Origin of the sequence: Teichococcus globiformis (assembly GCF_042646265.1) — a bacterium.
Taxonomy (GTDB): domain Bacteria; phylum Pseudomonadota; class Alphaproteobacteria; order Acetobacterales; family Acetobacteraceae; genus Pseudoroseomonas; species Pseudoroseomonas globiformis.
The window spans coordinates 67,650-123,452 of sequence record NZ_JBHRTN010000008.1; the positions used below are offsets into that span (position 1 = coordinate 67,650).

Below are 55,803 nucleotides of genomic sequence, written 5' to 3' on the forward strand. Positions count from 1 at the left end.
GACATGGTCCGCGCCGTGCTATTGAGCTGCGCGGCCGCGGCCGAGAGGCGCCCGATCATGGCCCCGGCCGAGCTCTCGAACCGGCTGGCCAGACCATCCAGCGCTGTGGCCCGCTCCAGCTGGACGGCACGCTGCTGCTGCTGCTCGACCGCCAGCTCCTCGGCCCGCTGCAGCCCCAGACGAAGGGTTTCCGCCGCGCGTGCCAGGCGGCCGATCTCGTCGGCCCGATCCCGATCCGCGATAGGCGAAGCCAGGTCCCCTTCCGCCATGGTGCCCAGCCGCGCCGTCATGCCCAGCAAAGGCCGCAGCACGGAGCGGCGCACGGTGGTCAGCGCGATCAGCCCAACAACCAGCACGGCGCCGGCGGCACCCAGTCCGAGCAGCAGCGTCAGCCGCTCACCCCTGGCGTCCAGTTGGGCGGACAGTTCGTCCGCCAGGGATTCGGCGGCTCCGGCACTGTTCTCCAGCGCCTCGTTCAGGGCGCGGCGATTCGCGCGGTTGGCTTCGTTGTTGCCTTGCACATTGGCGGCGGCAGGCCCTTCCGCGAGGCCAATGCGGATTGTCTCGGTGCGGTACCGAACAAAGGCGTTGGTGGCATCCTCCACCCGGGCGAACTCTGTCTGCCGCGACAGCGGCACCAGTGGCCGCCATGCGGCGAGGTCGCGCTCCAGGCGCCGCAGCGTCGCTTCCATCGGCGCGGCAAAGCGCCGGGCATCCTCGGCATCGCGGGCATGGTAGATGCCACGCGATTCGGCCACCACCGCAAAGATATGGCCGTTCACCCGCTCCGCCAGCCGTGCCGCACGGGCGGCGCGCGCCGCGTCGGCCGAAGTGACCTGCATGTCCTGCAAGGCCCAGCCGCCTGCACCGGCGGCACCAAGGGCTGCCATCGCCAGCAAACCCAGCAGCATGTAAAGTCGGGCACCGAGAGATCGGCGCAGCATGTCCGGCATTGAATGATCTCTTCCCCGCGCCCCTTCGAGTGAAGAGGTCCGGCGTCAGAATGCATCGTTCCGGATGACGATTGAGTTAACTGCGCGCTGCGGCGCCCCTCAATAACACTGTCTCGATTAGCTGCATTTGTTGCACCGAATTACACTAAATGTTGTTAACCTCGGACTGTCCTACTTCGGGCCAGTCGGCCCGTGAACCGGCAAACGGAAGCATTGCAATGCCTAAGGGAACGCCCGTGGCCCGAACCAGCCCTGATCCCGTGGCGCCACCCGCGCAGCGCTGGGACTACCTGGACCAGCTCCGGGCCATCCTGATGCTGGTCGGCATCCCGTACCATGTGGGGCTCATCTACGCCTCGCATGCGGCCTGGATCATCGACTCGCCCGACGAGTCGATGCTTGTGACCGGGTTCCTGCAGTTCAGCCACACCTTCCGCATGCCGGTCTTCTTTCTGCTCGCCGGCTTCTTCAGCATGCTGATGATCCGCCGGCAGGGCGTCGGACGATGGTTCCAGGGGCGGCTGTGGCGCGTCGGCGTGCCGCTGCTCACCTCCTTGCTGCTGATCAGCCCGCTGATCGTTCTGGCCACTGCCACCGCGCAGGGCGGCTTCGGCTACGCCTTGGCCGGATTGCTGGCCGAGGCGCGGCATCCCACCGAAAACTGGACCGTGCATCTCTGGTTCCTGATTTATCTGCTGGCCTATTGCGGCTTGCTGGCGCTGGTCTGGCAGATGCGCGGCCCACTGCGGCTGGAATGGGCGATCGGTGCGGCGCAGGACGCCTTGGAGCGTCGCCCCTGGCTTGGCTGGCTGGGGCTGTTCGGGCTTGGCATCGCCACCCTGGGCACCGCGGTGGTGGCGGCCGCACTGGAAGCAAGCTACCTGCTCGGCAACATCATGATCCCCGCGCTGTTCATGGCAGACCTGCTGGTCTTCCTGGCCGGCGCGTTGCTGGCACTTCGGCTGTCCTGGCTTGAGCACTTCACCCGCCCGCGCCCGGTGATCTGGGTGCTCGCTGTTGTTGCTGCCACGGTGATGTCGGTGACGCAGCCGGAAGAAACCGCGATTGCCCGCATCGTTACCTATTTCCTGATGCCCATCGTGGGCGTTCTGGCCGCGCATGTGCTGTTCTCCGCGGCACGGATGTGGCTCGATCGTTCCACCGCCTTCTCGCGCGAAATGGTGCAGGGTGCGATGAGCATGTACCTGGTGCATGTCGTGTTTGTCTGCTGGCTGGGACTGGCCTTTCTCTATGTGCCGCTGCCGGCGCTGGTGGAGTTCGCGCTGATCACCGTGGTGGCCTTCGCCGCTTCCTGGGGCTTCCACCGCTTGGTGCGCCGGTCGCCTCTGCTGGCCCTGCTGTTCAACGGTGTGCGGCCGGCGGTTCGTGCCCCGACCCTTGCCGCGGCACCTGGACAGGTCCGGGGCAACGAGGCTTCATGACCCTTGCGTGACGCGGTCGCCACTTGGAACCGCTTCCTGTAAGGGCCATGGGGAACGGTGAAAGGGGTGACCTGCCGTCCCCGGCACGGGCCCCTCCTGGCAGGAGGCCGGCATGGCGCGCACCCCGCGATCAAACAGCCCGCGATCAAACCCCAGCCGCAGCGCCGATCCGGCGCACCCGGATGAGGCGGCTCTGCGCCGCTTCATCCGCAGCCAAGGTCCCGACTACCTGCGGCAACCCAATGTCACCTCGATCGGCATTGGCCACAAAGTCACCGCCGGGCGCGATACCGGGCGGCTCTGCGTACAATTCACGGTGGGGCGGAAGCTGGAGCCCCAATCCCTGGAGGCCGAGCGTCTCGAAAGCTTGCCAGGCAGCATCACCATCGATGGCGTCGAGGTGCCCACCGACGTGCTGGAGCGCCGCTACAGCCCTGCCTGGCGCTTGGTGACACCGGAGCGCATGGCCAAGGATGTCCGCAAGCAGCGCCTCGACCCCGTTCGCCCGGGCTGTTCCATCGCGCATGAGCGGGGAACGGCCGGCACGCTCGGCGCCATTGTCTATGATCTGCAGGACGGTTCGGCGCTCGGGCTCTCCAACTGGCACGTCCTGCATGGTCCGGAGGGGCGTATCGGCGACCGCATCGTGCAGCCCGGCCCGTTCGACAACAACCGCACCGAGCGGAACGGTGCGGGGCGACTGTTGCGCAGCCATCTGGGTGCTGCCGGCGATTGCGCGGTAGTGCGGCTGGAGGAACGGGGCATCGCGCCCGAGATCATCGGGCTCGACGTCGCGCCAAGGCAAGTGGGGCAGGCCGAGCTCGGCGATACAGTGGTCAAGTCGGGCCGCACCACCGGCGTTACCCATGGCCGCGTGGCGCGCATCGAGGTGATGGTGCGGCTCGACTATGGTGGGGCCACCGGCTTCCGCAACATCGGCGGCTTCGAGATCGGCCCCGATCCGCGCCATCCCGCAGCCGATGGCGAGATCAGCATGGGCGGGGATTCCGGCTCCGCCTGGATGGCCAGTGACGCACGCGGCCGCTCGACGGATGTGATGCTCGGCCTGCATTTCGCCGGGGAAAGCGACGGGCAGGGCAGCGACCATGCCATCGCCTGCCAAGCCCACGCCGCGCTGGAGAAACTGGAGGTCAGCCTGGATCGGCCCTCAGCCGAGGCGGTGCGTCAGGCTTCCGGCCTCGGCTTCGATCCCCGCTTCCTGGAGGACGAGATCGCCCTGCCAAAGCCGGGCCCAACCCTCGCCCATGATGTGCTGGTGCTGGAGGATGGCGAGACAGCGGTGCATCACACGCATTTCTCGCTGTCCATGAGCCGTGCGCGCAAGCTGGCGCTGTGGGTAGCCTGGAACATCGACGGGCGCTCCCTGAAGGGCTACGGCCGCAAGGGGCTGGATTTCAGCAACGATCCCAAGGTGGACGACGACCACCAGACCGGTGACAGGCTTTATGCCAACAATCGGCTGGATCGCGGGCATCTGGCGCGGCGGGCCGACCTGGTTTGGGGGCCGGATGCCGAGGCTCAGGCCGCCAACCGGGAGTCCTTCTACTTCACCAACATCACACCCCAGCACCAGGGCTTCAACCAGAGCGGCGCGGGCGGGCTGTGGGGCCAGCTGGAAGACGCCATCATGGAAGAAACGCGGATCGACCGGTTGCGCGTCTCCGTCGTGGCCGGGCCCCTCTTCGAGGATGAGGATCCCTCCTATCGCGGCGTGCAGATCCCACGCGCCTTCTGGAAGATCGTTGCCTGCCGCGATGCGGACCGGAAGAACCGGCTGGTGGCGCGCGGCTTTCTGCTGACGCAGGAGGACCTGCTTCACCGCCTTGAGGGCCTCGGCCTCGATGAATTCCGTCTTTACCGGGTTCCGGTGCAGGAGATCGGCCGCCGCACCGGGCTGGATTTCGGCGCGCTGCGCCTGGCGGATGAACGGGATGGCGGGCGCCGGACCCGCCGAGAAGCCGTCGGTGCCGGTATCACCGAGATCCGGGCGCGCGCCGACATTCCTGGCTGATGCAAAGGCTGACAGCTGTCACCCTGGTGTCAGCACCGGGAGGGTGGCCGGGGCGGCGGCCGGCGGAATCGCCAGGCGGGGCACTGCCGCGATCAACTCACGCGTATAGGCCTGCTGCGGCTGCTCCAGGATCTGCCGGGCCGTGGCCATTTCCACGATCCGCCCTGCCCGCATCACGGCAACACGGTGGCTGATGCGCTCCACCACCCCGATATCGTGCGAGATGAACAGGCAGGACAGCCCCAGACTTTCCTGCAGCTCCCTCAGCAATCCCACCACCTGCATCTGCACCGAAACGTCGAGGGCGGATACGGCCTCATCCGCCACCAGGATGCGCGGGTTGAGGCTGAGGGCGCGGGCAATGCAGAGGCGCTGCCGCTGCCCGCCGGAGAACTGGTGCGGATACCGTTGCAGGCTGTCGGGTGGCAGGCGCACCCGCTGCAGCAATGCCTCCGCCCGGGCGCGCCGCTCCTCCCGCTTCATGCGCGGCTCGTGGATGGCCAGGGGTTCGGTCACGAGCTCGAAGGCGGAAAGCCGCGGGTTCAGCGACGCATAGGGATCCTGGAACACCATCTGGATCTCCCGGCGAACCGGCCTCATGGCACGGGGGCCAAGCCGGGTGACGTCCCGCCCGCCGATCTCGATGCGTCCGGCCGTCGGCTCGATCAGCCGCATGACGGCCCGCGCCGTGGTGGACTTGCCGCAGCCGGATTCGCCGATCAGCGCCAGCGTCTCGCCCTCATGCAAGTCGAAGGAAACGTCGTGCACCGCGTGTACGGGCCCGCGGGACGTGGCGAAGCTCTTGCCCAGCCCACGCACCGACAGGACGGGCGCCGTGCCGCGCGGAGCCGGTGCCGGCCCGTCCTGCCCGGGCCGGGGCGCCGCATCCAGCAGGGTGCGGGTATAGGCGACACGCGGCCTGGCCAGCAGCGCCTCGCGCGATGCATCCTCCACCACTTCGCCTTGGCGCATCACAATGATCCGGCTCGCCACCTGCGACACCAGGGCCAGGTCGTGGCTGATGAACAGGATGGCCGTGCCCGTTTCCTGCTGCATCTCGCGCATCAGCGCGACAATCTGCGCCTGCACCGTGACGTCGAGCGCCGTGGTCGGTTCGTCGGCGATCAGCAGACGTGGGCGGCACAGCAGGGCCATGCCAATCATCACGCGCTGCCGCATGCCTCCCGACAACTCGTGCGGGTACTGCGTGAGGCGGCGTGCCGGCTCGGTCATGTGGACCCGGTCCAGCATGCGCCGCGCTTCCTCGGTCGCCATGGCAGCTGAAAGCCCGCGATGCAGCACCAGGACTTCCGCCAGCTGCTTGCCGATCGTCTGGATCGGGTTCAGCGAGGTCATGGGCTCCTGGAAGATCATCGCCATGTCGCGGCCGCGCATTGCCCGCAGCCGAGGCTCCTCCAATGCAGCGAGATCGACCGCCTCCGCGTCATTGGGCCGGAAGATCATGCGGCCGCCGGTGACGCGGCCGCCTTCCCGGCCGATCAGCCGCATGACCGACAGAGCGGTGACCGACTTGCCGGATCCGGACTCGCCCACGATGGCCGCCACCTCGCCGGGCTGCACGGCGAAGGACACGCCGCGCAACACCGGCTTGGCCGCATCCGGCCGGCCAAAGGCAACGGAAAGGTTCTCGACGCTGAGCAGGGGGGCCATGTGCCTCAGGCTACCTTGGACAGCGGCTGAAAGGCCCCAAAGACCGGCAGGCAAGGCATCGGCCGGCGCGCCGTGCGCGCCGCGTCCAGCCTTGCCGCGAAAGGATCGAGACCAAAAACCTCCCAGTCGATCCGCGTATCGAGTTGCATCAGCCCCCAGGCCGCCGCAGGGTCCGGCGTGGTGGTGGAGACCTCCACAAGCGATTGCAGCGTGAAGTGGGGAATCGAATCCACCATCGTCAGGCTGTTCCAGTGCACATGCCCGGCGACGCAGGCCACCGGCACGCGCGCGCGCGCCAGCACCGCGCGGATACGCTCGGTACCGGGATAGCGGGAGATGGCCGGATTGCGCTCGAACCAGTAATTGCCTGTCATGTCATGGCCTGACAGCGGCACGTGGCTGGCGATCAGCAATGGGCGGTCCGCCTCGCGCACCACCTGGTCCAGCCACATCAGGTCAGCCTCCTGCAGCAAGAAGCCCTGCGGGCGGAGCAGGCAGGTGTCTGCGCGCCACATCGCCACCTTCCACGCACCCGCCTCGATCACGCGATGGCCAAGCGGCTGCCCGAGGATGGCCTCGTTCTCCGCGACGCTCAGATGGTCGCGGTCGTGATTGCCGTTGATGTGCAGGATGGGCGCCTCAATGGTGGCGAAGGCCTCCGCCACCTCCCGCTCCAGTGCCAGGTCGGTGCCGTGGTCACGGTCGCTGATACGGTCTCCGAGGTCGAGCACCAGGTCGGGCTTGGCGTCGGCGACAAAGCGGGCGAATTCCGCCATCAGGTGCAGTGCGGCACTGCCCTTCTTGGCAAAGCTGTCCTCGCCATGATGGATGTCGGTGACAATGGCAATGCGGGTCATGAGCGGCTCTCCTCAGCCCATCGCCACGCGGCCGGCGCGGAAATCCAGCACATAGGGGATGTGACCGGGTAGGGGACGCCATGAAACGTTGCCCCGCATGGCAAACGATTCGTAGGGCTGGTAGAGCGGCAGCACCGGCGGGTCATCGGCGATCGCCTGCATCAGCTTGCCGTAGCTGTTCTGTCTCGCGGCAAGGTCGGTGGAGAAGCGGAAGCGCTCCCACTCCGCGACATATTCCGCATCAGGTTTGAAGCGGCCTTCGGTCACCGAGTTCCCGGTCGGTCCCCACATGGTGCCGAAGCAGCCGGCCGGGTCCGGGTAGTACATCGGGTTGGACCAATTGCGCGCCATCATGGTCGGATCGGTGCCAGTCCACGCATCGCCGACATTCAGTTCGATCTTCACGCCGACGGCGCCCCACATCTCCTGGATCGCCTGCGCCGCGACAAGCCCGTTGGTGTAGTACATCGTCGCGGTATCGTAGCGGATGGGGAAGCCGTTGTAGCCGGCCTCCCTCAGCAGGGCCTTCGCGCGGTCCGGGTCATGCGCAAACGTCTTCAGCTCCGGCATGGCAAGTGGACCGAACTGCGCCATGGCGTGGGTGTGGGGCACAACGGCCTTGCCGTCCCACAGCGCGGCGTTCAGCGTGTCGCGGTCCACCGCCAGCGACAGCGCCTGCCGCAGCTTTGCGCTTCGCATCTTCTCGTGCTGCGTGTTGAAGATGACGACGTGGAACAGCGGCGTGACAAGGCTCTCGACCCGCAATGCGCGGTTGCCGGCGACGGTGGAGAGCTGGTCCGGCGGCAGGTTGGTGATCAGGTCCACCTCGTTGTTCGCAAGCGCCGTGATGCGCGCGGACAACTCCGGGATGCGGCGGATGGTGACGCGGCGGAACGGCGCCTTCTCGCCCCAGAAATCGTCGAACCGCTCGTAGACCACGCGCTGACCGGGCACGAACTCGGCGATGCGGTAGGGGCCTGTGCCCACAGGCTTCAGTGCGAAGGCCTCGAACGCCGCGTTGCCCTCGCCCAGAGAGGCGATGTAGCGCTTCGGCACGATCATCAGCTGCTGCGCGTTCAGCAGCGTCTCGAAAAGCGGCTCAGGGCGCTTGGCCGTGACGCGGATGGTGGTGTCGTTCAAGGCTTCGGCCTTCGCCATGTTCGGCACCGTGTCCCGCTGCCGCACCGTGTAGGGCGGAAATGTCGCGTTGATGATGCGGTCCAGCGAGAACACCACGTCTTCGGCGGTCATGGCGCCGCCATCGTGGAACTTCACGCCCTGGCGCAGGGTGAGTTCCATCTCGGTCGGAGAAACTTGCTTCCAGGCAGTGGCCAGGCCGGGCTGCCAGACGCTCTCGGCTCTGGTGTGGTCCTTGCCGATAAGCGGGTCGAAGGCATTCCAGTAGAATTGCGAGCCGACATTGGAGAAGTCTCGGCCGGGATCCAGCCAGGGCGCCAGGTTCTGTGCGCCGACGCGCAGCTCGCCGGGCGCGGCATGCGCGTCGCGCGGCATGGCATGCAGGCCAAGGCCCGCCAGCGCGCCGAGGCCCAGGGTGCGGCGTGTGAGCATGATCGGTTCCCTTTGTTCAGCGGTCGCGAAGCCGCACGTCGAGACGGTCGCGAAGATGGTCGCCCAGCAGCATGACGGTGAGCGAGACGATGACGATGAGCAGCCCTGGAGCGGCCACGATCCACGGGGCGGAGGCCATGTAGTCGCGCCCCTGCCCGACCATGGAGCCGAGCGTCGCTGTGGGCGGCTGTACGCCCAGGCCGAGGAAGGAGAGCGCCGATTCCAGGAGGATGAGGTTGGAGAAGTTCAGCGTGGTCATCACCACGATCGGCGAGGCGATGTTGGGCAGCATGTGCACCCTGGCCAGTCGCCAGCCGGACGCGCCGGCGGAGCGCGCGGCCTCCACATAGGGCAGCTCACGCAGTGCCATGATCTGCGCCCGGACGAGGCGAGCGAAATGAGCCCAGTAGGCGATGCCCAGCACCAGAACCAGGACCGGAACGCTGCTGCCCGCCAAGGCGATGACCACCAAAGCCACGAGAGTGAAGGGCAGTGACAACTTCACATCCACCAGCCCCATGATCAGCGCATCGGCGATCCTGCCGCCCAGCGCAGCCGCCATGCCGAGCAGCGTGCCGATGACGAGGCCAGTCAGTGTTCCGAACAGCGCCAGGAACAGGCTGAGCCGAAGCCCGTGCAGGCAGCGCGACAGCATGTCGCGGCCGAGCTGATCGGTGCCGAGCCAGAAGCGGGGATCGGCGCGGTCGAAGCCCAGCGGCGGGCGCAGTCGCGCCATCAGGCTTTGCCGGTCGGGATCGAGGGGCGCGATGGAGGGTGCGAGCAGCGCCAGCATCAGCAGCAGCAAGGCCAGGGCGCCGGCGGCCAGCATCGGCCAGTCTGCATCAGGCAGGCGGAGGCGTGGCGGGGAAGCGGAGCTCGCGGTGCTCACCGGATCGTTTCCGCCAGACCAACGCGCGGATCGATGGCGGCGTAGCCCACATCGACCAGGATGTTCACCAGCACCACCGCGCCCGCCACCGCCAGCACGCCGAATTGCAGCACCGGGTAGTCGCGTTGCAGCGTGGCACCCACAAGAAGATCGCCGATGCCATGCCAAGCGAACACCGTTTCTACCACCACCGCGCCGGAGACCAGCGTGGTGACCTGCAGGCCAAGCGCGGTGATCACCGGAATCATCGCATTGCCCAGCCCGTGACGCAGGATGGCCTGCCCCTCGGAAAACCCCTTGGCGCGTGCGGTGCGCATGTAGTCCTGCGACAGCACGTCCAGCATGGCATTGCGCGTGTATCGGGCAAGGGACGCGATAAAGAAGGCTGCCAGCGTCACCGTCGGCATCACATAGTGCGCCAGCGTGCCGGAGCCGGAACTGGGCAGCCAGTGCAGTGAGAAGGAGAACACCAGGATCAGCAGGATACCGAGCACGAAGTTGGGGGTTGCATAGCCCAGGAAGGCCAGGAACAGGATGGCGCTGCCGCGCGCCCGCTTGCGCCAGATGGCGGCCAGAATGCCGGCTGGCACGCCGGCTACGATGGTGAGCGCCAGCGTCGCCAGCAGCAGCGATGCACTCTGCGCGACACGCTCGGCGAAGATTGTGGCCACGGGCCGTCGCTCGGCCAGGCCGAGGCCGGCATCCCCCTGCAGCAGCGCGGACCAGAAGCGCAGGTATTGCTCGTGCAACGGCCGGTCGAGGCCCCAATAGGCAATCATGGTCTGGCGCGATGCCCCGTCCAGCCCTTCCGGCATGAGGAAGTCGATGGGATTGCCGCTGAGGCGGGTGGCAAAGAACACCACCGTCCCAATGACCCAGAGGGTCAGCAGAAGGCGCAGCAGCCGTTTGGTGAGGAAGCGTGCCATGTACCCTTCCTGCGGTTCAGGCTCTGGCGCCCCGTCTAGGGCCGCAGCGTGACAGGCGCGTGACGGCTGCGCTGCGGTTCGGTGAATTGGCCTCAGGATGACTTACCGATTATGCTGAGGAAATCTCATTCACTGGAGGTCATGCGACACGATGCAACGGATCCTGGAGGCACGCGGGGTGCTGCTGGACCTCGATGGCACGCTGATCTCGGGCGACCGGGCTCTGCCGGGCGCGGCGGCGCTTGTGGCCCGCATCGGCGCGCGCTGCGCCATTGTCTCCAACGATGCGGAACACACGCCGCTCCAGCTGTCGCGGCGTCTTGCACAGCTCGGCTTTGCCCTGCCGGCCACGCGCATCCTGCTGGCCGGCGCGCTGGCCGTGGAAGCCGTCGCGACCGAACACCCGGGCGGGCGGCTTCTGCTGCTCGCCAGTGCCGCGCTGCAGCGCCATGCGCGCCGCCAAGGCTTGGTGCCGGTTCAGGAGCATCCGGACGTCGTGCTGCTGGGCCGCGACCGCCGCTTCAACTACGACAAGCTGCGGCAGGCGGCGAACGCGGTGCTGCGCGGCGCATCGCTGGTGGTCTGCAACCCTGACCGGACCCATCCCGGACCGGGCGGCGCGGTGGTGCCGGAAACCGGCGCCCTGCTCTCGGCGCTGCTCGCCTGCACAGGCCCGGTGCCGCATCGCATGATCGGCAAGCCTGGGCCGGCCCTGTTCCTGGAAGGCGTGGCGCGGCTCGGCACCAGACGGGAGGAGACGGTGATGGTGGGCGACAATCCGGCAACCGATGGGGTGGGCGCGACGCGCCTCGGCATCGGCTTCGTGCCGGTGCCCGCCGGCGGCTTCCTGGACCGTGCGGCCTGATGCCCGGCCCGCATGACCGCCGCGGCGAAGCCAGCGCCGCGCTGTTCACCGGCGCCATTGAGAAGCTGCGTGCCTTGCGCCCCACCATGCCCGCCAAGGCCGGCCGCATCGCCGATTTCATTCTGGATCATGTGGAGGCCGTGGTGACCATGTCCGTCACCGAAGTCGCCGATCGCTGCGGTGTCTCGGAAGGCAGCGTCATCGCCCTGTGCCAGAGCATCGGCGCGCGCGGCTTCCAGCAGCTGAAGCTGGCCCTGGCGCGCGAGGTGGTGCAGCCGGTGCAGTTCATCCACGAAGATCTGGCGCAGGGCGACGACACGGCGGCCATCATCGGCAAGGTCTTCGGCAGCGGGCAGCAGGCCCTGCAGGACACGCAGAAGGTGCTGGATCTCGCCATGCTGGATAATGCGGTGGCGACCATGCTGAAGGCACGGCGGGTGGAGGTGTACGGCATCGGCAGCGCCGCACCGATCGCCGAGGATGCGCATTACCGTCTGCTGCGCATCGGCATCGAGGCCAAGGTGGTCACCGATTCTCATGTCATGGCCATCAGTGCGGCGCTGACGGGGCCGGATGTGGCGGTGCTCACCATCTCGCATTCCGGCAGCACCATTGAAACGGTGGCGGCGGCGCGGCTGGCCAAGGAGGCCGGCGCCACCACCATCTGCCTGACCAATTATGGCCGCTCCCCGCTGTTGGCGCATGCGGATATCGTGCTGCACACCATGGCCCGGGAAACCCGCTTCCGCACCGAGGCAATGACCAGCCGCATTGCGCAGCTGGCCGTTGTCGATGCGCTGATCGCCAGCCTCGCCATGCACCGCTACGACCGCAGCGTGGCGACGCTGGAGCGTACCTTCGAAGTGCTGTCGGCCAAGCGATTGTAGCACCGGCACCGCGGTCGCAACTATGGCATCCCTGCGGCGGCGCATGCCTCTTTGCCGCCCGGAGGAAGGGACATCCTGCCACCTGCCGTGTCCCGGCTTTGGCGGGGCACGTTTCGAGGACCCCCGCCATGCCGTTCGACGGCGCCGATGCCCCACTGCCTGACCTGCCTGACGGTGCCCCTTTGCCCTTGGCCGAGTTTCTCACCCTTCTGGGCCGCCACCTTCCCACGCTGCAGGCACGAACCGACGGCCCCGACCATGCCGGCACATGGTGGCTCGACCTGTGCTGGCAGGGACTGACCCCGGGTGTGGCCTGGACCGGCGCTGCTTTCACAATCTACGGGCCCGGCCCTACCTTGCCGGAACGACCGAATGCGGCCGTGGCGGATGCCGCGGCGGCAGCCAGGCGCCTTGCCCGGATGCTGCAATCCTGGAGGGTCAGCGTCCGGCAATAAGCCTGTCCCCTGATCGTTATGACGGCTTCGTCTCTCTTTCATGACATATTGGTTAATCGCTACCGGTCCGGAGAGACGCCATGCCTGCCCTTGCCATTGATCGCATCTTCCGGATGCAGTGCTGGATCATCGCGGCCGTTGTTGCCGCCCATCTTGCCTCGCGTTTGATGTTCGCCTTTCAGGAACGCGAATCCAGCCTCAGCAAAGTGCTGAACATGCTGGAGGAAACCTCGGTGCCGACGGTGGTGGCGACAGGCAGCCTGCTGGCGGCGGCCGCCGCGGCGGGGCTGGTCGCCCTGTCGGCCCGTCAGCAAAGGGACGGGCTGTGGCGCAGCTGGGCCTTTGTCACCGCCTGCCTCGTGTTCCTGGCCGTGGATGAGGGCGCCGCCCTGCATGACCGGCTGACCTTTCCGCTGCAGGACATGATGGACCTTGGCGGCATCTTCTATATCGGCTGGGTGCTGCCCTACCTGCTGCTGTGCGTGGTCTGCGGCGTGCTGTGCCTGAAGTTGGCCTTTGCCTTGCCGCGCCGCACGCTGCTCCGCTTCATCGTGGCCGGATCCGTGTTCGTGGGTGCAGCGCTGGGGCTGGAGATGATCGAATCGGCCGTGATCCACCATGAGGCCGGGCCAGACACCGCGTTGCGCGATGCCGATCTGGAAACCATCGCGCGCACGCCACTGATGACGCTGCTGGTGACGCTGGAGGAAACGGGAGAGTTGCTCGGCGCCGCCTTGCTGCTGCGGGCCCTGCTGCTGCATCTGGTGCAGGATCGGCAGGTGAGTTCGATCCGGCTGAGCCTCGGCCAAGCCGCTCCGGAAGCGGATGCTTACGTTGCCGGCCGGAATACAGGGAGCCGCATGCTTTAAGGCACGTTCCTCAGCCGGGAAGCAGCTGCTGCAACAGCCACCACCCGCCTTCCAGCAGGGTCATCATTCCACCGAACAGCGTGCCGGCCAACACGAAGCCGACTGCGAGGAGCAGCCCGAAATCGATCCAGTCGAACACGGCGTCGATCATTTCGGGCCTTGCGGTGCATCAGGGGGATGGTGGAACAGCGACCACCGCCAGGCGGACGCCGAGCAGGCTTGTGGCGCAGATTTGTTAAGATCAGGTTAAGGCGACCCTGCCGCCTTCATCGGCGCGATGTTCCCGGCCTGCCTAAAAACCCGCGCCTCCTCTACAATGCGGCCATGAACGACCTGTCCACCGCCCCGATCTGCGCCACCGCCGAAGAGGCCGTCGACCGGCTGGAAGCCCTGTACGATGCCGCCATCGCCGCCGAGCGCATGGCGCTCGACCGCTTCATTGCCGACGGCATTCCCCCTGGCGCCACCGAGCGTGCGGCCTTCCGTTACCCGGCCCTGCATCTGCGCTGGGCTCCGGATCGTCCTCCGCCGCAGACCCGCCGCGCCTGGGCCAAGCTGCAGGTGGAAGGGGACTACGCCACCACCATCACCAACCCGGCCGCCTTTCGCCCCTATCTGCTGCAGCAGCTCCAGCCGCTGATGGCCGAGTACGGCGCCGAGCTGCGCGTTTTCCCCAGCGATCAGGAAATCCCCTACCCCTACGTGCTGGAAGGTGGCGACGAGCTGGCGCGGGGCGGCGTGTCGGCGGCGGCGCTGGCGCGGCACTTTCCCGTGCCCATGCTTTCCTCCGTAGGCGATGAGGTGCCCGACGGGCTGTGGCGCTTCCGCAATGGTGTGCCCCGCCCGTTGGCCCTGTTTGATGCGGCGCGCACGGATTACTCATTGCGCCGGCTGCAGCATTACACCGGGACAGACTGGCGCAGCCTCCGGCCCTGGATCCTGCTGACCAACTACCAGCGCTATATCGGGCAGTTCGTGGACTGGGCCCTGCGCGAGCTGGCCGATCCCGGCAGCTCCTACAGCCACCTCGTCTTGCCGGGTGGCGCCGAGATCACCCGCGTCCATACGCCGGACCAAGCCGCCCTGCTGGTGGCGGAGGCGCCCTGGCAGCGTTTCCAGATGCCGGCCTATCACCTCCACCGCAAGGACGGGGAAGACGGCATCACCATTGTCAATATCGGTGTAGGCCCCTCCAATGCGAAAACCATTACCGACCACCTGGCGGTGATGCGGCCGCATTGCTGGCTGATGATCGGCCACTGCGGCGGATTGCGGCAAAGCCAGGAGATTGGCGACTACGTGTTGGCGCATGGCTATCTGCGCCGCGACCGCATTCTGGACGCGCTGCTGCCGCCTGATATTCCCGTGCCTGCCCTGGCCGAGGTGCAGGTGGCGTTGCAACAGGCTGCGGCCACCGTGACCGGCGAGGCCGGCGAGGCGCTGAAGCGGCGTCTGCGCACCGGCACCGTCGTTTCCTATGATGATCGCAACTGGGAACTCCGCTTCTCGCAGGAACGGTTGGCCATCAACCTGTCCCGCGCCATCGCGGTGGACATGGAAAGCGGCACGCTGGCGGCTCAGGGTTACCGGCTGCGCGTGCCCTACGGCACGCTGCTCTGTGTGTCCGACAAGCCGCTCCATGGCGAGATCAAGCTGCCCGGCGCCGCCACCGCCTTCTACCAGCGCGCGGTGAGCGAGCACTTGGCTATCGGGATCGCCACCTTCGGCATTTTGCGCGAGCAACTCACGGCGCTGCACTCGCGCAAACTGCGGGCATTCGACGAGCCACCTTTCCGCTGATCGCTGTCCGGCAGAGGAACAGCAGAGAAAAATTTCGTCTGCAAGTGAGAATCACCTGACTGCGCCACCTGCGGAGGCGCGTCGGTGGCGTTGTTCGCCATCTGGACAGTTGGCGCTGCTTGCAAGCCGGATCAGACACTTAGTGGGTGCAAGAAGGGCTGGCTCAAGTATAGTTGAAAGTGGAACTGAAAATCACTCGCATTTTTGGAGAACTTGCAATTCAGTCTCAACAAATCCTTTGAAAATAAGGCTTTGCTTGCTGGAAACGAAGTCGCCTATGCTTTGGTTATTAGGGCAGTCCCTGCCATTACAGGAGAAAAGAACATGTCGATGGCCAGCACTCACGATGTCGCCTGCACCAAGTGCAAGTTCTTCGACACCCACGCTGCACACCAGAAGACCGAGGACGGTCTGTGCCGCTTCAACCCGCCAGTGAACCAGCCGGACGAGAAGGCACATGGCCTCTGGCCGGTGGTGTCCGCGGATGACTGGTGCGGCCATTTCAGCGCCGACACTGCGACGGCCGGTAACGCCGACTGATCCGCTTGGGCCATGCGCGACGCCCCGGGAAGAGCATTCTTCCCGGGGCGTTCTCGTGTCGCCAGCCTGCCGCCGCCTTCAGCCGAGCAGTGCCCTGACCCGCGGTATCACCTCGCGGCCGTAGAGCTCGATGCAGCGCATCATGGCGTCGTGCGGCAACGGCCCGGCGCTGTATTTCAGACTGAAGCGCGACAGCTCCAGGCCCTTGGCGGTCGCCGCGATCTTGCGCGCCACCGTGTCGGGCGATCCGAGATAGAGTGAGCCCTCGGCGATCTCCCGCTCGAACTCCGCCCGCTGCATCGGGGGCCAGCCGCGCTCACGCCCAATGCGGTCGCGCATGATCTTGTAGTGCGGCCAGAAGCTGTCACGCGCCTCGGCATCCGTGGCCGCCACATGGCCAGGGGAATGCACGCCAACCGGAAGTGCCGGCTGGTCTAGCTTCTCGCAGGCCTGCCGGTAGAGATCCACAAAGGGGCGGAAACGCTGCGGATCACCGCCGATCACCGCGAGCATCATGGGCAGGCCGTGCCGAGCGGCCCGCACCACCGATTGCGGGCTGCCCCCAACGCCCACCCAGGCGCCAAGCGGTGGCCGCTCCACGGGCGGTTGGACCCGGGCATCGTGCAGGGCGGGGCGCAGCCGTCCCTGCCAGGTCACACCCGCCTGCGACCGAAGCTTCGCGAAGAGATCCAGCTTCTCCTCGAAAAGTTCCTCGTAGTCCTCCAGCGCATAGCCGAAGAGAGGAAAGGATTCCGTGAAGGAGCCGCGGCCAAGGATGGCCTCAGCCCGGCCGCTGGACAGCGCGTCCAGCGTCGAGAAACGCTGGAACACACGCACCGGATCGTCCGAGCTGAGCACGGTCACCGCCGAGCCCAGCCGGATGCGCTTCGTGCGCGCCGCCATGGCGGCCAGCACCACCTCGGGCGCGGACACGGCGAAATCATCACGGTGATGCTCCCCGACGCCGATGGCATCGATACCCAGCTCATCGGCCAGTACCGCCTGCTCCAGGAGGTCGCGCAGCACCTGGGCAGGATGCTGCAAGACGCCATCCGGCCCCGCCGTGACATCGCCAAAGGTGTCGAGCCCGAACTGCAGCATGGTCAGGCGGCCACCGCATCCAGAGCGGGGTAGTCGGTGTAGCCGGCGGCCTCCCCGCCATACATGGTTGCCTTGTCCAGCGGGTTCAGCGGCGCGCCCTGGCGCAGGCGCTCCACCAGGTCGGGATTGGCGATAAAGGCCTTGCCGAAGGACACGGCGTCGGAGTGCCCCGCAGCGAGGTCGGCTTCGGCCTGCTCGGCGGTGAAGCCTTCATTGGCGATAAAGGCGCCGCCGAAGACCTGCTTCAGCACAGGACCGATGCGGTCCGCCCCTCCATGCTCGCGAGCGAACAGGAAAGCGATCTTTCGACGGCCCAGTTCGCGCGCCACATGGGTGAAGGTCGCGGCCAGGTCGCTGTCGCCCATGTCGTGGCTGTCGCCGCGCGGCGACAGGTGCATGCCGACCCGATCGGCGCCCCAGACCGAGATCGCCGCATCCGTCACTTCCAGCATCAGCCGGGCACGGTTCTCCACCGATCCGCCATAGCCATCCAGGCGCCTGTTTGTTCCATCCTGCAGGAATTGGTCGAGCAGATAGCCGTTGGCACCATGAATCTCCACGCCATCGAAGCCGGCGCGCTCCGCGTTCTCGGCACCCTTCCGATAAGCCTCGACGATGCCGGAAATCTCCCCCGTCTCCAGTGCCCGCGGCGTGACGTACTCCACCTGCGGCCGGATCAGCGAGACATGGCCGGCAGGCCGGATGGCGCTTGGTGCCACCGGTGCGGCACCATCCAGGAAGGACGGGTGGGAGATGCGCCCGACATGCCAGAGCTGCATGACAATCCGCCCCCCCGCGGCATGTACGGCCTCGGTAATGGTCTTCCATCCCGCCACTTGCTCCTCCGACCAGATGCCGGGCGTGCGGGCGTAGCCAACCCCCATGGGCGTCACGGAGGTGGCCTCGGTCAGGATCAACCCGGCCGTGGCACGCTGCACGTAGTAGTCGCGCATCAGTTCGGTCGGCACGCGGCCGGCATCGGTGGCGCGGGAACGCGTCAACGGTGCCATGACGATGCGGTTCGGCAGGTGGAAAGCCCCCATGCGCAAGGGCTGGAACAGGCGTGGCAAGTCTATCGCCATGAAAGGCACGCTCCTATATCGGATCATGGGCTTCGTTCGATACCCATCGAATGATACAAGAGGATTGGGAGGCCAAGGCCAGGAATGCAAGACCCCTACCCGCACCCCGAGTTGACCGCAGTGACGCTGGCTGAGGCCCTTGCGGCGCTGGCCGATCCGGTCCGGTTGCGCATTCTCTGTGCCCTTTCCTGCGGCGCCGAGCGCGGTTGGGGCGATTTCGACCTTCCGATCGCACCCTCTACGCTGTCGCATCACCTGAAGGTTCTGCGCGGAGCCGGGCTGGTCTGCCAGCGACGGCAAGGGACGCGGTGCCAGGTGATGCTGCGTTCCGAATTCGAGGTTCGCTTCCCGGGCCTGCTTCACGCCGTGCTGCGCCAGGCCCAGACCTCGCCGGAAGTGGATCCGCGGCCATGATACCCTTTCTGACATTTCAAGGATGGACTCCCCACCGTTCGGCAGGGAGCATGACGGAAGCTTCATGTTTCGTGACGGGACAGGCCGCCCGGCTGGTCCGCGGGGAGACAAGCATGCCAGCATTGCGCAACAGCTTTGCCTCCACCTGGCCGTTCGCCACGGTGCTCGGCTTGTTTCTGGTCGTGCAACCCGCCGCCGCGCTGGAGAGCGCTCCCACACAGAGCCCGCGCGCCACCGTCACGCTGATCAGCGAGGCCGCCACTGTTGCGCCCGGCCAGAGCTTCCGCATCGGGCTGCGGCAGAAGCTGGCGCCGCACTGGCACACCTACTGGAAGAATCCCGGCGATGCCGGCGCCGCGCCCGAGGTGGCGCTGGACCTTCCGGAAGGTGCCAGCGCCGCCGGCATCGCCTGGCCCGGCCCGTCGCGCATGCCCTTCGGCCCGCTGGTCAACTTCGGATACGAGAACGAGATCACCCTGCCGATCACCGTCACCGTTCCGGCAGGAGCTCAGCCGGGACAGAGCCTGCCTGTGAAGGCCACGGCCAATTGGTTGGTCTGTGCCGATCAGTGCATCCCCGAGGAAGGCGAGTTCCGCCTCGACATTCCCGTGGCCGCCCAGGGCACCCCGTCCGGCGGCGATGTTGCCGGGGCCTTTGCGATCGCAGATGCCCGCAGGCCCATCGCAAGCCCCTGGCCGTCCGCGGTTGTGGCCGAGGGCGAGGCTCTTGCGTTGACCCTGCAGGGCGAGGGGCTCGGCGCGCCAGCGGTGCGCGAGGCCTTCTTCTTCCCCGATGAATGGGGCGCAATCGAGAACGCGGCCCCGCAGCGGCTGGCTGTGGAGGATGGCAAGCTCATCCTGGCCCTGGCGCAGGGCCAGGCGCTGGACACCGGAGCACAGCTGCCCGGCCTGCTGGCCCTGACCGACAGCTCGGGCCAGACCCGCTGGCTGGAGATCGCGCCGCGCATCGGCACCGCCGCGCCGGCCGGCATGCCCGGCGGCACAGCTGCCCCGCTCGGATTACCTTTCTGGCAGGCGGCACTGTTTGCCCTGCTGGGCGGGCTGATCCTCAACCTGATGCCCTGCGTCTTTCCCGTGCTGGCGATGAAGGCGACCGCGGTGGCGCGGCTTTCGGGCGGCGCGCTGCGGGAGGTGCGGCTGGCAGGATTGTTCTACACGCTGGGCGTGCTGGCGGCCTTCACAGCGCTGGCCGGGCTGCTGCTGGCATTGCGGGCGGGAGGCGACGCGGCGGGATGGGGATTCCAGTTCCAGTCGCCCTTGTTTGTTGCCGCGATGCTGTGGCTGATGCTGGCCATCGGCCTGAACCTTTCGGGCGTGTTCGAGATCGGCCAGGGGATGGCCGGGGCCGGCCAGGGGCTGGCGGGGCGCCGGGGCCATGGCGGCAGCTTTTTCACCGGACTTCTGGCCGTGGTGGTGGCCACACCCTGCACGGCGCCCTTCATGGGGGCTGCCATCGGCACTGCCCTGGCGGCGCCACCCGCCATGGCGCTGACGCTGTTCCTGGTGATGGGGCTCGGCCTCGCCCTGCCCTACGCGCTGCTCGGCGTGTTTCCCCGGCTGGCGCGGCTGCTGCCCCGCCCCGGCACCTGGATGGTGCGGCTGCGGCAGGCCATGGCCTTCCCGATGTACGCCTCGGCTGCCTGGCTGCTCTGGGTGCTGGTACAGCAGTCGGGTGATCCCGGCCTGGTCGTGGCGCTGGCCGGGGCCATCCTGGTGGCCGTCGCCGCCTGGCTCTTCGGCATCGCCCAGAATTGCGGGGGTCGGGCGCCCTGGCTTCGCGGCGGCGCGGCGCTGGCGGCGCTCGGCAGCTTCGCCCTGCTGCCGCAACTGCACGGCGCGACGCCACCGGGCGCAGCTTCTGCGGGGCCTCAGGCGGGCTTCGAAGCCTATTCGGCCGCTCGCCTGACCGAGTTGCGCCAGGAAGGACGGCCGGTCTTCGTCAACATGACGGCCGCGTGGTGCATCACCTGCCTGGTCAACGAGCGCACCGCCCTGTCGACCGAGGCTGTGAAGACCGCCATGCGCGACCATGGCGTGGTGTACATGAAGGGCGACTGGACCAACCGGGACCCGGAGATCACGGCGTATCTGCGGGGCTTCGGCCGCGACGGGCTGCCCTTCTACGCTTTCTACCCGGCGGGAGGAGGCGCCGAGCCGCAGATCCTCTCCCCGGTGCTGACCGAAGGGTTGCTGGTTGCGACCCTGGGCACCCGCGGCACGGCGCAGGCCGGACCCGCGCGCTGAACCGCATCGCCACCCTACAGGAGACGAGCGTTATGATGAAAACTCCCGCCATTCTCCCGCATGCCGGACGCCGCGAGCTGATCCTCGGTGCCGCAGGCCTGGCAGGCGCCGGGCTGCTGCTGCGTGGCACACCTGCCGCCGCCGCCCCACGCATCGGCCAGGCGGCGCCCGACTTCTCCCGCCCTGATAGCCATGGCGGCACCCGGAGCCTGTCCGCGCTGCGCGGCAAGCTGGTTGTGCTGGAATGGACCAACCATGACTGCCCCTTCGTCATGAAGCATTACGGCGCGTCCAACATGCAGAACCTGCAGCGGGAGGTGGCGGATGCAGGCGGCGTCTGGCTGTCGGTGATCTCTTCGGCGCCCGGCGAACAGGGCCATGTGCCGGCGGCGCAGGCGAATGAGCTGACCCGCTCGCGCGAGGCAGCGCCAACCGCCGTGCTGCTCGACCCTGAAGGAGAGATGGGACGCGCCTATAACGCGCAGACCACGCCGCACATGTACATCATCTCCGCAGAGGGCACGCTGCTCTACATGGGCGGGATCGACTCCATCGCCTCCACCCGCGTCGAGGACTTGCAGAAGGCGACACCGCATTTCCGCAATGCCTTCCAGGCCGTGCGCGAAGGCCGGCCGGTGCAGAACGCGGTGACGCGTCCCTATGGCTGCAACGTGAAATACGCCGCCTGAGCGGGCGCCGTAGCCGCGTCATGCCTCCCCTCTCCCGCCGCACGCTGGCCAGCCTTGCCCTGCCTGTGGGAATGGCGGCACAGGCCGCGCCACCACGCCAGCACAGCGGCGTCCGGATGCGGGACGCGGCTGTCGCCCTTCTGGAAGGCAGCAGCGTCGCCAGCCGCGACGCCCTGCGCTTTGCCTTCGATGCCCCGTTGCGGAGGCAATGGCGCTACACGCCCGGCCCGCGCCAAGGGCTCAACCTCGGCTCCATGCGGTCCACCGAGCAGGAACTGGCGGGGGCACTGCTGGCGTCCGGGTTGAGCCCGGCGGGCCTGACCCAGGCGCGCGGCGTGATGCAGCTTGCGGATGAGTTGCGTGCGGCGCGCGGGTCTGGCGGCGGCTCGGGTGCCTATGCCGTTGCCCTGTTCGGCGATCCCGCCTCCGGCGGTGCGTGGGGCTGGCGGCTGGAGGGGCATCACCTGTCGCTGAACTTCACCATGCGCGGCACGGAGATCCTGTCTGCCACGCCGCATTGCGTGTGCGCCGATCCGATGGAGGTCGAGCGGGGCGAACACGCCGGCCTCGCCCCGTTGGACCGGGAGCGCTATATGGCGCGCGACCTGGCTCGCAGCCTGGCAGAGCCGCAGATGGCGCTGGCCCGGATGCCAGGCCCGGTGCCGCGCGACATCCAGGCCGGGCCAGGACGCGATTCCACGAAATTCGACTTGGTGGGCCTTCCCTACGCGGCCCTGACATCCGAGACGCAGCGCCACCTGATGCTCGGCCTTGCCGAAACCTACCTGATGCACCTGCCTGCCGACTTGGCCCGGCCGGAGCTGGCGCGGGTTTCCGGTTCGGGGCGGACCACCCTCCGCTTCGCCTGGGCCGGCGGGCTGGAGGAAGATGCGCAGCAGGCCTACCGCCTGCAGGGCGATGGCCTGTTCATCGAATACAGCACGCGCGGGCGACCGGACCACGTCCATACGCTCTATCGCCGCCCTGGCCTGGATTTCGGCGGACCGACGCTGGGCTGAATTCCGCGCCCCCCTTGACCGCTGGGGGGCGCTTCTGCCCCGATAGTCGCATGACCAACCCGCTTCTCGCCCCCTGGACCACTCCGTTTGGCCTGCCGCCCTTCGGCTCCATCCAACCCGAGCATTTTCCGCCCGCCTTCGAAGCCGCGATGGAAGAGCAGCTGGAAGAGATCGCGGCCATCGGCACCGATCCGGCCGAGCCCGGCTTCGCCAACACGATCGAGGCGCTGGAGCGGAGCGGGCGGGCCCTGGGACGGGTGCATGCCCTGTTCGCCAACCTTTCCGTCAGCCTGGGCGGCCCGGCGTTGGAGGCGCTGGACCGTGAATGGTCGCCCCGCCTCGCCGCTCATGGCATGCGGGTTGCGCTGGATGCGGGGGTGTTCGCCCGCGTCGAGGCGCTGTTCCGCGAGCGCGACAGGCTGGAACTGGAGGAGGATCAGCTTCGGCTGCTGGAGCGGACGCATCTGGGACTGGTGCGGGCGGGTGCGGCCCTTGCGCCGGAAGGCCGGGCCCGCATGGCCGCCATTTCCGAGCGGCTGGCCGTGCTGCACACCGCCTTTGCCCAGAACGTGCTGCATGACGAGAAGTCCTGGCACCTGGCGCTGGAGGAAGCCGATCTGGACGGGCTGCCGGACTTCCTGCGGGCCGGCGCGGCGCAGGCGGCGGTGGAGCGCGGCGTTCCCGGTTACGCCATCACCCTGGCCCGCTCGCTGGTTGAGCCGTTTCTGGCCTTTTCGGCCCGGCGCGACTTACGGCGGCAAGCCTGGGAAGCCTGGATCGCGCGCGGCACCCATCCTGGCCCGCAGGACAACCGCCCGCTGATCCCCGAGATCCTGGCGCTGCGGGCGGAGCGGGCGAAGCTGCTAGGCGCCAGGGATTTCGCCGGGTTCCGCCTGTCCGACAGCATGGCCGGCTCGGTGGAAGCGGCGCAGGACCTGCTGGACGCCGTGTGGCAGCCCGCACGTCGCCGCGCGAGCGCCGAGCGCGACACGCTGTTGGCGCTGGCCCTCGCAGAGGGGCTCGAAGAACCGCTGCAACCCTGGGACTGGCGCTTCTACGCCGAGCGGGTGCGGCAGCGGGATCATGGGCTGGACGAGGCGGCGCTGAAGCCCTTCTTCGTGCTGGAGAACATTCAGCAGGCTGCCTTCGACACCGCCACGCGCCTGTTCGGCCTGCACTTCCATGAACTGCCGGACGCACCCGTCTATCATCCGGATGTGCGTGCCTACGAGGTGCGCGATGCCGAAGGGCATGTCGGCATCTTCCTGGCCGACCCTTACGCACGTGCCGACAAGCGCAGCGGCGCCTGGATGAGCAGCTACCGCGACCAGGAGTCACTGGACGCTCCGATCTCCGCCATTGTTGTCAACAACAACAACTTCGCCCGCGCCGAGCCCTGCCTGCTGTCCTTCGACGATGCCGAAACGCTGTTCCATGAATTTGGCCACGCCCTCCACGGGCTGCTGAGCCGGGTGCGCTATCCTTCGCAGTCCGGCACCTCCGTGAGGCGGGATTTCGTGGAGCTGCCCTCGCAGATCTACGAGCACTGGCTGGCCCTGCCGGAAACGCTGCGCCGCTATGCCCTGCACCATGCATCAGGCGAGCCGGTGCCCGAGGCGCTGATCGAGCGGCTGCTGGCCGCACGCAACTTCAACCAAGGGTTCGCCACGGTGGAATACCTGGCCTCGGCGCTGATCGACCTGGCGCTGCACCGGCATCCCGATCCGGCCGGCATCGACGTCGAGGCGTTCGAGCGCGATTTTCTGGCCGGCATCGGCATGCCGCCCGAGATCGGCATCCGGCACCGCCCGGCGCATTTTCAACACCTCTTCGCCGGCGGTGGCTATGCCGCGAGCTACTATGCCTATCTCTGGTCCGAGGTGCTGGATGCCGACGGGTTCGAAGGCTTCACCGGCGCCGGCGGCCCGTTCGATCCGGCCATGGCGGAGCGGCTGCGCGTGCTGCTCTCGGCAGGCGATACGCGCGACCCGATGGCGCTTTACACCGCCTTTCGCGGACGTGCGCCGGACATCGCGGCACTGTTGCGCCACCGCGGGCTGGACGAAAACTGAAGCGCCTCGGCGCGATGGGCCTATCGGCGGACGGCGTCGATGATCGCCCGCACCGGCGCGGTGGCGCGCCAAAGGCGGGCGCCCTCCATGGCCGCGAGGCGGGCACGCAACTCGGCCTCGGTTGCGCTGCGCGCCGCCAGCTCATGCTCCAGCGCCGCCAGCCGCCGCCGCAACGTTTCGTGATCCGCCGTCGCCAGATCGCCCAGCGGCACGGTGGAGGCACCTGCTGCCAGCACCGCCTCAGCCTCCTCCTCCCGCGCCGCCTGCGCCAGCGTGCCCAGATCAGCCTGGCAGTTCCGGCCTTCCCGCGAGAGCACGGCAAAGAACTCGCCCCCCATCGCGCGGAAGGCGGCTTCGCGCAGTCCGGTCTGCCCCAGCTCGGCCAGGGTCGCGATGATCAGCCGGAAGGACGAGGGCACAAAAACCCAGCAATGCATGTCCACATAGGTGTCGCTGGCGCAGGCCTGCTCGAAATGCGTGCGGGCGAAGTCGAGCGGCTGCACGGCTTCCAGGGGACGTTTGTCATCCAGGGCCCAGCCGATGGACGCGTCGCGCCGGCGCGCATAGGCGATGTCGTCGAACAATACACCCGGCACCGGCCGGGTGCGGCCATCCAGATGCGCCTGCAGCACCTGTCCTACGGAAGAGACGGGCCGCAGCACGTCAAAGCAGCACCTTTTGTCAGGCACGGCCAGCACCAGGGCGCCACCCGGCTTCAGCAAGGCTTCGCAATCGCGCAGGAATTGCACCAGATCCGGCACATGCTCGATCACATGCGAGGCGATGATCCAGTCGTAGCGGTGGCGCGCTCCGATCACCTCCGGCAGGGGGCGGCCGTCGGCAATGAAGTCGACTTCCTCGACACGGGAAACATCCGCCCCGGCGGCTGCGTATTTGCGCCGCAGCCCCTCCGCATCGAGGTAGTCGACGATCTCGACGTCATAGCCTTCCGCCCGGGGCGCCAGAGGGGCATGGGAGGGGCCGATCTCGAGCCCTTTCCCGGAAAGGTCGGCGAGAGCTCGGAGGGCGGTGGCGCGTTGCATGCAAAAACATTAGGGCGGGTTCTTGTCGGCCAGCAAGCACCCGTCCTCCGGGTCACGTATGACGGGGGACAACGGGCATGACCGGCCGCCTCGCGCGGTTCCTGGTCCAGGCGGTGCTGCTCCTGGCCTTGTTGATGCCGGACATTGGCCGCTCCGTCCCCCTGCCGCCGGAACCAGCCATGCTGCAAGCGGCGCGGTGGGAAAGCTCCGTTTCCTGCACGAGGCTGCTGCCTGGCGCCGAGCGTGGCGAAGGCTGCCGCCAGGGCCGCAACCTGTCTGCCCTGGGCTGGACCCTGATCGACTATGGCGTGGCGACGCTGAAATACGTGGTGGGCCTGCTGCTGATCCTGTTCGGCGCCATGCTGGTTGGGCTGGGCTGGGCGTTTTCGCTGATCGAGGCACTGATCTGCTGAGTCCTGCGCGATCCAGCGCGAACGTGAGCAGGCAGTGCTGGCCCGCCCTGCCGGGAGATGTTACAGCGCCTCCATGATCGAAGACTGGGTTGCCCTTTTCGATGCCTGGGTTCGGGCCAACGCCGACTGGGCGGCGCCCGTCACCTTTGTCATCGCCTTTCTCGAGTCCTTCCCCATCGTCAGCATCCTGGTGCCTTCCACCGCGCTGCTGCTGGGCATCGGAGCGCTGATCGGCACCAACATGATCTCGCCCATTCCTGTGCTGCTGGGCTGCATCGCCGGCGGCATCGCGGGCGATGCCGCGGGCTACTGGCTCGCGCGCTGGGTTGGGCCCTACGCGGTGCGCAAGCGCCTGCCGAGATCCCTTCGCCGGCCCTATGCCTGGTCTGTGGTGGTGTTCCGCCGCTGGGGCTGGTGGGCCGTGTTCATCGGCCGCTTCCTGGGCCCCATGCGGGCCGTGACTCCGCTTGCTGCGGGCGTGGTCGGCATGAAGAACGCGTCCTTCCAGTCCGCCAACATCCTGTCCGCCATTCTCTGGGCGCCGCTCATGCTGATGCCTGGCAGCATCGGTGGATGGCTCGCCCGACAGCTGGGCGAGGATCCGGATCCAATGGCGATCGGTGCGACCATCGGTGCCGCCGTGCTGCTCTGCTTCGCCTGGCTGCGGCTGAAGCCGCGCCTTCAGGCCATGGTGAAGACGCGGCTGGAAGCCCGCCCGGGGAGCTGAGGCCACGAACATCGTGACCTGCGGCTACAGCGGCTCGCCAGCTCACAACTGACACGCAATCGTCACATCCAGCGCCACCCGCCCCCTTGCCGGGCCGGGTTGCGGCGGGGCATGGATCGGGCGGGCAACAGGCCCGCATACGGGAGCCTCCGCCTTGGATATCCTTTTCGGCCTCGGGCTGATCCTGCTGCTGGTGGCCGGCAGCATCCTGATCTCCCTTTCTGAAATCGCCTTCGCGGCCGCACGGGAAACCCGTCTTTCCGTTATGGCCCAGGGCGGGGAAAGCCGCGCCGCACGTTTCCTCGCCCTGCGACGCGATCCCGCGGGGGTCGTCACCGCCCTGCAGATCACGGTCAACGCGGTCGGCATCCTGGCGGGCGTCGTTGGCGAGGGCGCGCTGACGCCCGGTCTGGCGCGGCTGCTCGTCGATCTCGGCGTCGGCCCCTGGTCCGAGAGCATCGCCTCCGTCAGTTCCTTCGTGCTGGTCACCGGCCTGTTCGTGCTCTTCTCCGATCTTGTGCCCAAGCGGGTCGCGATGATGCAGCCGGAGCGCGTCGCGGTCGCTGTCGGCTGGTTCCCTGCCTTCGCGCTGAAGGTGCTGCGGCCGCTGGTCTGGGTGTTCTCGGGTCTGGCCGATGCGCTGATGCGGCTGCTCGGCCTGCCGACCTCGGCCAGCGCCGAAACGGTGACCGCCGAGGAGTTGCGCGCAACCCTGGCAGCCAGCGCCGAATCCGGCACGCTGGATGCTGGCGAGCACCGGCTGATCGAGAATGTGCTGGCGCTGCGCGAGCGCACCGTGACTTCGGCCATGACGCCGCGCGACGAGATCATCTTCCTGGATCTGCGCGAAACACCCGAGGAATGGCGGGAAAAGGTGCGGCGCGATCCCTATTCCCGCTACCCTGTCTGCGATGGCGGACTGGACAACGTGGTGGGCTACACCCGCGCCGAGGATGTGCTGGCCGAAGTGCTGCAGGCCGGCCCCGGCGCGCTGAAGCCGGACGCGCTGAAGCCCGGCACGCAAGAGCCGGCGCGCATGCGGCGCGACGCGCCCTCCGTGCCGGAGACGCTGGATCTGTGGGAAGTGCTGGCACAATTCGAGGCGCAGGGTGCGGGTTTCGCCCTGGTGGTCAGCGAGTACGCGATGGTCGTCGGCCTTGTCACCTACAAGGACGTGCTGGCGGCGCTGGTCGGCGGGCTGGCCGACCCGTTCGAGGAGCGCGCCATCGTTCGCCGCGATTCCGATTCGTGGCTGGTGGACGGCATCGCAACCCTGAGCGATGTGGCCCTGGCGCTAGGCACCGAGGCACTGCCGACCGACGGCCCCTTCCGCACCGCGGGCGGCTTTGTCATGCACCGGCTGCGCCGCGTGCCGCGCAAGGCCGACCGGGTAGAAGCCGCGGGCTTCGTGTTCGAGGTGGTTGATGTGGAGGGCTTCCGCGTCAACCAGCTCCTGGTGACGCGCAAAACACCCCCTGTCCCGCCGCCCTCGATGGAAGCGCTGCCCGGCTGAACCATCCCCGTTCCGGCCTGCACGCTTGCCTGGATCGGGCTTATTTGCGAAGTCTTCGCAACTTGAAGCCCCGGAGGCCCTGCTTGCGCCATTCTGCTTCCCGTCGCCGCCTGCTAAGTGCGGCGATCACCGTTCCGGCCCTGGCCATGCCGGCGCTGGTCCGGGCACAAGGCCCTATTGGGGGGCGGGATCTGCTGGGCCGGACCGTGTCCCTGCCGCGCCCCGCCCGCCGCATCGTTCTGGCGCAAGGTCGGCACATCATGGCGCTGAACCTGCTGCATCCAGATCCCGCCTCGCTGGTGCTCGGCTGGGGCTCCGACTTCAAGCGCGCCTTCTCGGTCGAGTACGAGCCTTACCGCACACGCTACCCGGCGCTGGCGAACCTGCCGGTGATCGGCGGCACCACGGAAGCGCCGGCAGTGGAAGGCATCCTGGCCCTGGCACCGGATCTGGTGCTGGCCAGCCGCTGGAACACCGGCGGCCAGGGCGCCGACGCACCGCTCATCCGCGCCATGGAGAATGCCGGGATCCCCGTTGCCATCATTGACTTCTTCGTGCAGCCGCTGCGCGACAGCGAGGCCAGCATCGCCCTTCTGGGCACGCTGATCGGGCGGGAAGAACAGGCCCGGGCGCTGTCCGCGTTTCATCGGGAAAGCCTGCATCGTGTCACCGCTGCTCTGGGGCCTGACCCGGTGCGGCCATTGGTGATGATCCATGCCCATGCCGGCGCCACGCCTTGCTGCTATTCCGCCGGACGCGGCATCTTCGACGATTTCATCCGCTTCGCCGGCGGCCACAATCTGGGCGCTGATGTGATGACCACCGTGTTCGGCTCGGTGGCGCTGGAGACGCTGCTGTCGCGCGACCCTGCTGTGTATGTGGCCACGGGCGGTGGCTTCGCGGGACAGGGCGTGCGGCTCGGTGCAGGCACCACGCGGGAGGAAGCGCGGCAGAGCCTGGATGCAATGGTGGAAAAGGAAAAGCTGGGCAGTCTTTCCGCCGTCCAGGATGGTCGGAAGCACGGCATGTGGCACGGCTTCAACGACTCGCCCACCCATCTGCTGGCGATCGAGTGTCTGGCACGCTGGCAGCATCCGGAGGCGCGAGGTCTCGCCGATCCTGCCGCCAGCCTGGAGGCCATCAACAACCGCTTCGCCGCGGTGAAGATGGAAGGAACCTACTGGCTCGACTGAATCAGCCGGCTCAGCCGAAGGTGTTGAGCAGATCGTCCACCTGCTCCGATGTCAATTCACGGGCGTTCTTGCCGCGCAGCATCAGCGCCAGCTTGGCGGCTTCCTCCAGCTCTTCCGCGGCATAAACGGCGTCCGTCAGTGTCTTGCCCGAGACAACCGGGCCATGATTGGCCAGCAGAACCGCACGCGCCGACTTCGCGGCCTCATGGATATCGTTCTCCATCGCACCGTCACCCGGGCGGTAGTAGCGGATGATCGGCAGGGTACGCCCCACCCGCATCACGAAGTAAGGCGTCAGGGGCGGAATCGGCATGGCGTCGCCGGGACCTGCCAGACAGCCGATGGCGGTGGCACAGGTGGAGTGCAGATGCACCACCGCACCAGCTTCCGGCCGCGCCGTCAGGACCGCGCGATGCATGAAGACCTCCTTGGAGGGCTTGTCGCCGCCGACATGGTTCCAGTCGGCATCGAGCTTGCTGATGCGGTCCGCTTTCAGCCGACCCAGGGAAGAATTGGTCGGCGTCATCAGATAGCCGTCCGGCAGGCGGACGCTGATGTTGCCGGCGCTGCCAACCGAATAGCCCCGCGCAAACAGGCTGGCGCCCAGTTCCACGAGAAGGTCGCGCAAATCGGACTCGGTCATGGAATCATTCCCTGCTGGTTGGATATGCGGGCCGGGGCGGCAGCTCCGGGGGGTCGCTCCACGCGGGCGGAGCCGCGTGGAGCAGGCGGCTCAGCCGAAGATGGCGTTGACGATCAGCAGCGCGACCAGGCAGGTGACCCACCCGACAGTGCTGGTGATCGACCAGGTCAGCATCTGGTGCTTGGCACTCTTGACACCAAGGATGCGGTTGATGACCCAGAAATAGCTGTCGTTGAAATAGCCGAACACCATGGAGCCGATGCAGGCGGCCTGCGCCGCGAAGACCGGGTTGACGTCCGGGATCTGCGCCAGAATGGGCGCCGAGATCGAGGCGCCGGTGATCATCGCCACCGTGCCGCTGCCCTGGATGAGGCGCACCAGGCTGGCGATGACGAACGGAATCAGGACGGCCGGCAGCGGCAGCGTCGCCACCCACTCGCCGATATAGGTGCCGGTGCCGCTGTCGCGCAGCACGGCGCCCAGCGCACCGCCTGCACCTGTCACCAGCATGATGATGCCGGCGCTCTCGATGCCCTTCTCCAGCTCGGCCACCGTGTCGTTGCGGGACAGGTTGCCGGCTAGGCCCCAGACGGCCAGCAACACGCCGAGGCCCACGGCGATCACCGGATTGCCGATGAAGGCCGTAACCTGCACCCAGGTCGCGGCCTGCAGCCCGGCATCGCCCGCCGCGATGCCGGCGACGACCGTGTTGATGAAGATCAGAACGATGGGCACCACGATGGGCATCATGGAGATGCCGAGCGAAGGCAGGTCACGCTCCCGCGCCGCCGCATCCTCCTTGAACTGCTGAAAGCCCGCCGTGAGGGTCTCGCCTGTATCGACCTCGATCATCCTTTCGATCTTCGGACCCATGATCCGCGCATAGGCGATGATGGCGAAGGTCGCTGGCAGGGTCAGGATCACGCCCCAGAAGATCATCAGGCCGATATCGACGTCAAAGATGCCGGCGGCGCCCAATGGTCCGGGCGTTGGCGGCACCGCATGGTGCGTCAGCATCAAGCCGCCCGCGAGCGCCATACCCAGCGTCAACAGCGAACGCCCGGCGTTGCGCGAGAGAGCCCGCACCAGTGGATTGAGGATGACAAAGGCACTGTCACAGAAGATGGGGATAGAGACGATGTAGCCCGTCGCCATCATTGCCCATTCTTCCTTCTTCTCGCCAAGCCAACGGACGAAGGTGATGGCAAGCTTCTCCGCAGCGCCGGAGATCTCCAGGATGCGGCCCATCATCACGCCAAAGCCGATGACGAGGCCAATGGTCGCAAGTGTCGAGCCGAAGCCAGTGGTGATCGAACGCACCACCGCATCGGGCGTCATGCCTGCCGACAGGCCAGCAATGGAGGCCGCGATCACCAGCGCCACAATGGCGTGCACCTTTGTACGCAGCACAAGGAAGATCAGCAGGAAAATTGCGAGCACAAGGCCAAGGATGGCCTCCGGCCCGACCGCGGACGCGGCAGCGTTCATCGAAGTCTCCAAGTCTTTATCTAAGTCCGCCGGGCCGTGCGCCCGGCGATCAAGAAGTCAGCGGACGAACTCGTCCTTGTACTGGCGGACAACGGAATCGAAGTCGCTGTCCCGGGTAAAGCCCAGCGCCAGCGGACGCGAAACATCGAAATCGCCGGGCCAGGAGCAGACGATATCGATGATCCGCTGTTCCGGCGCCTCGCTCACCAGGGCACGGGGAGCGGTACCGCCAACGCGTTCCAGGCTTTCCAGCATCTCACCCACCGTCACGCAAATGCCCGGCAGGTTCAGCACGCGGTTGATGCCGAGCTTGGCGCCCTCAACATTCAGGGCATGAACGAGATTCTTTACCACCGCATCCGGCGAAGACAGCCACATCCTGGTTTTGAGCGGCACCGGACAACTGGAGGCGACGCCTGCCAGCGGCTCGCGGATAATGCCGCTGGCGAAGGAAGAAGCGGCGGAGTTCGGCTTGCCGGGCCGCACCACGATGGTCGGCAGCCGGCAGACGCGACCGTCGATGAAGCCCCTGCGCGAATAATCGCCGACCAGCAGCTCGCCGATCGCCTTCTCGGCACCGTAGGAGGATTGCGGCAGCAGCGCGAGGTTCTCCGGCACAACCTCCGGCATCTCGCCGCCGAACACGGCCAGCGATGAGCAGAAGATGAAGCGCGGCGCAGTGCCAACCGCGCGGGCCGCCTCCAGCAGGGCACGCGTGCCGTCAATGTTGACGCGCATGCCGACATCGAACTCCGCTTCCGACTGGCCGCTGAGCACCGCCGCCATATGGTAGATGGCCACGGTGTCGGCGCCGATCACGCTGCGGGCGAAATCCGCATCCGCGATGTCACCGGTGACCGAGGCGACGCGCGTATCCTTCACCGGGCACGGCGCCAGATCGACCGAAAGAATGCTCTCGAAGGCGGGCACGCCGTTCTGGCCCGCGTTGGCGAGCAGGGCACGGATCAGGCGGCTGCCGAGAAAGCCGGCGCCGCCGGTGACGATGATCTTCATGCTGGATAGGTTTCCCTGGCTTTGGGGCTCGCCGCCTCCGGCGAGGTTTCAGCGATGCGCAGCGCAATGCCGCGCTGACGGATCGCTGTGCAAACATTCTCGGGCAGGCCGGAATCGGTGATGATGGCGGATAGCGCTTCCAGCGGCACGGCGTTGAAGGTGCCGATCCGCCCGTACTTGCTGCTGTCGGTGACAAGGATGCTGCGCGCAGCGCTTTCGGCGATGGCGCGCTTCACCGCAACCTTGTTCTCGGAAGGGGTCGAAACGCCACGCATGCCGAAGGAGGAGGTAGAGATGAAGGCCATGTCGAAGTTGAAGCGGCGAATGGCCTCGGCGGCCGGCTCACCGACACAGGACTGGTTCTCGCGCTCCACCTGCCCGCCCGTGTGGTAGAGGCGGCATCCGGCCTCACGCGAAAGAAAGGCCGCGATAACGAAATCATTCGTCACGACGGCGATGTCCTCGCGTCCGGCGAGCAGCCGCGCGATCTCCAGAGTCGTGGTCCCGGCGTCGAGGTAGATCACCGAGCCTGGCTCGACCATGGCAGCGGCAAGAGTTCCGATGGCCGCCTTTTCCGCATGCAGCATGGCCGCCTTGGCCAGATGCGAGGGCTCGTTGAAGATCTTTTCCGGCAGGCGGATCCCGCCCGCGACGGACATCACCCGCCCCTGCCGCTCCAGGTGCTGGATGTCGCGCCGCACCGTCATGTGCGAGACGCGGAGCAATTCCATCAGCTCGCTGATGCTCAGCACCCCGCGGCCGGTCAGCCGGGAGACAATCAAATTATGCCTCTCGGCCGGAATCATGGTCAGCCGGCGCGGTAAGGCGCGAACCAGCCGAGGCCGGCGACGGTCTCGCCGCGCGGGTTGTATTCGCAGCCGATCCAGCCCTTGTAGCCGGACTTGTCGAGCACATCGTACAGGTGCGGGTAGTTCAGCTCCCCCTCATCCGGCTCGTGGCGCTCGGGCACGGAGGCGATCTGCACATGCGCGAACTTGCCCGCCATCTTCTCGATCAGCCTGGTCAGGTCGCCATCCATGATCTGCGCGTGGTACAGGTCGAGCTGGACAGAAACGTTTGGACGGCCGATCCGCTCCACCAGTTCCACAGCTTCCAGCTGGTGCGCGATGAAGTAGCCCGGCATGTTGCGACTGTTGATCGGCTCCACCAGAAGTGTGATGCCGTGCTTCGCCAACTCATCGGCGGCATAGCGGAAATTCTCGATGAAGGCCGTCTTGCAAGCCTCTCGGTCCAGCCCCTTCACCATGCCGGACATGCCGTGCAGCGTCTTGCAGCCAGTCGCCAGCGCGTAGCGGATGGCGATGGCGACGTTGTCGCGGAATTCCTGCTCTCGGCCCGGGATCGCTGCCATGCCGCGCTCACCATTGGCCCAGTCCCCCGGCGGCATGTTGAACAGCGCCTGTGTCAGCCCATGCTTCTTGAGCTCGGCAGCGATAGCCTCCGGCTCATGCTCATACGGGAACAGGAACTCCACGGCCTTGAAGCCGGCCTCGGCGGCCTTGCCGAAGCGCTCCAGGAAAGGCACCTCGCTGAACATCATCGACAGGTTGGCGGCGAAACGCGGCATTCTGGTTCTCTCCCGATCTAACCGGCGATCTCTTGCGCATCGAAGAAGAAGCGCTCCTGACCGAAATTGCCGGACTTCAAAGCCAGCGACAGGTTCTTGCCGACGGCGCGCACCCAGGGCACGCCCGGTGCGATCTGCGGCCCAATGGCAAAGCCCTTGATGCCGAGTGATTGCGTGACGATGCCCGAGGTCTCGCCGCCGGCCACCACGAACTGTTCGAACCCGGCCTGTTCCAGAAGCTGTGCCAGCCTGCCAAAATTGCGTTCCACCGCCTCGCTCGACTCGGCGGCGCCGTAGCGGTCCTGCACCTTCTTCAGCTCGTCCGGCGGCATGGTCGCATAGACCATCGGCGCCGGCCCCCCCTGCGCCTGCGCCTTTACCCATTCGGCGAGTTCGGCGGTGTAGCCTTCATCCTCCATGCAGCGGCTGACATCCACGGCGATGGAGGGCGCCTCGGCCCGATAAGCGGCAACCTGCGCGTTGGTCATCTGCGAGCAGGAGCCGGAGAGCACCACGGCACGGCCTTTCACGGGCTTGCCGCCCTCGGCTGCCTTGGCCGCGTCGCCGCGCAGGTCGATCCAGGCGCGCGCCATGCCATCAGCCAAACCCGAGCCGCCGGTCACCAGCATCATGTCGGCCACGGCCTCGCCCATCACCGCGAGATGCGCATCGTTCAGTGCGTCCAGCACGGCGTAACGCAAGCCGCTCGCCTTGAGCTCGGCCAATGCCGCGCGCACCGCCCGGGATCCCTGGTCCATGACCGTGCTCGGCACGTTGCCGGCCTTGCCGCGCGATTGCGCTTCCATCACCCGCATGATGTTGGCGTCGGTCATCGGCGTCACCGGGTGGTGGCGCATACCGGACTCGTTCAGCGGCACGCCGTTCACGAACAGGTAGCCGTTGTAGATGGTGCGCCCGTTGACCGGCAGCACCGGACAGATCACGGTGAAGTCTTCGCCCAGCGCATCCAGCAGCGCATCCGTCACCGGGCCGATATTACCCTTCGGCGTACTGTCGAAGGTGGAACAGTATTTGAAGAAGAACTGCTCGCAGTCGCGCGCCTGCAGCCAGCGCAGCGCGGCGAGACTCTCGTCAATCGCTTGCTGCGGCGGGCAGGAGCGGGTCTTGAGGCTGATCACCACCGCATCGGCATCGACCTGCAGCGCATCTTCAGGCACGCCGTTCAGCTGCACCGTGCGCAGCCCGTTGGCCACCAGGAAGCCCGCAATATCGGTGGAGCCGGTGAAATCGTCGCCGATGACGCCGAGGCGCATGCTCACTTCTCCTGCTTCTGGCCGGGCAGCGTAATGCCCGCAAAGGTCTTGATCACCGCGGCATCATCTTCCTTGCCGTAGCCGGCATTCGAGGCGTTGGCGAACATGGTGTAGGCGGTGCTGGCCAGCGGCAGCGGAAAGTTCAGCGCCAGTGCCGTTTCCGCCACCAGCCGCAGGTCCTTGACGAAGATGTCCACGGCGGATTTCGGGGCATAGTCGCCATCCACCACATGCTTCATGCGGTTCTCGAACATCCAGCTGTTGCCGGCCGCGTTCGTGACGACCTCGTACATGGTGGCGAGCGGAATGCCGGCCCGCGCGGCCAGCGCCATCGCCTCGGCGCCCGCCGCAATATGCACGCCTGCCAGAAGCTGGTGGATGATCTTCACCGTGGCGCCCTGACCAATCTCCTCGCCAACCTCGTAAACCTTGCCGGCCACGGCATCGAGCACCGGACGCAGCTTGTTGAAGCTTTCGCGCGAACCGGCGGCCATCACCGTCATCTCGCCCGTGGCGGCCTTGGCGGCACCGCCGGAAACCGGTGCATCCAGCATCAGCAGCCCGTGCTGCGCGAGGCCCGCAGCGATGTCCTTCGCATCGGCGGCGGCAATGGTGGCGGAAACCATGATACCGGTACCGGGCCGCAGCTTTGCCGCCAGGCCGTTCTCTCCGAACAGCACCGCCTTGCACTGCGCCGCGTTCACCACCAGCAGCAGCACCGCATCCAACCGGTCCGCAAAGATGCTTGCGTCAGGCCCGGCCGCCTCGGCACCAGCCGCCTTCAGCGTTTCACAGGCTTTGGGATTCAGATCTGCGCCAAAGGTCCGCAGTCCTGCGGCAATGCAGGACTGTGCCGCGCCCATCCCCATGGAGCCGAGACCGACGACGCAGACATGAAAGGCATTATCTGTGGCCATGGTAGGTCCTGTTAATCCGTGTGCAATCCTGCGCGGAGTCCTCCTTCTAACTGATCGTCTTCGGCGGAGGTAGACGTGCATTGCACAGTTATTAACAAACGCGATCACGACATTAAATTTCGGACCGGTGACGCCGCTCTCACCAACCGTTAATCGACCCGTGGTTGTTTGCTCTCACCTGTTCGTGAGGATTGCAGCGCCCATGTCCACCTTTCTGAACCATGTTTCCATCAGGATGAAGGTCATCGGGGCCTTCACTCTGGTACTGGCGCTGACAGTCAGCGTCGGCCTGTTTGCCCTGAATCGCCTCGGCGCGGTGAATGCATCGACCGCCGATCTTGCCACCAACTGGTTGCCCAGCAGCCAGGCCCTCGGCACCCTTGCCTTGGAGTTCGAGAAGCTGCGTGCCCGCGAGTCGCAAACATTCCTCCGCACGGGCGAGAAGATGGAAAGCTCGGTCAGGCTGGTGATTGAGAGCCAGGGGCTGGTGGAGAATGCGTTGCGCCGCTACCGGCCGCTTGTCAGCCCCGGCGCGGAAAAGACGCTGGCCGACCAGGTGGAGCAGGCCTGGAGCACCTATCGCGGCGTGTCGCAGCAAATCGTGGCTGCCGGTCGCGCTGGCCAGCAGACCGAAGGCGCGGAGCTTCTGTTCGGCCCGGCAACCGCCGCCCTGTCCACGCTGCGAGACAGCATCGACACCGTCCGCAAGTTCCAGACGACCGGCGGCGATGCGGCGGCAAGCCAGAGCATGGAGGTCGGCGCCTCCGCGCAGGTCTGGATCGGTGCGGTGCTTGGTTTCGCCGCGCTGCTCAGCCTTCTCTGCGGCATCGTGATCATCGCCGCAGTCGCCAAGCCCGTGGTCGCAATGACCAACGCGATGGCCCGGCTGGCACAGCGTGACCTGTCGGTGGAGATTCCCGGCCGCGGCCGTGGCGACGAGGTCGGCGGAATGGCCGCTGCGGTGCAGGTGTTCAAGGAGAACATGATCACCGCCGACCGCCTGGCGGAAGAGCAGGCGCAGGCCCGCGCCGCCCGCGAGCAGCGCGCGCAGAAGGTCGATGCACTGGTCCGGGGCTTCGAGACGCGTGTGGGCGAAATGGTGGGCGTGTTGTCATCCGCTTCCACCGAGCTGGAAGCGACCGCGCGCACCATGTCCGCCACGGCGCATCAGACCAATGGACAGGCCTCCGAGGTGACACGCGCCGCCGAAGATGCCAGCAGCGGCGTACAAACCGTTGCCGCCGCCGCGGAAGAGCTGAGCTCGGCGATCAGCGAGATCAGCCGGCAGGTGGCACAGGCCTCCGGCGTTGCCGGCCGCGCGGTGGAGAATGCGCGCCAGACCGACGCGACGGTGCGGGCGCTCGCCGCCGGTGCCGGCAAGATCGGCGAGGTGGTGGGCCTCATCACATCCATCGCCGGCCAGACCAACCTGCTGGCGCTGAACGCGACCATCGAGGCCGCGCGCGCTGGTGAGGCCGGCAAGGGCTTCGCGGTGGTGGCGTCCGAGGTGAAGAACCTGGCGCAACAGACCAGCAAGGCGACGGAGGAGATCGGCGCACAGATCGCCCAGATCCAGGCCGCGACGAACGAGGCGGTGCACGCCATCCAGGCGATTGCCGGCACGATCGACGAGGTCAGCGCCATCACCGTCACCATTGCCGCGGCGGTGGAGGAGCAGACGGCCGCGACCGGCGAGATCGCCCGCACGGTGCAGCAGACGGCACAGGCCACAGGCACGGTTTCGCAAAGCATCACTGCCGTCAGCCAGGGCGCCAACGACACCGGCGCCGCCGCTGCCCAGGTGTTGGCCGCCGCCTCCGAACTGTCCAAGCAGTCCGAGGGCCTGACCTCTGAGGTGAATGGCTTCGTCACCCAGGTCCGCGCTGCCTGACCATGGCTTCCCGGTGCCGGCAGATCGCCGGTGCCGGGATGCTCCCGACTGCAGGGCGGGTGCTCGCTTTCGTCACTTGCCTGCCAGCGGCGAGCGCACCAGTTTTCTGGTTCCGGACCCAACGATGGCCGGCACTGGAGGAACGATGACACCTGACGATAATCTCCGCGTGCTGCGACAACAGGCGCGTGCCGCCCGCCGTGACCACATCGCAGACACCATCGGCCATGTTCCCACCACGCCCGCCGGTGAAAGGCTGCCTCGCGTGCAGCGGATGCTGGCAGGTCTGGATGAGGCGCTGGAACTCCCGCGCAGCGATCGCAAGGCCGAGCGTCCAGAAAACTGACCCGGAGAAGCTGAAGGAGGCGGAGGCCGTGGCGCTTCCGTTACTCCGCCAGCGGTGGCAGGGCCGAGGCCGGCACAGCCAGCCCCGCTGGGCGGTCGGCAAAGCTTGCCACAGCGACGCCCAGGATCGCCCAGCTTCCATGCGCCGTTTCCACCAGCAGCGGGCCGCCGCTGGCGCCTCGTGTCGCGGCGCAGCCATGCCTTAACAAGGCAGTGCCGCCAGGCCCCCGCGCCGAACCCAGCAAGTGGCAATCCGTGTCGGCCAACAGCACCTCGCGGCGATCCTGCTGGTATCCGCCCAGCATCAGCCGTGCCCCGGCTGGCGGCATCTGACGGAACAGCGGCAGGGGCGTACCGCCCAGCTTTCGCTCCAGTGTCAACACTGCCCAATCCGCCTCTGGCGGCCCGCGGCGCACAGGGTCAAAGCCCGGCGCCACCAGGAACCGCTTCACGGGCGATGTGCCGCGCCAAGTGCCCCGGTCATAGCCCAGCATCATGTGGATTGAGCCGGGTTGCACCAGCCGGCCCGTTCGCGGCGTGACCAGACAGTGCGCGGCCGTCAGCACCCGGTCGGGGGCGATCATGGCACCGGTGCAGCGCCCGCCAAGCTCAGTCTGCACCCGGCCCAGCGCGTTCCAGGGGACAGCACCCGCGCTGACCGGATGGCGGGGGTCGGCCTCCCCGACCCCTGGCCGCAACGTCGCGGCCTGGGCATTGGCGGGACCGGTTGTCAGACCGATCCAGCCCGACACAAGGAAAAAAGGAAGAAACAGGGCGGCCGCCGGTAAAACCCTCTTGCGGACACGCGCTGTTAATTTGGCGTTAAGCGCTGTTGATAAAAAATGCGGCAGCTGCCTCGCTCCATCCGGACATCGCGTCATGCCCCATCGTATTCGCCCCAGCGTTTTCCGTCTCTGCCGCCGCGGACTTCGCACCCTGTTCCGCTGGCTCAAGCGCGACGGCTACCGTCCGGAACGGCGCTACATGCGTGGCCGCACTCAGAGCCATACCTCCTGACCACCCTGTCGCCACGCTTCAGCCCAGGCTGATCCGGGTCTCGTTCTCGCCCCGCTCAATACCGAGGCCGGCGGCGCGCAGCGACGCCTCGGCGCCCTCGGGCGGCTGCCAGTTCACGATCAAGGTCTTGCCGTCCAGCACCAGAAGCGGCGCGCCATGCGGCATCTCCTGCGCCGGCATCACGAGGTCGAGGAGTGCCAGATCTGCCTCTGGCCGATTCGGCTTCACCATGGCGGTGCTCCGTACTTCCACCTTCAGTGGCTTCTTGGCTGCCAGCGCGAGAACGGGGCGTACCGCCTCCAGGAAGCGGCCGGAATCCACCTCCCCCTCTTCATGCGGACGACCCAGGCGGAAATAGCCACGCAACAGCGCTTCCATGTCCTTCAGCCCTTGCAGGGCGCGTCCCATGCGCACCGCCGCCTTGTCCTCGGGCGGCAGGCCGGCAGCCACGCTGTCCAGGTTGACCTGCAGGATCATGAAGGAGTTGTTCAGGGCGTGCTGCATCGGGCGGGCAAGGCCGGCCATCCGCTCGGGCGCATCGGTCAAGGCGGGATCTCCTGCAGGATGTCGTGGAACAGGCGCGCCGGCAGGGTGCCGCCGCTCACCGCCTCCATGGGACTCGCATCGTCATTGCCCAGCCAGACGCCAATGACCAGGGGGGCCGCGCGCGTCATGGCATAGCCGATGAACCAGGCATCGCGGAAATCCTGCGTGGTGCCGGTCTTGCCGCCCACCCTGCGGCCGGCCACCGCGGCGGCACGGCCGGTGCCTTGCCGCACCACCGCCTCCAGCATGTGGCGCATCATCGCCGCGCGTTCCGGCGCGATGGATAGCTGCGGCGCGGTCATCGGCACGGCGAGCAGCCGCTCGGCGGATTCGGCGCGGGTCACGCCATGTGGGCTGACGCGGTAACCGCCATTGGCGAAAGCGGCATACGCGGCGCTGAGGCCCAGCAGCGTCACCTCGCCGGTTCCCAATGCCAGGGAAGGATGGGCAGGCAGACGACCCTCCACCCCCAGCCGCATGGCCACCGCCGCGACGGTCCGCGCTCCGCCCGCCTGTCGCAGCAGGCGCACGGCAGCGGTGTTGACGCTGTGGGCCAGCGCCTGCTCCAGGGTAATCTCTCCACGCGAGGCCCATTGCCCGTTGCCCGGCGACCAGTCGCCGAGGCGCAGCGGCGCGTCGGAAACGGTGTCCTGCGGCCCTGCGCCCCCCTCCAAGGCGGCCAGCCAGACAAAGGGCTTGAAGGCCGAGCCGGGTTGCCGCCGCGCCGCCGTGGCACGATTGAACGGACTCTGGCGGTAGGACCGGCCGCCGGCCATGGCCTGCACCGCCCCGTCCCGCGCATCGAGGATCACCACAGCACCCTGTCTGGCTCCGGCGGCGCGCCCCGGCCCGGACAGCAGCGCCTCCAGACGCCGCTCCACCAGCGCCTGAAGCCGCAGATCTAGCGTGGTGCGCAGCACGAGATCGCCATTGCCCGGATAATCCTCGGCCAGATCGGCCTGCACCCAGTCGGCGAACCAGCCGGCATCACCCGAAGGGCGGGGCGGCACGGCCATGCGCTCGCCTTCCAGCGTGGCCTGGCGGCCAGTGATCAGCCCGGCATCCTGCATGGCGGCCAGCACCTCGGCACCCCGCCGCATGGCGGCGCCGGGATCGGTGCGCGGATTGTAGCGCGAGGGTGCGCGCGGCAGCCCTGCCAAGATAGCCGCTTGCCACAGCGTCACCCGCCGGGCCGGCACACCGAAATAGAGTCGCGCCGCCGCATCCACGCCGAAGGCGCCGCTGCCGAGATAGACGCGGTTCAGGTACAGCTCCAGCAACTGGTCCTTGGTGAAGCGACGCTCCAGCCAGAAGGCGAGGATGGCTTCCTGTACCTTGCGGCGCAGGCTGCGCTCCGGCGTCAGGAACAGGTTCTTGGCCAGCTGCTGCGTCAGGGTCGAGCCGCCCTGCACCACCCGTCCCGCCCGCCAATTGGCGATGGCGGCACGTGCCAAGCCGATGACGTCCAACCCGAAATGCGAACGAAAGCGCCGGTCCTCCACCGCCATCAGCGCACCGGGAAGATACGCCGGCAGATCCGTCAGCCGCACCGTTTCGCCATACAGGTCGCCGCTTGCCGAGAGCAGCCGCCCATCCGCCGCTTCCAGCGTGACCGAGGGACGCCTGGTGGTGGCCAGCGCCGCCTCCGGCCGCGGCAGGTCCCAGGCGAAGGCCAGCAGCACCGCACTCAGCACGGCCGATCCCCAGATGCCGAAGACCAGAAGGTGACGCAGCAGACGCATGGCGCGGCGCGGCCGGCCGGCCCGCTGGCGCGTCGGGACAGGGCCGGTTCGATCCGCGGAGGTGCAAGCAACGGGTTGGACAACGCGGGAGCGGGGCATCGGTGGTTTGGCGGCAGCCTCCCGCAACCGGGTGGTCGATCTCTCCGGCTATAGCCGATCCGCCGCGCCCAATACCATGATCCGGGAACGCTTTCGCGCCGCCGGCGCCTGCTCTATGACCCGGCAGGCCCTCCGATCCCTGCCTTCTTCCCTGCCAAACGGAGGCTTGGCCGGGCCTTGTCGCAGCGCCGGCCCCTCATGCCCGGTGCAGAGAGGAATTGCTTGCCGCCTTCTCCGATTTACCTTCTCCGTGGCTGGTTGCGCAGCCACCCCACCCTGCACCGCCAATTGCGGGACGGCACGCTCTGGGCGGCCCGGCGACTTCCGGCCCTGCAACATGCCTTGACCCTGGTCCGCGATCCACGCATCGCTATCGGGGCCGGTGCCTATGCCAGCTGGGTGCAGCAATGGGACACGCCGACCGAGGCGCAGCGGCAAGCCATCCTGCAAGGAATCGGCGCCATGCCCCGTCGGCCGCTGATCTCGGTGGTGATGCCGGCCTACAACACGCCTGAGGCATCGCTTCGACAGGCCATCGCCTCCGTGCGCACGCAGCTCTATCCCGACTGGGAGCTCTGCATCGCAGATGATGCCTCGCCCGCGCCGCACGTGGAAGCGGTGCTGAAGGAGGAGGCTGCACGCGACCCCCGCATCCGCTACGTCCGGCGCGAGCGGAACGGCCATATCAGCGCCGCCAGCAACACTGCGCTGGAAATGGCGCGGGGCGAATATGTGGCGCTGATGGATCATGACGACCTGCTGCCGCCACATGCGCTGGCGGCGGTCGTCTACACCATCCTGCGCGAGCCCGACCTGCAGGTGGTGTTCAGCGACGAAGACAAGGTCGACGACCACGGCCAGCGCTCCGATCCGCACTTCAAGCCGGGCTGGAACCCTGAACTGCTGCTCGGCCAGAACCTGGTCAGCCACCTGGGCGTGTACCGGCGTGACCTGCTGGAGCGGATCGGCGGCTTCCGCGAAGGACTGGAAGGCAGCCAGGACTGGGATCTGGCGCTTCGGGCCACCCAGGGCCTGCCGCAGCACGCCGTGCGCCACATCCCGATGGTGCTGTACCATTGGCGACAAAATGGCGGCACCGCTTCCTTTTCCGAAACGGCGCTGGAACGCTGCGCCCGCGCCGGTCGCCGTGCGGTGTCTGAGCACCTGGATTTGCAGGGCGGCGCGGGCGCGCGGGTGGAAGCGCAAGCCAGCCTGCCGGGCTGGATGGACATTGCGCATGCCCTGCCTTCGCAGCCACCGAGCCTCAGCATCGTCCTGACCCGGCCTGGCGCGCCTGAACGGGAAGAATGGATGCTGCCGGCCGGCATGAAGGCCGAGGTGCTGGAGCCCACCGACGCCGAGCCCCCACTGGCCACCGCGGCCCGTGCCACCGGTGACTTGGTGCTGTTCCTGGACCCGGCACTGCGCCCTGATGAGCCGGACTGGCTGCTCGCCATGCTGGCTCAAGCCATGCGGCCTGGGATCGGCGCGGTGGGGCCACTGGTGCAGGATGCCAGGGATTATGTCGCGGAAGCCGGGTTGCTGGTGGACTCGCTGACGCAAACGGGCCACCCGGTACCTTATCTTCACGGCATGTCCTCGCGGGACGCGGGCTATTTCGGGCATCTGCGCCTTGCCCGCCAAGTCTCGGCCGTGTCGGGGATGGCACTGGCGGTGCGCCGCGACGCCCTCGCAAAGGCCGAGCTGTCGGCCGGCCGGCAGGAGGACTGGGCCGTGGCGCTCTGCCTCGCCCTCGGCCGGGAAGGACTGGGCACCATCTGGACTCCTGCCGCACGGTTGCGCCACCCGGCACCCACTCGGCGTCCGCCGGCGCCTGACGGGCTGACCGATCCCTTTTTCAACCCGAACCTGGCCGTCAGCGGTCCCGGCTTGCGCCTGACCGATGGCCCGGGCGGCGCCGGAATGCTGGTCCAGGCTATGCGGGAGGGCGGCGTTGTCTGACATCGCCGTTCTGCTATCCGCCTATAACGGGCACGCCTTCCTGCCGGCGCAGCTGAACAGCCTGGCGGCGCAGGCCGGACTTGGCGCGCCGTTGCTGTTCTGGCGCGACGATGGCTCCACCGACGCCACGCCGGACCTGCTGCGGCGGTTCTCATGGCCCGGCGGTACCGTGCGCGAAGCCGGTGCCCTGCCGCCCCGCCAGGGCGCCGCGCGCTCCTTCTTGGCGCTGCTTTCGGCATGCCCCGAGGCGGACGCCTACGCCTTCTGCGACCAGGACGATGTATGGCTGCCGGAAAAGCTATCCCGCGGCCTGCGCCGGCTGGCTGCCTTGCCGACAGACCGGCCGGCCTTGTATTGCGGCCGCCAGAGGCTGGTGGACGAGGCGCTGAAGCCGGTGGGCTTGTCCCCCCTGCCGCCACGGCCACCTGCCTTCGCCAATGCGCTGGTGCAGAACATCGCCACCGGCTGCACCGTGATCCTGAACCCCGCGGCGCGACGCCTGGTGAATGCCGCCGGCCCGGCGCCCGAGGGCAGCATGCATGACTGGTGGTGCTACCTGCTGGTAACGGGCGCGGGCGGCGAGGTGCTGTTCGACGCTGAGCCGCAGATCCTGTACCGGCAGCACGGGCGCAACGCGGTGGGTGCGGCACCCTCGGCGGCCCGGCGCGGCATGGCGGCTGCAAAGCGCGGTCCGGCTGCGTTCCAGCGCATCTTCGCCGCGCATCTCGAGGCGCTGGACCGCGCATCGTCCCTGCTGACGCCGGAGGCGGCGGCCAAGGTCGCTGTGCTGCGCGCAGCGCGCCAGCGCGGGCCTCTGGCCCGGCTGCGGGCGCTACGCGAGGTCGGCGCCTACCGCCAGCGCTTCTCCGAGGATCTGGTGCTGCGTGCCTGGGCCGTGCTCAGCCCCGGCTGAGCAGCCCATCCAACGCGGTGGAAAGCGAGACCCGCCAATCCGCCGGGTCAATGCCGTGCACGGCCGTGATCCGCGTGCAGTCCAGCCGGCTGTTGGCCGGTCGCTTCGCCTTGGTCGGGTACTGGTCGGTGGTGATGGCAGCCACTTCCCCCGGTACCTTGGCGCCGCGTCCGGCGGCCTGGCGGAAGATCTCGGTGGCGAAGCCGTGCCAGGTGGTGAAGGGCAGGCCGCTGTAGTGGAACACGCCGAACCGCGCATCGCCCGCCGGGGCGGCGGCAAGGCCTGGCAGCATCCTCGCAATGGCCTCGGCAATGTCGGCGGTGAAGGTCGGTGCACCGTGCTGGTCGGCGACGACGGACAGCTTTTCCCGCTCCGCTCCCAGACGCAGCATGGTCTTCAGGAAGTTGTTGCCGTGCGCACCGCAGACCCAGGCGGTGCGCAGCACGACGCTGCGCGGATGCGCCGCCAGCACCGCCTGCTCGCCCGCCAGCTTGGAGGCGCCATAAACGCCCTGCGGCCCCGTCACGTCATCCTCGGCATAGGGCCCATCCTTGGTGCCGTCGAAGACATAGTCGGTGGAAACATGCACCAGCGGAACGCCGCGTCCGGCGGCCTCCTGCGCCAGCAGGCCGGAGCCGGTCTCGTTGACCGCGAAGGCGGCGTCCCGCTCATCCTCGGCGCGATCAACGGCGGTGTAGGCGGCGGCGTTGACGATGGCCTCGGGCGCGACCTGCTCCACCGCGCGGGCGATGGTCTCCGGCCTCGCGAGGTCCAGCTCCGGCTGGCCCAGCGCCGTCACCTGATGCCCGTCGCGCGGCAGGCGCGCCGCCAGTTCCTGGGCGAGCTGACCGCTACGGCCGACGATCAGGATGCGCATGCGTCTTTACCCCTGGTTGGCGAGGCGCAGCAGGTGCTGGCCGTACTGGGTCTTGGCGAAGAGCTGGCCGCGGGCGCGCAGCTGGTCGACGTCGATAAAGCCGTTGAGAAAGGCGATCTCCTCCAGGCATGCGATCGGCAGGCCCTGGCGCTGCTGGATGGTGCGGACGAACTCGCCCGCATCGAGCAGCGAATCATGCGTGCCGGTATCGAGCCAGGCATAGCCGCGCCCCATCCGTTCCACCTGCAGCTTGCCCTGCTCCAGGTAGTGCAGGTTGACGTCGGTGATCTCCAGCTCGCCACGCGGCGAGGGCTTGATCCCGGCGGCGATATCGAGAACCGAGTTGTCGTAGAAATAGAGCCCCGTCACTGCCCAGTGCGAGCGTGGCTTCGACGGCTTCTCGACGATGGAGAGGGCGCGACCGGTCGCATCGAACTCCACCACGCCGTAGCGCTCCGGGTCCTCGACATAGTAGGCGAAGACGGTGGCCCCTTCCTTCCGCTCGGCGGCGGCGCGCGCCATTTCCGAAAGATGCGCGCCGTAGAAGATGTTGTCGCCCAGCACCAGCGCGACCGGCTGGTCGCCCACGAAGTCGCGGCCGATGATGAAGGCCTGCGCCAGCCCCTCGGGCTTCGGCTGCTCGGCATAGGAAAACTCGACGCCATACTGGCTGCCGTCGCCCAGCAGCCGCTTGTACATGTCGAGGAATTCGGGCGAGGAGATCACGAGGATCTCGCGGATGCCGGCCAGCATCAGCACCGAGATCGGATAATACACCATCGGCTTGTCGTAGACCGGCAGGAGCTGCTTGTTCACCGCCAGCGTCGCCGGGTGCAGCCGCGTGCCGGAGCCGCCAGCCAGAACGATGCCCTTCATCGCGTCACCCTTTCAGTCCAAGGCGCTGCCCGCCATAGGCGCGCTCCTGGATCGGTCGCCACCACGCCTCGTTTTCCAGATACCAGGAAACGGTTTTTTCGAGCCCCGTCTCAAAGGTTTCCTGCGGCTCCCAGCCGAGCTCGCGCTTCAGCTTCGAGGCATCGATCGCGTAGCGCAGGTCGTGTCCCGGGCGGTCGGTGACGAAGGAGATCTGCTCGGCATAGGGTTTGCCGTCGGGGCGCGGGCGCAGCCGGTCGAGGATGGCGCAGATACGACGCACCACCTCGATGTTCTGCCGCTCGGCATTGCCGCCGACATTGTAGGTCTCGCCGGGCACGCCGCGCTCGAACACCGCCTGCAACGCGCGCGCGTGATCCTCGACGAACAGCCAGTCGCGAACATTTTTGCCGCGGCCGTAAACCGGCAGCTTCTCGCCCGAAAGCGCTTTCAGCGTCACCAGCGGGATCAGCTTCTCGGGGAAATGGTAGGGCCCGTAATTGTTGGAGCAGTTGGTGATCAGCGTCGGCAGGCCATAGGTATGGTGCCAGGCGCTCACAAGGTGGTCCGAACCCGCCTTGCTGGCCGAATAGGGCGAGCGCGGGTCGTAAGGCGTTTCCTCGGTGAACAGCCCGTCCTCGCCCAGCGTGCCATACACCTCGTCGGTCGAGACATGGTGGAAGCGGAAATCGGCGCGGCGCGGCTCCGCCATGGCGCGCCAATGGGCCAGCGCCGCCTGCAACAGGGTGAAGGTACCGACGACGTTGGTCTGAATGAATTCACCCGGGCCGTCGATGGAGCGATCCACATGGCTTTCGGCCGCCAGGTGGACGACCACATCCGGATCGAAGCGCGCGAACAGCTCCTTGAGCAGCGCCGCATCGCAGATGTCGCCTTGCACGAATTCGTAGCCAGGCTTCTGGGCAATGGGGGCAAGCGAGGTCTGGGTCCCCGCATAGGTCAGCTTGTCGAGGTTCAGCACGCGGTGCCGCCCCTCGCCTACCAGGCGCCGCACCAGAGCGGAGCCGATGAAGCCGGCACCCCCCGTGACCAGGACATTCAGCGAACGGGTATCCAAGGCAGGGACCATCCTTCTGGCGGGTGGAGGCTGGGAAGCGACGTGGAGATCAGGGAACCAGCGGCTCGCCCAGCGGCAGCAACGGGCGGCCATCATAGGCGAAGGGGCTGTCGAACTCGGCCAGCGAAGGCGCGACCTTGTCCTTGGCGGACAACACCGGCCCGCCTTCTGGAAGCGGCCAGTTCACCCCGATCGCCGGATCATCCCAGCGGATACCACCATCGCATTCGGCGGAATATGGGGCGGAGGTCTTGTAGGCGACCTCGCTATCCGGCTCCAGCGTCATGAAGCCATGCGCGAAGCCGGCCGGCACCAGGATCTGCAGCCCCTCGGCCGCCGTCAGGGTGGCGCCGACCCATTGCCCATAGGTTGGCGATCCTTTCCGCACATCCACGGCCACGTCGTAGATAGCGCCGCGCAGGCAACGCACCAGCTTGTCCTGTGCAAAGGGCGGGCGCTGAAAGTGCAGCCCGCGCAGCGTGCCGACCTGGGCCGACATGGAATGGTTGTCCTGCACGAAATCCAGCGCGATGCCGAGGCCCTCGAAGCGCGAGCGGCTCCAGCTTTCGGTGAACCAGCCGCGCTCGTCACCGAAGCGGCGGGGGCGGATCAGCGTCACGGGGTTCTGGCTCATCGTGGCGTTGCACTCCCTCCGCGGGCGGCGCCGCCCGCATCATACTGAAACATCATTGAGCCGCGCCCCGCAATCAGGGGCGGCAACAGGTGCGCAGAGGCGCCTCAGGCATCCAAGGTCTCGGGCGCTGCCGGGTCGGGGCCGAGGACCTCGTCCACCGTGCCATCCGCCACCACCCGCCCCGCCTCAAGCCGCAGGGCGCGGGTGCACCAGCGCCGGACGATGCTGAATTCATGCGTGGCCAGCACCAGTACGTCGGCGCCCTCCACCAGCCGCCCGAGACGCTGCTCGGCCTTGGCCATGAAATCGGCGTCGCCTGCCAGGAACCACTCGTCCATCAGCAGGATCTGCGGCCGGATCGCCGTCGCCATGGCGAAAGAGAGCCGCACCGTCATGCCGGAGGAGTAGTTGCGCACTGGAACGTCCAGGAACTCGCCAAGGCCGGAAAACTCGGCCACCTCCTCGGCCAGGAGCTGGCTTTCCCGATCGCCCAGGCCACGGTACAGGCCGCGCAGCACGATGTTCTCGCGGCCCGTCGCCTCCATGTCGAGCCCAGCGCCCGGATCGATCATCTGACCGATCACGCCCGCAACCTCCAGCTCGCCCGCCACCGGCTCGTAGATGCCGGCCAGCGTCCGCAGCAGCGTCGTCTTGCCGGCGCCGTTGTGGCCGATCAGCGCCACGCGCTCGCCGCGGCGAATGTCGAAGTTGAGGTCGCGCAGGGCGGACACGACGATGCGGTTGGCATCGTCCGCGCGCAGCCGCAGCGGGCTGCTGGCCAGCAGCCGCTTCTTCAGCGAGCGCGCGCCCATGTGGTAGAGCGGAAACTCGATCGAGACGTTCCGCGCGGTGATATGCGCCATGGTTTCTACACCCAGAAGGCGACGCGGCCGCGGAAGCGGACAAAGAAAGCGAAGCTGATACCGCAGTTCAGCACCGTGTAGGCGATCGCCGTGGCCCAAACCGCCGGGTCGCCGCCGCCTTCCAACAACGGGCCGCGAATAGTCTCGATCAGCACATAGAACGGGTTCAGCAGCAGGAAGGGATGGTATTCCGGGCTGAGCAGCTGCGGCTTCCAGATCACCGGCGTCATGAAGAAGGCGATCTGCATCACCGAGCCGACAATAGGCGCGATGTCACGGAACCGGGCGCAAACCATGCCGAGGAACAGCGAGGCTGCCAGCGCGTTGACGCCGAGCACCAGCAGCCCCGGCAGGATCATCAGCCAGCCCAGCTCCGGCAGGATGCCGAAGATCAGCAGCACGATCACAATCAACGGCAGGTTGTGCGCCGTGACCATGGCGTTGCGGATCACACAGCGCAGGGCATGCACCGTGAAGGGCAGCGGCATCTGGCGGACGATGGCTTCGGCGCTGGTCAGGCTGGTGCAGGCCTCGTTCACCATCTGGCCAAGCATGTTCCAGAGAATCAGGCTGACCGCCAGCCAGGGCAGGTATTCCGACAGCTCCATCTGGAACAGGGTGGAATACAGGAACCCGAGGCTGACCAGCATCACGGCCGTGGACAGCGTCAGCCAGAGCGGCCCCAGTACCGAGCCGCGATAGCGGTTACGCAGGTCGAGCCAGGCCAGGCGACCGGCCAGTCGGCGCTGCTCAAATCCCCGCCGCAGATCCTGCAGGGCACGGCTGAGGCGCTCCGGAGCGGCGGCGTTGAAGCGCACCGTGACCGGGGTAGCGGCGCCTTCGGGCTGGGTGACATGGGCGTCCATGGCGCGGAGCTATAGACGCAAAGCGCCGAATGGGCCACAGCAGGCGCGCTACCAGAGGACCTCCATGGCCGCAGCGATGGCCCGCACGTCGCGCAGGGCATTGTAGCCGTGGAAGCTGAAACGCACCCGACCCCGTCCGCCCCAGGCCAGCACTCCCAGCGGCTCCAGCGCGGCCACCAGCGCATCGGCACGCGGCGTGGCGATGCACACGCTGGCGCCGTGCCGGGCCGGGTCGGCCGGCGTGGTGGAGGGAATGCCGCGAGCCTCCAGCTCCCCCAGCAACGCGGCGGTCAGCCCCTGTACATGCCGGCAGACCACCGCCGGATCATGCGCGGCGAGGTAATCCAGCGCCTCGTCCAGCACATAGAGCGCCGCATGGGCAGGGTTGCCGCGGGTGAAGCGCATGGCATCGGGCTTTAGCACGGGGCGGTTACGGTGGTCCGGCCGCTCGCTGGAAGCGCCCATGGAGGCGATGGAATGCCACCCCGCCGTGCGGGGCGCCCAGCCCGGTTGCCGCACCCGGTTCCAATAGGCGATGGCTGCACCGGTGGTGCCAAGCAGCCACTTGTAGCCGGCGCAGAAGGCGAAATCCGCCTCCGCCGCACCATCCAGCGGGCGGTAGCCGGCGGCCTGGGTGTGGTCCACCGCCAAAAGGGCGCCTACCGCCTCGGTGACGTGGCGCAGCGTCGCCAGGTCATAGCGTCGCCCGGTGAGAAATGAGACATGGCTGACCGCCACCAGCCGAGTACGCCGGTCCAGCTTTCCGGCAAGCGCCGCCGGATCGGCCAGTGGCGTGATGCGCAGCTCCACGCCTTCGGGCAAGGCCAGCGCCAGAGGGGCGACCAGAGAAGGATACTCATCCGGGTCCAGGCACACATTGTCGCCGGGCCGCCAGTCCAGGCTTTCCACCAGCATGGACATGCCCTCCGCCACCGAGGACACGAAGCCGATCGAGCCCGCATCGGTGCCGAGCAGCGCGGCGGCGCGGGCCCTTGCCCGCTCTACCACGGCTTCCTGCGCAGTCCGTCCCGGCATGCCGCGGCTCTTATCCGCCGCATACCGCTGGAGCGCGGCATCGTGCCGGTGCAGAAAGGGCGTCTCGCCCCCTGCGCAGACATGGGTGATGCCCGGCGGAATGCGGAAATCGGCAGGGTCGAACAGCGGCGTCTCGGTCATGCCACGATGCTGCGCCGAAATCGTGCCGCCGCAAAGGCAGCCGGCTTGCCTGAGGGGCGCCCAGGGCAGGCACCGGTTTTCCATACTCTTCCGCTTCGGCCTGAAGCTGTCAGAGCCCCATCAGATCCAGCGTGCGGCCAACCACCTTGTCCTCGTCGAACTTCTCCAGCGCCAGGGCACGGCCTGCGCGGCCCATGCGCTGGCGCAGCGGCGGGTCGCCCGACAGGCGGTTCAGCGCCGCCGCCAATGGCTCCACCGCCTCGGCTGGAACCAGAAATCCGGTGTCCCCATCCCGCACCTGTTCGCGTGGACCGCGAATATCGGTCGCCACCACTGGCAGGCCGGTCATCATGGCCTCGATCACCGACATGGGCAGGCCTTCGAAATGGCTGGGCAGGCAGAACACATCGGCTGCCGCCAGGATGCGTCCCACATCCTCCCGGTAGCCGAGGCGCTTCAGCCGGGGGCCCAGCACCCGCTCCGCGCGGGCGAAATCCTCGGCCATGTCGGGGCCATGGTCGGTCGGCAGCCGCTCCCCCACCACCCAGAGCGTGGCGCCAGGCACGGCTTCCATGGCGCGAAGCAGCTCAACATGCCCCTTGTGCCGCACCAGGCGGGAAACAATCACCACGACGCAGTCGTCTTCCGCCGCACCCAATTCGGCCCTGAGTCCGGCCCGGAGCCCGGCATCGGGACGAAACCGGAATGGGTCGCGCCCGTTGCCGATGCCGACGGCTCTCGGGTGGATGCCGAGGCACCGCGCATCCGCCGCCTCTTCCTCCGACACCGTCATGAACACGTCGGTCGCACGCCCGCCCAGTTGCTCCAGCCCCAGGGCCAGCTTGCGCCGCCACCATGGCCCGGGCTGGTTGAACAGGAAGCCATGCCCCGTATAGGCGACGCGCTTCACCCCGGCGCGCCGGGCCGCCGCCCGTGCCAGCAGGCCGGAAATCGGCATGTGGGCGTGCACCAGGTCGAACTTCTCCTCGCGGAAGATCTTCAACAGGGCCCGATAGGCGCGCCATTGGGCGACTGGGTTCAGGCTGCGCGCCATGGGCACCGGGATGATGCGGAAGCCTTCCTGGCGGGGCAGGTCGAGCAACCGGCCCTCCGCACACAGGCCGACCACCTCATGCCCGCGCATGCGGGCTCCCCGCATCACCGGCAACACGAAGTGGCGCAGCGAGAAATCGACGTTGCAGACTTCAGCGATCTTCATCACGGCACGGCGCCTCGATCACGGGCTCGGCGGTCGGGCGGAAGCGTGCGGGAGGCTCAGGCCCGCCCGCTCAGGCCGCCGGGCCGTCGGAAGGGGCTGGGGCCGGTCCGGCCTGCCCTGTCGGGTCAGGAGCGGGGACGGTGGCGCGGCTCAGCGCCCACTGCACGGACTGGGTGCCGGCTTCCGCCGTCAGCACGATCTGCGAGGTGCGGCGGGCCTCGCCGCCGATAAACACGCTGTCTTCCACGGCAAGCTTCGCCCGACTGGTGCGGAAGCGCCAGGACGCGCCGGAGGGCAACCGCAATTGAACCGTCTTCTCCTCCTCCTGCAGGCTGGCGACCACGCCGGGATGCAGGTGGAAGCGCACGGCGAAGCCGGGCAGGTTCTCGCCCTCGACAGCATCCTCGCCGCGCAGGTCGTCACCCGACTCGGAAAGATAGAGACGGCGGCGGTGGATGGCGCCGGGGCCGCGCCGATAGCCATCATGGCTGGCATCCAGCCATTGCGCGCCGTTGGCCTCCTGCCGTTCGGCCTCCACGGCCTCCGGGCGGCGGCCCAGCCCTTCTTCACGCAGCTCGCTGCTGTTGGTGTCGGACAGCACCAGGGTGGAGTGCGCGGCGGTGGCGCGCAGCGCATCGCGCCACTCGCCCTCGGCTGCGGGAGCCGCGCCGCAGTTGACGATCAACCGGTCACGGCCCACCGACAGCTCAAATCCCAACGTGCCGGCATGATGAAACCGGTCAGCACCGCGCGGCAGACCAGAGGGAGCCGGCGCCACGCGCCCAGCAGGCGGCGGGCCGACATCGGCGATCACCAGGGTGCGACCCGCCTGCAGACGCTGGAAGCCGGCTTCGCTGAGGATCAATGGAGCCCGTCCCCGGGCCTGGCCCTGGGTCAGCACGAGATCCACCAGCGCCGCACCGGGGTCGCGCGTGCCGTTGAACTGCGCCAGACCGCCATCGCCATGGCGGAACAGCCGCAGCGCGGGGGCGGCGCGGTCCAGCGCCAGCCCGAGATGCGGCGGCGCTTCCAGCCCCGCGCCATGCAACAGGTTCCGGATCTCGATGAGGTCCTGCACCGCGAGCAAGAGTTGACCCGGACTGCGCTCCACATGCGCGCCGTCGGGCAGGATCTGCCGCTCGATCTCGGAAGGCAGGATGCGCAGGCAGCGTGCGATCCAGGCTTCCTCGTTCAGTGCCACCGAAGCCGCGAGGCCGCCCTTCAACGCAGCCAGCGCACCGCGATGCCGCCCTTCGCCCGGCAAGGCCGCAACCAGACCACGCGCATCCTGCGCCAGCCGCACCATCAAGGCCCGGCGAAACGCATCCTCGGCGGTGGCGGCCAGAAAATCCCAGTGTCCCAGCCAGGCGGAAAGCCGCGCCCCGGCGACTTCCGGCGCCGCGGCGATGCCTTCTCCCGCACCATGCGCCAGCCAGTCGGTGGCGAGATCGCGAGCACGCAGCCGGGCGCCATCCGTGCCCAGCGCCCGCAGGTCGCGCAGCCAGGCGAAGCTGTGCACCGCGGCGCGCCAGATCGGCGAGCCGCTGTCTTCGTGCCAGCCCTGGCCGCCCTCGGCCTGCACCGTCAGCGGCCGCACGGTGCCGGCGAACTCGCATTCCCCCCGCAGCAGCCGGTGGCCACGCGCCGCATCACCGGGCCACAGGTCGCGGAAGGCCCGCGCCGGTGCCTCGGGCACCTTGATCGGCTTCAGCCCGGCCACGACCCGCCGGGCGCCCCGCAGCCAGTCCGACATCAGCGCGCGCCCCCCTCCGTGCCACGCAAGGCGGCAATGGCCGCGGCGTAGTTCGCCGCACCGAACACCGCAGTGCCGGCCACCAGAACATCCGCCCCCGCCTCGAGGCAGAGCGGCGCCGTTTCGCTGGTGACGCCGCCATCGATTTGCAGGGCGATGTCACGTCCAGTGGCATCGATCATGCGGCGCAGCTCGGCGATCTTGGGCAACTGGCTGGCAATGAATTTCTGCCCTCCGAAGCCCGGATTGACCGTCATCACCAGGATCAGCTCGACCAGATCCAGCACCGGCTCCACCGCGCTGGCCGGGGTAGCCGGGTTCAGCACCACTCCCGGCGAACAGCCCAGCGCCTTGATGGTCTGGAGAGAGCGGTGCAGGTGCGGCCCCGCCTCGGGGTGCAGGCTGATGCGCTCGGCCCCCGCTTCGGCGAAGGCGGGCAGCAGGTAGTCCGCCGGCGCGATCATCAGGTGCACGTCGAAGCACATCTTGCTGTGCTTGCGCAGCGCCTTCACCAGGCCCGGGCCGTAGCTGATGTTGGGTACGAAGTGCCCGTCCATGATGTCGAGGTGCAGCCAGTCGGCCCCGGCAGCCTCAATGGCGGCCACCTCCTCACCCAGCCGCGAGAAATCGGCGGCCAGAAGGGAAGGGGCGATCTTGACGGTGCGGGGTGGGTTCGGGCGTGACACGCGGCAAGTTATGCCCGCCCCTCCCCGCGCGGACAAGGCGTTGGCCGGGGGAAGCGACAGGGGATTGCTCAACCCGTGCGTGAAACTCACCCGCGGCGGAAGCGCGCGATAAAGAATCCGTCCATTCCGCCGCGCTCGGCCCAAAGATCAGGGCGGGTCCGCACCCATCCTTCCGGCGTGATGGCGGCATCCAGGCCCGGCAGTTCCTCCGGCCGCACCGGCTCCGCCACCAGCCCGGCGGCAAAGGCGGCACGAGCCTGGGCTTCCCCTTCCTCGGGCTGCAGTGAACAGGTGGCGAAGACCAAACGTCCGCCCGGCGCCAGCAGCTTCGCCGCCGCCGCCAGCAGCGGGGCCTGCAGCGCAGCCAGTGTCGGGATGTCGCCCGGGCGTTTCAGGTGTGGCACGTCAGGGTGGCGGCGGATGGTGCCGGTGGCCGAGCACGGGGCGTCCAGAAGCACCGCATCGAACAGCGCACCCGGCGCCCAGGCGGTGGCATCGGCCTCGACAATGGAGGCATCCAGTCCGAGCCGGCTTAGATTTTCCCGCAGCCGGCCAATGCGGTGGGCGTCGCGCTCCACCGCGGTAACAACGGCGCCGGCGGCCGCCAGCTGCGCCGTCTTGCCGCCCGGCGCGGCGCAGAGATCGGCCACCGTCATGCCCGGCCTGGCACCCAGCAGCAGCGCCGGCAGGGCGGCGGCGGCGTCCTGGGCCCAGGCGCTGCCCTCGGCGAAGGCCGGGATCTCGGTGATGCGGGTGCCGGCCGGAAAGCGCGCCGTGCCGGTGGGCAGCATGTCCGCGCCCTCCGGCGTCGGAGTGCCGGGCTTCAGCGACAGGTCGAGCGGTGCAGGCAGACGATGCGCCTGCGCGATGGCGCGTACCGCAGGGCCATAGGCCTTATGCCATGCGGTCCACAGCCAACCCGGCGTGTCCAGACGCTCTCCATCCAGCTCGGCGACCGCTTCCGGGCCGCCTTCCGCCACCCGGCGCAGCACGGCGTTCACCAGCCCGGCGAAGGGGCGCGGCACCAGATCGACGCAGCTCGCCACCGCCGCAT

At 67.9% G+C, this 55,803-nt stretch carries 53 protein-coding genes (1 of these 53 cut by a window edge); 22 read left to right on the forward strand and 31 right to left on the reverse strand.

Annotated elements, in window-relative coordinates:
• Positions 1-953: HAMP domain-containing protein (locus tag ACFOD4_RS07575; RefSeq protein WP_379595339.1), on the reverse strand; the 953-nt coding region annotated here is incomplete at its 3' end.
• Between the two features lie 236 nt (positions 954-1,189).
• On the opposite strand from ACFOD4_RS07575, the gene ACFOD4_RS07580 reads away from it, so the two are divergent.
• Together ACFOD4_RS07580 and ACFOD4_RS07585 are read left to right on the forward strand one after the other, a co-directional pair.
• On the forward strand, positions 1,190-2,395 hold the full coding sequence (locus ACFOD4_RS07580) for an acyltransferase family protein (protein WP_379595340.1): 1,206 nt from the start codon (positions 1,190-1,192) through the stop codon (positions 2,393-2,395).
• Positions 2,396-2,507: 112 nt separating this feature from the next.
• The gene (locus ACFOD4_RS07585; protein ID WP_379595341.1) at positions 2,508-4,427 is read left to right on the forward strand and encodes a DNA/RNA non-specific endonuclease; all 1,920 of its coding nucleotides are present in this window, start codon (positions 2,508-2,510) and stop codon (positions 4,425-4,427) included.
• A gap of 18 nt (positions 4,428-4,445) precedes the next feature.
• Here the strand turns inward: ACFOD4_RS07585 and ACFOD4_RS07590 are convergent, their stop codons facing one another.
• Genes ACFOD4_RS07590 through ACFOD4_RS07610 form a run of 5 tightly spaced genes read right to left on the reverse strand, consistent with a single transcriptional unit; the run spans position 4,446 to position 10,339 of the window.
• Positions 4,446-6,098 (reverse strand): ABC transporter ATP-binding protein, encoded by a 1,653-nt coding sequence (locus ACFOD4_RS07590; RefSeq protein ID WP_379595342.1) that lies wholly within the window; start codon positions 6,096-6,098, stop codon positions 4,446-4,448.
• 5 nt (positions 6,099-6,103) lie between these two features.
• Positions 6,104-6,955, reverse strand: a complete 852-nt coding sequence (locus ACFOD4_RS07595) for a metallophosphoesterase family protein (RefSeq protein ID WP_379595343.1) — start codon at positions 6,953-6,955, stop codon at positions 6,104-6,106.
• A 12-nt stretch (positions 6,956-6,967) separates the two neighbouring features.
• A complete protein-coding gene (locus tag ACFOD4_RS07600) occupies positions 6,968-8,524 on the reverse strand; it encodes an ABC transporter substrate-binding protein (protein WP_379595344.1) in 1,557 nt (518 codons plus the stop codon).
• A 16-nt stretch (positions 8,525-8,540) separates the two neighbouring features.
• Positions 8,541-9,413 (reverse strand): ABC transporter permease, encoded by an 873-nt coding sequence (locus tag ACFOD4_RS07605; RefSeq protein WP_379595345.1) that lies wholly within the window; start codon positions 9,411-9,413, stop codon positions 8,541-8,543.
• Positions 9,410-10,339 (reverse strand): ABC transporter permease, encoded by a 930-nt coding sequence (locus tag ACFOD4_RS07610; protein WP_379595346.1) that lies wholly within the window; start codon positions 10,337-10,339, stop codon positions 9,410-9,412. Before ACFOD4_RS07610 ends, ACFOD4_RS07605 begins: the two co-directional genes overlap by 4 nt.
• 151 nt (positions 10,340-10,490) lie before the next feature.
• Here ACFOD4_RS07610 and ACFOD4_RS07615 point away from each other — a divergent pair, with 151 nt between their 5' ends.
• The 4 genes from ACFOD4_RS07615 (at position 10,491) to ACFOD4_RS07630 (ending at position 13,415) form a co-directional block, all read left to right on the forward strand.
• Positions 10,491-11,204 (forward strand): HAD-IIA family hydrolase, encoded by a 714-nt coding sequence (locus tag ACFOD4_RS07615; protein ID WP_379595347.1) that lies wholly within the window; start codon positions 10,491-10,493, stop codon positions 11,202-11,204.
• Entirely contained in the window at positions 11,204-12,091 is an 888-nt protein-coding gene (locus tag ACFOD4_RS07620; RefSeq protein WP_379595348.1) for a MurR/RpiR family transcriptional regulator, read from the forward strand. The genes ACFOD4_RS07615 and ACFOD4_RS07620 overlap by 1 nt, the downstream gene beginning before the upstream one ends.
• A 128-nt stretch (positions 12,092-12,219) precedes the next feature.
• On the forward strand, positions 12,220-12,546 hold the full coding sequence (locus ACFOD4_RS07625) for a hypothetical protein (RefSeq protein ID WP_379595349.1): 327 nt from the start codon (positions 12,220-12,222) through the stop codon (positions 12,544-12,546).
• Positions 12,547-12,626: 80 nt separating this feature from the next.
• The gene (locus ACFOD4_RS07630) at positions 12,627-13,415 is read left to right on the forward strand and encodes a hypothetical protein (protein WP_379595350.1); all 789 of its coding nucleotides are present in this window, start codon (positions 12,627-12,629) and stop codon (positions 13,413-13,415) included.
• A gap of 10 nt (positions 13,416-13,425) precedes the next feature.
• Here ACFOD4_RS07630 and ACFOD4_RS07635 read toward each other — a convergent pair whose 3' ends face one another.
• Positions 13,426-13,566: a hypothetical protein gene (locus ACFOD4_RS07635; protein WP_379595351.1), complete on the reverse strand. Its 141-nt coding sequence runs from the start codon at positions 13,564-13,566 to the stop codon at positions 13,426-13,428.
• Positions 13,567-13,739: 173 nt separating this feature from the next.
• Here ACFOD4_RS07635 and ACFOD4_RS07640 point away from each other — a divergent pair, with 173 nt between their 5' ends.
• Both ACFOD4_RS07640 and ACFOD4_RS07645 read left to right on the forward strand, forming a co-directional pair.
• Positions 13,740-15,215, forward strand: a complete 1,476-nt coding sequence (locus ACFOD4_RS07640; RefSeq protein WP_379595352.1) for an AMP nucleosidase — start codon at positions 13,740-13,742, stop codon at positions 15,213-15,215.
• Positions 15,216-15,539: 324 nt separating this feature from the next.
• Positions 15,540-15,755, forward strand: coding sequence for a hypothetical protein (locus tag ACFOD4_RS07645; protein WP_379595353.1), 216 nt, complete (start codon positions 15,540-15,542; stop codon positions 15,753-15,755).
• Between the two features lie 78 nt (positions 15,756-15,833).
• Here ACFOD4_RS07645 and ACFOD4_RS07650 read toward each other — a convergent pair whose 3' ends face one another.
• Entirely contained in the window at positions 15,834-16,856 is a 1,023-nt protein-coding gene (locus tag ACFOD4_RS07650) for an LLM class flavin-dependent oxidoreductase (protein ID WP_379595354.1), read from the reverse strand.
• A gap of 2 nt (positions 16,857-16,858) precedes the next feature.
• Entirely contained in the window at positions 16,859-17,926 is a 1,068-nt protein-coding gene (locus ACFOD4_RS07655; RefSeq protein ID WP_379596052.1) for an alkene reductase, read from the reverse strand.
• A 96-nt stretch (positions 17,927-18,022) separates the two neighbouring features.
• Between ACFOD4_RS07655 and ACFOD4_RS07660 the strand changes: the two genes are divergently transcribed.
• The 5 genes from ACFOD4_RS07660 (at position 18,023) to ACFOD4_RS07680 (ending at position 24,396) form a co-directional block, all read left to right on the forward strand.
• Positions 18,023-18,352, forward strand: a complete 330-nt coding sequence (locus ACFOD4_RS07660) for an ArsR/SmtB family transcription factor (RefSeq protein ID WP_379595355.1) — start codon at positions 18,023-18,025, stop codon at positions 18,350-18,352.
• A 113-nt stretch (positions 18,353-18,465) separates the two neighbouring features.
• Positions 18,466-20,616 (forward strand): protein-disulfide reductase DsbD family protein, encoded by a 2,151-nt coding sequence (locus tag ACFOD4_RS07665; RefSeq protein WP_379595356.1) that lies wholly within the window; start codon positions 18,466-18,468, stop codon positions 20,614-20,616.
• Positions 20,617-20,648: 32 nt separating this feature from the next.
• Positions 20,649-21,305, forward strand: a complete 657-nt coding sequence (locus tag ACFOD4_RS07670) for a redoxin domain-containing protein (RefSeq protein ID WP_379595357.1) — start codon at positions 20,649-20,651, stop codon at positions 21,303-21,305.
• Between the two features lie 20 nt (positions 21,306-21,325).
• Positions 21,326-22,324: a DUF3500 domain-containing protein gene (locus tag ACFOD4_RS07675; protein ID WP_379595358.1), complete on the forward strand. Its 999-nt coding sequence runs from the start codon at positions 21,326-21,328 to the stop codon at positions 22,322-22,324.
• 50 nt (positions 22,325-22,374) lie between these two features.
• Positions 22,375-24,396: a M3 family metallopeptidase gene (locus tag ACFOD4_RS07680; protein WP_379595359.1), complete on the forward strand. Its 2,022-nt coding sequence runs from the start codon at positions 22,375-22,377 to the stop codon at positions 24,394-24,396.
• A 20-nt stretch (positions 24,397-24,416) separates the two neighbouring features.
• Here ACFOD4_RS07680 and ACFOD4_RS07685 read toward each other — a convergent pair whose 3' ends face one another.
• Complete coding sequence (locus ACFOD4_RS07685) at positions 24,417-25,439, reverse strand: class I SAM-dependent methyltransferase (protein WP_379595360.1); 1,023 nt, start codon at positions 25,437-25,439, stop codon at positions 24,417-24,419.
• A gap of 77 nt (positions 25,440-25,516) precedes the next feature.
• Here ACFOD4_RS07685 and ACFOD4_RS07690 point away from each other — a divergent pair, with 77 nt between their 5' ends.
• The 4 genes from ACFOD4_RS07690 (at position 25,517) to ACFOD4_RS07705 (ending at position 29,285) form a co-directional block, all read left to right on the forward strand.
• Positions 25,517-25,852 carry a hypothetical protein gene (locus ACFOD4_RS07690; protein WP_379595361.1) on the forward strand — a complete coding sequence of 112 codons (336 nt, stop codon included), beginning with the start codon at positions 25,517-25,519 and terminating at the stop codon, positions 25,850-25,852.
• Between the two features lie 73 nt (positions 25,853-25,925).
• A complete protein-coding gene (locus ACFOD4_RS07695; protein WP_379595362.1) occupies positions 25,926-26,579 on the forward strand; it encodes a DedA family protein in 654 nt (217 codons plus the stop codon).
• Between the two features lie 154 nt (positions 26,580-26,733).
• Positions 26,734-28,092, forward strand: a complete 1,359-nt coding sequence (locus ACFOD4_RS07700; protein WP_379595363.1) for a hemolysin family protein — start codon at positions 26,734-26,736, stop codon at positions 28,090-28,092.
• 83 nt (positions 28,093-28,175) lie between these two features.
• Entirely contained in the window at positions 28,176-29,285 is a 1,110-nt protein-coding gene (locus tag ACFOD4_RS07705) for an ABC transporter substrate-binding protein (protein ID WP_379595364.1), read from the forward strand.
• A 10-nt stretch (positions 29,286-29,295) separates the two neighbouring features.
• On the opposite strand, the gene otnC is transcribed toward ACFOD4_RS07705, so the two are convergent.
• The 7 genes from otnC to ltnD all read right to left on the reverse strand — a co-directional run bounded on the left by otnC (position 29,296) and on the right by ltnD (position 36,209).
• Positions 29,296-29,928 (reverse strand): 3-oxo-tetronate 4-phosphate decarboxylase, encoded by a 633-nt coding sequence (gene otnC, locus ACFOD4_RS07710; RefSeq protein ID WP_379595365.1) that lies wholly within the window; start codon positions 29,926-29,928, stop codon positions 29,296-29,298.
• A gap of 90 nt (positions 29,929-30,018) precedes the next feature.
• Positions 30,019-31,416 carry a GntP family permease gene (locus tag ACFOD4_RS07715; protein ID WP_379595366.1) on the reverse strand — a complete coding sequence of 466 codons (1,398 nt, stop codon included), beginning with the start codon at positions 31,414-31,416 and terminating at the stop codon, positions 30,019-30,021.
• 57 nt (positions 31,417-31,473) lie between these two features.
• Entirely contained in the window at positions 31,474-32,430 is a 957-nt protein-coding gene (gene denD, locus ACFOD4_RS07720) for a D-erythronate dehydrogenase (RefSeq protein WP_379595367.1), read from the reverse strand.
• Entirely contained in the window at positions 32,427-33,212 is a 786-nt protein-coding gene (locus ACFOD4_RS07725; RefSeq protein WP_379595368.1) for a DeoR family transcriptional regulator, read from the reverse strand. Before ACFOD4_RS07725 ends, denD begins: the two co-directional genes overlap by 4 nt.
• A 26-nt stretch (positions 33,213-33,238) precedes the next feature.
• Positions 33,239-34,018: a 2-oxo-tetronate isomerase gene (gene otnI / locus ACFOD4_RS07730; RefSeq protein ID WP_379595369.1), complete on the reverse strand. Its 780-nt coding sequence runs from the start codon at positions 34,016-34,018 to the stop codon at positions 33,239-33,241.
• 17 nt (positions 34,019-34,035) lie between these two features.
• Complete coding sequence (otnK, locus tag ACFOD4_RS07735) at positions 34,036-35,292, reverse strand: 3-oxo-tetronate kinase (protein ID WP_379595370.1); 1,257 nt, start codon at positions 35,290-35,292, stop codon at positions 34,036-34,038.
• 2 nt (positions 35,293-35,294) lie between these two features.
• Positions 35,295-36,209, reverse strand: coding sequence for an L-threonate dehydrogenase (gene ltnD, locus ACFOD4_RS07740; protein ID WP_379595371.1), 915 nt, complete (start codon positions 36,207-36,209; stop codon positions 35,295-35,297).
• A 202-nt stretch (positions 36,210-36,411) separates the two neighbouring features.
• On the opposite strand from ltnD, the gene ACFOD4_RS07745 reads away from it, so the two are divergent.
• Positions 36,412-38,100, forward strand: coding sequence for a methyl-accepting chemotaxis protein (locus ACFOD4_RS07745; RefSeq protein WP_379595372.1), 1,689 nt, complete (start codon positions 36,412-36,414; stop codon positions 38,098-38,100).
• Positions 38,101-38,245: 145 nt separating this feature from the next.
• Positions 38,246-38,446, forward strand: a complete 201-nt coding sequence (locus tag ACFOD4_RS07750; protein ID WP_379595373.1) for a hypothetical protein — start codon at positions 38,246-38,248, stop codon at positions 38,444-38,446.
• 40 nt (positions 38,447-38,486) lie between these two features.
• On the opposite strand, the gene ACFOD4_RS07755 is transcribed toward ACFOD4_RS07750, so the two are convergent.
• A complete protein-coding gene (locus tag ACFOD4_RS07755; protein WP_379595374.1) occupies positions 38,487-39,143 on the reverse strand; it encodes a trypsin-like serine peptidase in 657 nt (218 codons plus the stop codon).
• Between the two features lie 181 nt (positions 39,144-39,324).
• Between ACFOD4_RS07755 and ACFOD4_RS07760 the strand changes: the two genes are divergently transcribed.
• The gene (locus tag ACFOD4_RS07760; RefSeq protein WP_379595375.1) at positions 39,325-39,462 is read left to right on the forward strand and encodes a hypothetical protein; all 138 of its coding nucleotides are present in this window, start codon (positions 39,325-39,327) and stop codon (positions 39,460-39,462) included.
• Between the two features lie 18 nt (positions 39,463-39,480).
• On the opposite strand, the gene ACFOD4_RS07765 is transcribed toward ACFOD4_RS07760, so the two are convergent.
• Complete coding sequence (locus ACFOD4_RS07765) at positions 39,481-40,008, reverse strand: hypothetical protein (RefSeq protein WP_379595376.1); 528 nt, start codon at positions 40,006-40,008, stop codon at positions 39,481-39,483.
• Positions 40,005-41,750 (reverse strand): transglycosylase domain-containing protein, encoded by a 1,746-nt coding sequence (locus ACFOD4_RS07770; protein ID WP_379595377.1) that lies wholly within the window; start codon positions 41,748-41,750, stop codon positions 40,005-40,007. Before ACFOD4_RS07770 ends, ACFOD4_RS07765 begins: the two co-directional genes overlap by 4 nt.
• Before the next feature lie 321 nt (positions 41,751-42,071).
• Between ACFOD4_RS07770 and ACFOD4_RS07775 the strand changes: the two genes are divergently transcribed.
• Positions 42,072-43,811 carry a glycosyltransferase family 2 protein gene (locus ACFOD4_RS07775; RefSeq protein ID WP_379595378.1) on the forward strand — a complete coding sequence of 580 codons (1,740 nt, stop codon included), beginning with the start codon at positions 42,072-42,074 and terminating at the stop codon, positions 43,809-43,811.
• The gene (locus tag ACFOD4_RS07780; protein WP_379595379.1) at positions 43,804-44,724 is read left to right on the forward strand and encodes a glycosyltransferase family 2 protein; all 921 of its coding nucleotides are present in this window, start codon (positions 43,804-43,806) and stop codon (positions 44,722-44,724) included. Before ACFOD4_RS07775 ends, ACFOD4_RS07780 begins: the two co-directional genes overlap by 8 nt.
• Here ACFOD4_RS07780 and rfbD read toward each other — a convergent pair.
• The 11 genes from rfbD to ACFOD4_RS07835 form a co-directional block, all read right to left on the reverse strand.
• The gene (rfbD, locus tag ACFOD4_RS07785) at positions 44,711-45,601 is read right to left on the reverse strand and encodes a dTDP-4-dehydrorhamnose reductase (protein ID WP_379595380.1); all 891 of its coding nucleotides are present in this window, start codon (positions 45,599-45,601) and stop codon (positions 44,711-44,713) included. The two genes, ACFOD4_RS07780 and rfbD, sit on opposite strands and share 14 nt — an antisense overlap.
• A gap of 6 nt (positions 45,602-45,607) precedes the next feature.
• On the reverse strand, positions 45,608-46,477 hold the full coding sequence (rfbA, locus tag ACFOD4_RS07790; protein WP_379595381.1) for a glucose-1-phosphate thymidylyltransferase RfbA: 870 nt from the start codon (positions 46,475-46,477) through the stop codon (positions 45,608-45,610).
• A gap of 4 nt (positions 46,478-46,481) precedes the next feature.
• Positions 46,482-47,537: a dTDP-glucose 4,6-dehydratase gene (gene rfbB / locus ACFOD4_RS07795; RefSeq protein ID WP_379596053.1), complete on the reverse strand. Its 1,056-nt coding sequence runs from the start codon at positions 47,535-47,537 to the stop codon at positions 46,482-46,484.
• A 64-nt stretch (positions 47,538-47,601) separates the two neighbouring features.
• Positions 47,602-48,186 (reverse strand): dTDP-4-dehydrorhamnose 3,5-epimerase, encoded by a 585-nt coding sequence (gene rfbC / locus ACFOD4_RS07800; protein ID WP_379595382.1) that lies wholly within the window; start codon positions 48,184-48,186, stop codon positions 47,602-47,604.
• Positions 48,187-48,290: 104 nt separating this feature from the next.
• Entirely contained in the window at positions 48,291-49,049 is a 759-nt protein-coding gene (locus ACFOD4_RS07805; RefSeq protein ID WP_379595383.1) for an ABC transporter ATP-binding protein, read from the reverse strand.
• A 5-nt stretch (positions 49,050-49,054) separates the two neighbouring features.
• Complete coding sequence (locus ACFOD4_RS07810; RefSeq protein WP_379595384.1) at positions 49,055-49,915, reverse strand: ABC transporter permease; 861 nt, start codon at positions 49,913-49,915, stop codon at positions 49,055-49,057.
• A gap of 48 nt (positions 49,916-49,963) precedes the next feature.
• Entirely contained in the window at positions 49,964-51,091 is a 1,128-nt protein-coding gene (locus ACFOD4_RS07815) for an aminotransferase class V-fold PLP-dependent enzyme (RefSeq protein WP_379595385.1), read from the reverse strand.
• A gap of 109 nt (positions 51,092-51,200) precedes the next feature.
• The gene (locus tag ACFOD4_RS07820) at positions 51,201-52,310 is read right to left on the reverse strand and encodes a glycosyltransferase family 4 protein (RefSeq protein WP_379595386.1); all 1,110 of its coding nucleotides are present in this window, start codon (positions 52,308-52,310) and stop codon (positions 51,201-51,203) included.
• A gap of 70 nt (positions 52,311-52,380) precedes the next feature.
• Complete coding sequence (locus tag ACFOD4_RS07825) at positions 52,381-54,063, reverse strand: heparinase II/III family protein (protein WP_379595387.1); 1,683 nt, start codon at positions 54,061-54,063, stop codon at positions 52,381-52,383.
• The gene (gene rpe / locus ACFOD4_RS07830; protein WP_379595388.1) at positions 54,063-54,749 is read right to left on the reverse strand and encodes a ribulose-phosphate 3-epimerase; all 687 of its coding nucleotides are present in this window, start codon (positions 54,747-54,749) and stop codon (positions 54,063-54,065) included. The genes ACFOD4_RS07825 and rpe overlap by 1 nt, the downstream gene beginning before the upstream one ends.
• An 86-nt stretch (positions 54,750-54,835) precedes the next feature.
• Positions 54,836-55,803 carry the 3' portion of an RsmB/NOP family class I SAM-dependent RNA methyltransferase gene (locus tag ACFOD4_RS07835; protein ID WP_379595389.1) on the reverse strand. Its footprint extends 322 nt past the window's final position, so the window shows 968 of its 1,290 coding nt (coding positions 323-1,290); its start codon lies beyond the right edge, outside the window — the gene reads right to left on this strand; its stop codon occupies positions 54,836-54,838.

What these genes read in the sequence shown, in the direction of transcription:
- ACFOD4_RS07585 (WP_379595341.1), top strand. Translation starts at nt 2,508, where the DNA reads ATGGCGCGCACCCCGCGATCAAACAGCCCGCGATCAAACCCCAGCCGC.
- ACFOD4_RS07590 (WP_379595342.1), bottom strand. Translation starts at nt 6,098, where the DNA reads ATGGCCCCCCTGCTCAGCGTCGAGAACCTTTCCGTTGCCTTTGGCCGG.
- ACFOD4_RS07595 (WP_379595343.1), bottom strand. Translation starts at nt 6,955, where the DNA reads ATGACCCGCATTGCCATTGTCACCGACATCCATCATGGCGAGGACAGC.
- ACFOD4_RS07600 (WP_379595344.1), bottom strand. Translation starts at nt 8,524, where the DNA reads ATGCTCACACGCCGCACCCTGGGCCTCGGCGCGCTGGCGGGCCTTGGC.
- ACFOD4_RS07610 (WP_379595346.1), bottom strand. Translation starts at nt 10,339, where the DNA reads ATGGCACGCTTCCTCACCAAACGGCTGCTGCGCCTTCTGCTGACCCTC.
- ACFOD4_RS07615 (WP_379595347.1), top strand. Translation starts at nt 10,491, where the DNA reads ATGCAACGGATCCTGGAGGCACGCGGGGTGCTGCTGGACCTCGATGGC.
- ACFOD4_RS07620 (WP_379595348.1), top strand. Translation starts at nt 11,204, where the DNA reads ATGCCCGGCCCGCATGACCGCCGCGGCGAAGCCAGCGCCGCGCTGTTC.
- ACFOD4_RS07625 (WP_379595349.1), top strand. Translation starts at nt 12,220, where the DNA reads ATGCCGTTCGACGGCGCCGATGCCCCACTGCCTGACCTGCCTGACGGT.
- ACFOD4_RS07630 (WP_379595350.1), top strand. Translation starts at nt 12,627, where the DNA reads ATGCCTGCCCTTGCCATTGATCGCATCTTCCGGATGCAGTGCTGGATC.
- ACFOD4_RS07635 (WP_379595351.1), bottom strand. Translation starts at nt 13,566, where the DNA reads ATGATCGACGCCGTGTTCGACTGGATCGATTTCGGGCTGCTCCTCGCA.
- ACFOD4_RS07640 (WP_379595352.1), top strand. Translation starts at nt 13,740, where the DNA reads ATGAACGACCTGTCCACCGCCCCGATCTGCGCCACCGCCGAAGAGGCC.
- ACFOD4_RS07645 (WP_379595353.1), top strand. Translation starts at nt 15,540, where the DNA reads ATGTCGATGGCCAGCACTCACGATGTCGCCTGCACCAAGTGCAAGTTC.
- ACFOD4_RS07650 (WP_379595354.1), bottom strand. Translation starts at nt 16,856, where the DNA reads ATGCTGCAGTTCGGGCTCGACACCTTTGGCGATGTCACGGCGGGGCCG.
- ACFOD4_RS07660 (WP_379595355.1), top strand. Translation starts at nt 18,023, where the DNA reads ATGCAAGACCCCTACCCGCACCCCGAGTTGACCGCAGTGACGCTGGCT.
- ACFOD4_RS07665 (WP_379595356.1), top strand. Translation starts at nt 18,466, where the DNA reads ATGCCAGCATTGCGCAACAGCTTTGCCTCCACCTGGCCGTTCGCCACG.
- ACFOD4_RS07670 (WP_379595357.1), top strand. Translation starts at nt 20,649, where the DNA reads ATGATGAAAACTCCCGCCATTCTCCCGCATGCCGGACGCCGCGAGCTG.
- ACFOD4_RS07675 (WP_379595358.1), top strand. Translation starts at nt 21,326, where the DNA reads ATGCCTCCCCTCTCCCGCCGCACGCTGGCCAGCCTTGCCCTGCCTGTG.
- ACFOD4_RS07680 (WP_379595359.1), top strand. Translation starts at nt 22,375, where the DNA reads ATGACCAACCCGCTTCTCGCCCCCTGGACCACTCCGTTTGGCCTGCCG.
- ACFOD4_RS07685 (WP_379595360.1), bottom strand. Translation starts at nt 25,439, where the DNA reads ATGCAACGCGCCACCGCCCTCCGAGCTCTCGCCGACCTTTCCGGGAAA.
- ACFOD4_RS07690 (WP_379595361.1), top strand. Translation starts at nt 25,517, where the DNA reads ATGACCGGCCGCCTCGCGCGGTTCCTGGTCCAGGCGGTGCTGCTCCTG.
- ACFOD4_RS07695 (WP_379595362.1), top strand. Translation starts at nt 25,926, where the DNA reads ATGATCGAAGACTGGGTTGCCCTTTTCGATGCCTGGGTTCGGGCCAAC.
- otnC (WP_379595365.1), bottom strand. Translation starts at nt 29,928, where the DNA reads ATGACCGAGTCCGATTTGCGCGACCTTCTCGTGGAACTGGGCGCCAGC.
- ACFOD4_RS07715 (WP_379595366.1), bottom strand. Translation starts at nt 31,416, where the DNA reads ATGAACGCTGCCGCGTCCGCGGTCGGGCCGGAGGCCATCCTTGGCCTT.
- denD (WP_379595367.1), bottom strand. Translation starts at nt 32,430, where the DNA reads ATGAAGATCATCGTCACCGGCGGCGCCGGCTTTCTCGGCAGCCGCCTG.
- otnI (WP_379595369.1), bottom strand. Translation starts at nt 34,018, where the DNA reads ATGCCGCGTTTCGCCGCCAACCTGTCGATGATGTTCAGCGAGGTGCCT.
- otnK (WP_379595370.1), bottom strand. Translation starts at nt 35,292, where the DNA reads ATGCGCCTCGGCGTCATCGGCGACGATTTCACCGGCTCCACCGATATT.
- ltnD (WP_379595371.1), bottom strand. Translation starts at nt 36,209, where the DNA reads ATGGCCACAGATAATGCCTTTCATGTCTGCGTCGTCGGTCTCGGCTCC.
- ACFOD4_RS07745 (WP_379595372.1), top strand. Translation starts at nt 36,412, where the DNA reads ATGTCCACCTTTCTGAACCATGTTTCCATCAGGATGAAGGTCATCGGG.
- ACFOD4_RS07750 (WP_379595373.1), top strand. Translation starts at nt 38,246, where the DNA reads ATGACACCTGACGATAATCTCCGCGTGCTGCGACAACAGGCGCGTGCC.
- ACFOD4_RS07760 (WP_379595375.1), top strand. Translation starts at nt 39,325, where the DNA reads ATGCCCCATCGTATTCGCCCCAGCGTTTTCCGTCTCTGCCGCCGCGGA.
- ACFOD4_RS07770 (WP_379595377.1), bottom strand. Translation starts at nt 41,750, where the DNA reads ATGCGTCTGCTGCGTCACCTTCTGGTCTTCGGCATCTGGGGATCGGCC.
- rfbD (WP_379595380.1), bottom strand. Translation starts at nt 45,601, where the DNA reads ATGCGCATCCTGATCGTCGGCCGTAGCGGTCAGCTCGCCCAGGAACTG.
- rfbA (WP_379595381.1), bottom strand. Translation starts at nt 46,477, where the DNA reads ATGAAGGGCATCGTTCTGGCTGGCGGCTCCGGCACGCGGCTGCACCCG.
- rfbC (WP_379595382.1), bottom strand. Translation starts at nt 48,186, where the DNA reads ATGAGCCAGAACCCCGTGACGCTGATCCGCCCCCGCCGCTTCGGTGAC.
- ACFOD4_RS07805 (WP_379595383.1), bottom strand. Translation starts at nt 49,049, where the DNA reads ATGGCGCATATCACCGCGCGGAACGTCTCGATCGAGTTTCCGCTCTAC.
- ACFOD4_RS07810 (WP_379595384.1), bottom strand. Translation starts at nt 49,915, where the DNA reads ATGGACGCCCATGTCACCCAGCCCGAAGGCGCCGCTACCCCGGTCACG.
- ACFOD4_RS07815 (WP_379595385.1), bottom strand. Translation starts at nt 51,091, where the DNA reads ATGACCGAGACGCCGCTGTTCGACCCTGCCGATTTCCGCATTCCGCCG.
- ACFOD4_RS07820 (WP_379595386.1), bottom strand. Translation starts at nt 52,310, where the DNA reads ATGAAGATCGCTGAAGTCTGCAACGTCGATTTCTCGCTGCGCCACTTC.
- ACFOD4_RS07825 (WP_379595387.1), bottom strand. Translation starts at nt 54,063, where the DNA reads ATGTCGGACTGGCTGCGGGGCGCCCGGCGGGTCGTGGCCGGGCTGAAG.